The organism is Nocardia sp. NPDC006982 (genome assembly GCF_042869435.1).
GTDB lineage: Bacteria > Actinomycetota > Actinomycetes > Mycobacteriales > Mycobacteriaceae > Nocardia.
Map to the genome: position 1 here is coordinate 337,315 of NZ_JBIAFV010000003.1, position 57,671 is coordinate 394,985.

At 65.4% G+C, this 57,671-nt stretch carries 30 protein-coding genes and 3 pseudogenes (1 of these 33 running past the window's edge); 21 read left to right on the forward strand and 12 right to left on the reverse strand.

Going from position 1 to position 57,671, the window contains the following annotated elements:
* Positions 1-568: 568 nt before the first annotated feature.
* The 10 genes from ACFYOW_RS14945 to ACFYOW_RS14990 all read left to right on the forward strand — a co-directional run bounded on the left by ACFYOW_RS14945 (position 569) and on the right by ACFYOW_RS14990 (position 12,961).
* Positions 569-1,837, forward strand: a complete 1,269-nt coding sequence (locus tag ACFYOW_RS14945) for a PucR family transcriptional regulator (RefSeq protein WP_387288111.1) — start codon at positions 569-571, stop codon at positions 1,835-1,837.
* 1,293 nt (positions 1,838-3,130) lie between these two features.
* Positions 3,131-3,676, forward strand: a complete 546-nt coding sequence (locus ACFYOW_RS14950) for an MSMEG_0572/Sll0783 family nitrogen starvation response protein (protein ID WP_387288113.1) — start codon at positions 3,131-3,133, stop codon at positions 3,674-3,676.
* Between the two features lie 9 nt (positions 3,677-3,685).
* A complete protein-coding gene (locus ACFYOW_RS14955) occupies positions 3,686-4,744 on the forward strand; it encodes an MSMEG_0568 family radical SAM protein (protein WP_387288114.1) in 1,059 nt (352 codons plus the stop codon).
* Position 4,745: 1 nt separating this feature from the next.
* Positions 4,746-6,224 (forward strand): MSMEG_0567/sll0787 family protein, encoded by a 1,479-nt coding sequence (locus tag ACFYOW_RS14960; RefSeq protein WP_387288116.1) that lies wholly within the window; start codon positions 4,746-4,748, stop codon positions 6,222-6,224.
* Positions 6,221-7,135 carry a carbon-nitrogen hydrolase family protein gene (locus ACFYOW_RS14965; RefSeq protein ID WP_387288118.1) on the forward strand — a complete coding sequence of 305 codons (915 nt, stop codon included), beginning with the start codon at positions 6,221-6,223 and terminating at the stop codon, positions 7,133-7,135. The genes ACFYOW_RS14960 and ACFYOW_RS14965 overlap by 4 nt, the downstream gene beginning before the upstream one ends.
* Entirely contained in the window at positions 7,128-7,448 is a 321-nt protein-coding gene (locus ACFYOW_RS14970) for an MSMEG_0570 family nitrogen starvation response protein (RefSeq protein WP_387288120.1), read from the forward strand. The genes ACFYOW_RS14965 and ACFYOW_RS14970 overlap by 8 nt, the downstream gene beginning before the upstream one ends.
* Complete coding sequence (locus tag ACFYOW_RS14975) at positions 7,445-8,713, forward strand: MSMEG_0569 family flavin-dependent oxidoreductase (RefSeq protein ID WP_387288122.1); 1,269 nt, start codon at positions 7,445-7,447, stop codon at positions 8,711-8,713. The genes ACFYOW_RS14970 and ACFYOW_RS14975 overlap by 4 nt, the downstream gene beginning before the upstream one ends.
* Positions 8,714-8,722: 9 nt before the next feature.
* Positions 8,723-9,577, forward strand: a complete 855-nt coding sequence (locus ACFYOW_RS14980; RefSeq protein ID WP_387288124.1) for a carbon-nitrogen hydrolase family protein — start codon at positions 8,723-8,725, stop codon at positions 9,575-9,577.
* A 13-nt stretch (positions 9,578-9,590) separates the two neighbouring features.
* Positions 9,591-10,700: an MSMEG_0565 family glycosyltransferase gene (locus ACFYOW_RS14985; protein WP_387288126.1), complete on the forward strand. Its 1,110-nt coding sequence runs from the start codon at positions 9,591-9,593 to the stop codon at positions 10,698-10,700.
* A gap of 1,496 nt (positions 10,701-12,196) precedes the next feature.
* Positions 12,197-12,961, forward strand: a complete 765-nt coding sequence (locus ACFYOW_RS14990; RefSeq protein WP_387288127.1) for a hypothetical protein — start codon at positions 12,197-12,199, stop codon at positions 12,959-12,961.
* 730 nt (positions 12,962-13,691) lie between these two features.
* On the opposite strand, the gene ACFYOW_RS14995 is transcribed toward ACFYOW_RS14990, so the two are convergent.
* Positions 13,692-14,051, reverse strand: coding sequence for a hypothetical protein (locus tag ACFYOW_RS14995; RefSeq protein WP_387288854.1), 360 nt, complete (start codon positions 14,049-14,051; stop codon positions 13,692-13,694).
* 490 nt (positions 14,052-14,541) lie between these two features.
* Positions 14,542-15,081, reverse strand: coding sequence for a helix-turn-helix domain-containing protein (locus ACFYOW_RS15000; protein WP_387288129.1), 540 nt, complete (start codon positions 15,079-15,081; stop codon positions 14,542-14,544).
* Positions 15,082-15,139: 58 nt separating this feature from the next.
* Between ACFYOW_RS15000 and ACFYOW_RS15005 the strand changes: the two genes are divergently transcribed.
* A complete protein-coding gene (locus tag ACFYOW_RS15005; protein WP_387288130.1) occupies positions 15,140-16,456 on the forward strand; it encodes a serine aminopeptidase domain-containing protein in 1,317 nt (438 codons plus the stop codon).
* A gap of 6 nt (positions 16,457-16,462) precedes the next feature.
* Positions 16,463-16,987, forward strand: a complete 525-nt coding sequence (locus ACFYOW_RS15010; RefSeq protein WP_387288132.1) for a hypothetical protein — start codon at positions 16,463-16,465, stop codon at positions 16,985-16,987.
* Here the strand turns inward: ACFYOW_RS15010 and ACFYOW_RS15015 are convergent.
* Complete coding sequence (locus ACFYOW_RS15015) at positions 16,971-17,390, reverse strand: heme-binding protein (RefSeq protein WP_387288134.1); 420 nt, start codon at positions 17,388-17,390, stop codon at positions 16,971-16,973. The two genes, ACFYOW_RS15010 and ACFYOW_RS15015, sit on opposite strands and share 17 nt — an antisense overlap.
* 96 nt (positions 17,391-17,486) lie before the next feature.
* Here ACFYOW_RS15015 and ACFYOW_RS15020 point away from each other — a divergent pair, with 96 nt between their 5' ends.
* Entirely contained in the window at positions 17,487-17,918 is a 432-nt protein-coding gene (locus ACFYOW_RS15020) for a MarR family winged helix-turn-helix transcriptional regulator (protein ID WP_387288136.1), read from the forward strand.
* A 233-nt stretch (positions 17,919-18,151) separates the two neighbouring features.
* Here the strand turns inward: ACFYOW_RS15020 and ACFYOW_RS15025 are convergent, their stop codons facing one another.
* The 3 genes and pseudogenes from ACFYOW_RS15025 to ACFYOW_RS15035 form a co-directional block, all read right to left on the reverse strand.
* Positions 18,152-18,478 carry a recombinase family protein gene (locus ACFYOW_RS15025; RefSeq protein WP_387288138.1) on the reverse strand — a complete coding sequence of 109 codons (327 nt, stop codon included), beginning with the start codon at positions 18,476-18,478 and terminating at the stop codon, positions 18,152-18,154.
* A 10-nt stretch (positions 18,479-18,488) separates the two neighbouring features.
* Positions 18,489-18,893 (reverse strand): annotated as a pseudogene (locus ACFYOW_RS15030) (transposase family protein); the annotation flags it as partial.
* A 142-nt stretch (positions 18,894-19,035) separates the two neighbouring features.
* On the reverse strand, positions 19,036-20,055 hold the full coding sequence (locus tag ACFYOW_RS15035) for an AraC family transcriptional regulator (RefSeq protein WP_387288140.1): 1,020 nt from the start codon (positions 20,053-20,055) through the stop codon (positions 19,036-19,038).
* 141 nt (positions 20,056-20,196) lie between these two features.
* On the opposite strand from ACFYOW_RS15035, the gene ACFYOW_RS15040 reads away from it, so the two are divergent.
* On the forward strand, positions 20,197-21,249 hold the full coding sequence (locus tag ACFYOW_RS15040) for a saccharopine dehydrogenase family protein (RefSeq protein WP_387288142.1): 1,053 nt from the start codon (positions 20,197-20,199) through the stop codon (positions 21,247-21,249).
* Between the two features lie 456 nt (positions 21,250-21,705).
* Here the strand turns inward: ACFYOW_RS15040 and ACFYOW_RS15045 are convergent, their stop codons facing one another.
* Positions 21,706-22,869: an MAB_1171c family putative transporter gene (locus ACFYOW_RS15045; protein WP_387288144.1), complete on the reverse strand. Its 1,164-nt coding sequence runs from the start codon at positions 22,867-22,869 to the stop codon at positions 21,706-21,708.
* A complete protein-coding gene (locus ACFYOW_RS15050; RefSeq protein WP_387288146.1) occupies positions 22,866-23,369 on the reverse strand; it encodes a hypothetical protein in 504 nt (167 codons plus the stop codon). Before ACFYOW_RS15050 ends, ACFYOW_RS15045 begins: the two co-directional genes overlap by 4 nt.
* Before the next feature lie 624 nt (positions 23,370-23,993).
* Between ACFYOW_RS15050 and ACFYOW_RS15055 the strand changes: the two genes are divergently transcribed.
* From ACFYOW_RS15055 to ACFYOW_RS15065, 3 genes are all read left to right on the forward strand, one after another.
* Positions 23,994-24,728, forward strand: coding sequence for a tryptophan 2,3-dioxygenase family protein (locus tag ACFYOW_RS15055; protein WP_387288148.1), 735 nt, complete (start codon positions 23,994-23,996; stop codon positions 24,726-24,728).
* Positions 24,729-24,858: 130 nt separating this feature from the next.
* Positions 24,859-25,848, forward strand: coding sequence for an aminotransferase class V-fold PLP-dependent enzyme (locus ACFYOW_RS15060; RefSeq protein WP_387288150.1), 990 nt, complete (start codon positions 24,859-24,861; stop codon positions 25,846-25,848).
* Between the two features lie 29 nt (positions 25,849-25,877).
* Entirely contained in the window at positions 25,878-27,134 is a 1,257-nt protein-coding gene (locus ACFYOW_RS15065; RefSeq protein WP_387288152.1) for a tryptophan 2,3-dioxygenase, read from the forward strand.
* A 40-nt stretch (positions 27,135-27,174) separates the two neighbouring features.
* On the opposite strand, the gene ACFYOW_RS15070 is transcribed toward ACFYOW_RS15065, so the two are convergent.
* The gene (locus ACFYOW_RS15070; protein ID WP_387288154.1) at positions 27,175-27,609 is read right to left on the reverse strand and encodes an XRE family transcriptional regulator; all 435 of its coding nucleotides are present in this window, start codon (positions 27,607-27,609) and stop codon (positions 27,175-27,177) included.
* 180 nt (positions 27,610-27,789) lie between these two features.
* Here ACFYOW_RS15070 and ACFYOW_RS15075 point away from each other — a divergent pair, with 180 nt between their 5' ends.
* Genes ACFYOW_RS15075 through ACFYOW_RS15085 form a run of 3 tightly spaced genes read left to right on the forward strand, consistent with a single transcriptional unit; the run spans position 27,790 to position 55,189 of the window.
* On the forward strand, positions 27,790-29,193 hold the full coding sequence (locus ACFYOW_RS15075; RefSeq protein WP_387288156.1) for a hypothetical protein: 1,404 nt from the start codon (positions 27,790-27,792) through the stop codon (positions 29,191-29,193).
* Between the two features lie 16 nt (positions 29,194-29,209).
* On the forward strand, positions 29,210-30,781 hold the full coding sequence (locus ACFYOW_RS15080; RefSeq protein WP_387288158.1) for a hypothetical protein: 1,572 nt from the start codon (positions 29,210-29,212) through the stop codon (positions 30,779-30,781).
* Between the two features lie 9 nt (positions 30,782-30,790).
* The gene (locus tag ACFYOW_RS15085) at positions 30,791-55,189 is read left to right on the forward strand and encodes a helix-turn-helix domain-containing protein (protein ID WP_387288160.1); all 24,399 of its coding nucleotides are present in this window, start codon (positions 30,791-30,793) and stop codon (positions 55,187-55,189) included.
* Between the two features lie 109 nt (positions 55,190-55,298).
* On the opposite strand, the pseudogene ACFYOW_RS15090 reads toward ACFYOW_RS15085, so the two are convergent.
* From ACFYOW_RS15090 to ACFYOW_RS15100, 3 genes and pseudogenes are all read right to left on the reverse strand, one after another.
* Positions 55,299-55,595, reverse strand: a pseudogene (locus tag ACFYOW_RS15090) (Mut7-C RNAse domain-containing protein); the annotation flags it as partial.
* Between the two features lie 273 nt (positions 55,596-55,868).
* Complete coding sequence (locus tag ACFYOW_RS15095; protein WP_387288820.1) at positions 55,869-56,108, reverse strand: enoyl-CoA hydratase-related protein; 240 nt, start codon at positions 56,106-56,108, stop codon at positions 55,869-55,871.
* Positions 56,109-56,179: 71 nt separating this feature from the next.
* Positions 56,180-56,716, reverse strand: a pseudogene (locus tag ACFYOW_RS15100) (acetyl-CoA C-acyltransferase); the annotation flags it as partial.
* A 693-nt stretch (positions 56,717-57,409) separates the two neighbouring features.
* On the opposite strand from ACFYOW_RS15100, the gene ACFYOW_RS15105 reads away from it, so the two are divergent.
* A protein-coding gene (locus tag ACFYOW_RS15105; protein WP_387288162.1) for a hypothetical protein crosses the window boundary here: on the forward strand, positions 57,410-57,671 show its 5' end (the start). 323 nt of this gene lie beyond the right edge of the window; only the first 262 of its 585 coding nucleotides appear in the window; it begins with the start codon at positions 57,410-57,412; its stop codon lies off the right edge, out of view.

Consider the following 57,671-nt stretch of genomic DNA (forward strand, 5'->3'; position numbering starts at 1 on the left):
GCGGTTTTGCGCCAGACGAATGGTTCGGGCCGGCGCTCCATTGCTCGATCCAGGCTGTGATGTCTTTGTCCAGTGCCGCAACGCGCTTGTGTGGACTCCGCGGCGTAGGAGTTGGTCGCCCGCCGCATCCTGATCGGTTGCCTACTCGTCTTAAGGATCTTCTGCAACCGGCGTCCCTCCCCCGGGGACAGCTGCCGGGCGAACACTTCCGGGTTACGAGCCACCATCAGCACCCAGCAGCATCAACTGCCGCGACTGCACGAGGTTACCGGACCGACCTACCTGGACGAGGCACTAAATGCGCACTGAGGGTGTGGATACACGCCGTCCATCTCGCCGTTCGCGCTCGTTTCGGCGGCCGTCTCCTGGTCGTGCTCGACTCACTGCTCGCCGACGTCTCGGCACGCTAGTCGCAGCTCTAGCCGACCGCAATTGTGAACTATCACTATCGCTTGTCGACCGCCCCTCCCGAAGTATCACATGACTCGGAGTAAACGGTCCTTACGAATCTAGTTCTGGTTACGCTGGTGCAATAGTGCAGCTAACAGAGATTGAAGGAAGTTCGACTATGTCTGTCACCGCTCCACACCGGCAAGGACTCACTGTATCCGGTCGTCCCATATCGTCGCCGTTGAAAGACGTACGGGCCTTGTCGCGGCAAATGGTCGGACATTTCGTCGAAACCGTCGCTCCCTGCGGCACCTTGCCCGGTGACGCGATCCACGGCGACATCACCATCATCACACGCGTGTGCTTGGAACTGGCCGTCAGCATGCTGGACGGCAGCAACATTCCGGAGAAGACCGAGCGGCTCGAGAACGCCGCGGCCCAATGGGCTCGCGAGGGCGTGCCCATCGATACTATTCACCACGCCATCCACGAGGGCTTCAAGATCGGCTTCGACCTGGTGGTGTCCACCGCCTTGGCTCAGCAGTGTGCCTCCGGCTCGGCCGAGACCGACCCGATGCTCCTCAGCATGGCCGACTACCAAAGTATCCTTGACAGCGCGAAACTCGTCGTCGAAATGCTCGACACCATGACCACGGCGGTCTCGGTGGCCTATGTGCGCGAACTGCGCGCGGTCGTGTCGGAGCACCACACCGCGGTGCACACGCTCACCTCGGCGCTGCTCGGGGGCCACCCCACCTCCACCATGGCCCGCGAGTGTGGCATCGACATCTCCGACCGCTATCGCGTAATAGCCCTCGCCGTTCCTTCCCACCCGGACGAGTCCAACCCGATGCTGGACGCGAAAGTCGTTGCCCGCCGCAAACTCCGGCGCGTGCAGGCGGAACTGGCCACGCGCTGTGACGACGCCGTATTGTCGCTGCTGTCGATCGATGGCGGCACCCTGCTCATCCCCGCCGATCACATCACCGAGGGCACACTGAAGGAACTGATCGGGCAGCTGTCGCGGGCCGCGCGCGTGCCCATCACCGCCACGGCGGTCACCGCCCCCACCGACACCGTGCCCACCGCTGCCGATCAAGCCCACGAACTACTCGACATGGTTACCCGGTTGCGGTCGGTGCCGGGTCTGTATCACTTCGACGATCTGGCCCTGGAATACCAGCTCACCCGTCCCGGCCCCGCCCGCGAGCATCTCGGGTCGCTGCTCGATCCGCTGGACGAGCATCCGGAACTGCTGGAGACCCTGCAGGTCCATATCGCGCACAACCTGAACCGCCAGCGCACTGCGCGGCTGCTGCACGTACACACCAATACCGTGGACTACCGGCTCAAGCGGATCGGTCAGCTCACCGGGTTCGATCCCACCCAGGCGAGCGGGCTGTGGCACCTGCGTTCGGCATTGGTTGCCCATACTTACCGCAGGTGAGCCAGGTGTGGTCGAGCGGAGGCGGAATTACTGAATTACTCCAGTCGATCAGTGTCCGCCGTTCCAGCCGTTGCGGCACGGCTGCACCCCATTGGCGAGCGCCACCAGGTGCTTCCAATCGCAAATTTCATACGGAACCGTACGCCTATAAGTTGCGAATATAGGGGCATTTTCGCGTTTTCTCACCCATGCTCGCCCCCGACCCAACCGATAGTACTTGTGCAATCAGAATCAGCAGGAGGTCGACATTGACAACGGCTGAAAACGCCCTGGAACAAAATCGACGAGTTGGAAACAAAACATGCACGATACGCGACGAACCGAAGCCGATGGATTGTGCGCGACATGGCGCCTGTTTCAGGACCACCTGATCTCCATTGTCGCCGTCCACGACGAATCCGGCGTCACGCCGATTGTATCTTTCGGCCCCGAGGACTTTCCGGATCTCGCACAAGCACGAGAACTCCTACCGAAAATGAACAAGTTGTGGGACGCGGTACGCCACGACTTCTGGTCCAAACTCATTCCGCCGCAACCACGGTGTCGACAATGGCGATGGACGTGATCTTGAAACCCCGCCCCCACTGCTGGGTACACATCCGAGTTGTCAACCAACGACCACCACCATGTGGTTCGAAGCGACGCAGCCGCAATGGGCCGGAGCTCTCAGCAACCCGACGCTGAAGAACTGGTCCGCCAGTTCCGCCAGTGCAGATATCGGAGCATGTTTCAGCGCTGCGCATTCCGGGATTCGTTCGCCTGGCACGACGAACTAGCACTTGCAGCTATGCCGCTGCATTCGGCCTCGGCGCACCGCGCCGCCAAGCGGCCGAATGGTCGCGCGATATGGCGCCGCTCACCGGCCACGCCGCTGACCCGCGGATCCCAGGCGACCTCGTCGAGGTCGGTCCGCATAGGACACCCCCAGTCAGGGACCTCCCGAGAGTTACTGCCGCTACCGGTTTCCCCAATGTTACGAACGGGCGCTGCACGCGGGTTCCGATTGTTAATTGACATCGAAAAGTCCTGGACAACGATTACACCGCGCCACCTTCACGGCAGCCCGAAACGCGACCCTATCCGAATTTCGGAGTGAAATCCATTGCTGCACAAGTAGTTACGTGAAACAACCCGACCTCCCGGATGGTGAATAGTCGGCAACTTCGTCTTCTTCCGGACGTGACCAACCCGAAATACCCCGGGCGTCAACTTGATTCATCGGTGAGCCGCTCCCCCAGCCGGCAGACGGCCCGTTATCGCCGATTCTCGTCACACGCACCCAGGAGATGAATCATGTCCGCACCCACCAAGTCGACAGCCGACATCGACAAGGCGATCGAGGAGAACATCGCCAAATCGTTGGCCGAGATCCCGCATCCGGCGCTGCCCAAAGGCACCAACATCTACGGGGCGACCAAGATATTCCCCGACTACCAGGCCGAGGCCGGGGAAACCTACTTCACCCTCGTCCACGGCATCGCCCACGAGTCGTCGGTGAGTTTCGTGGCGGTACTGCAGGCAACCCGCGCGCTGCGCAAGGGCTTCGAGTCGGCCATCTACTTCTACGGACCCGGCGCCATCAATGCGGTTGCCACCCGCGGCTTCCCAACCACCGGCGACAGCGGTTTTCCGGGTGAGCAGAACATCAACGACGCCTTGGCGACCTTCATCAAGGAGGGTGGCAAGGTATTCGCCTGCCGGTTCGGGCTGGCGTTGCACGGCGCGCGTGAGGAGGACCTCATCGAGGGTGTGATTCCGGCGCATCCGCTGGATGTGCAGGACGCGCTGATCCACTACGCACGCAAGGGCGCGATCATCAACTCCACCTACCAGGTGTAGGCCGCCGCCATGACCGAGGTATCCACACGAGTAGACCTCGCGCTACTCGGCATTCGCGTCGATGTGCCGGTGCAGCGCCGTTCCGGAGCCGGTCCCAGCGACGACGGTCATGTGCTGTTCGGGGGTGCCGGCGCTGCCATCCCCATCCGATCCGACAGCCCCTACACCCTCCACGGTGACCGGCTGCTGCTCGACGGTGCGGACCTGGGCGTATCGGTCGAGCCGGTGCGGCGGCCCCGGTTCTACGATCTGCGCACCGCCGACGGCGTCGCATACGAGCAGATCGCCAAGCTGCACGGCGCGGACGTGCTCGCCACGACCGTGGTACAGACGTGTATCCGGTACGCCGAGGACCAACGCTGCCGCTTCTGCGCGATCGAGGCATCCCTGGATGCGGGCCAGACGATCGCGGTTAAACGACCCGACCAACTCGCCGAGGTCGCGGCGGCCTCCGTCCGGCTCGACGGGGTGCGGCAGATGGTGATGACCACCGGGACCTCTGCCGGAAAGGACCGTGGCGCAAGGCATCTGGCGCGCTGCGTGCGGGCGGTGAAGCAGGCCGTGCCGGATCTGCCGATCCAGGTGCAGTGCGAGCCCCCCGCTGAGCTGTCGGTCCTCACCGACCTGCACGACGCTGGGGCGGATTCCATCGGGATCCACGTCGAGTCCCTCGACGATCGAGTACGGGCACGCTGGATGCCGGGTAAATCGACGGTACCGCTAGCGGATTACCAGGCGGCATGGGCCGAGGCGGTGCGCGTGTTCGGCCGCAATCAGGTCTCGACCTATCTACTCGTCGGTCTCGGCGAGAATCCGGATGAGTTGGTTTCCGGCGCAAGGGAATTGATCGCGATGGGGGTGTATCCGTTCATCGTGCCGTTCCGGCCGCTAGCGGGCACCCTCGCCGTCGACGTCGACGGCGCGATGGCACCGACACCGGAGCAACTCGAGGACGTAACCCGCAGGGTTGCAACGGAATTGCGCAACGCTGGCATGTTCGGAGCAGATCAGAAAGCCGGTTGCGCGGCGTGCGGGGCGTGCAGTGTGCTCCAGACCGCGGGAGCATGACATGACCACCACCGAAACCCCCGTCACCAAAACCCCTCGTGTGCAACGATCGTGGCTCGATGAATCGGCCCAGGCCAGCACACCGTCGCTGGATTACTGTGTGCTGTCCGGTCATCCGTACCCGGCCGAGCCGGAGGACGGGTTTCTGATCCGCACGGCCGATGGCATCCAGTTGGCCGCCTATCGGGCGCTGCGTCGCGAGAATTTCGTGGTCGAACAGGGGCTGTTTTACGGCAGTGACACCGACGACCTCGACGACGATCCACGCACCGTCATTCTGGTGGCGGTGGCGTCGGACGGCACAGTCCTCGGTGGCGTGCGTCTGGCACCGGTCACTGCCGAGGACATCGGCTGGTGGACCGGCAGCCGGTTGGTCGTGAACTGTGGCCGCCGCACCCGCGGTGTGGGCAACGCTCTGGTCCGCGCGGCCTGCGCCTACGCCGAGAGCAACAACGTGCTGCGCTTCGAGGCGACGGTCCAGGCGCGCTATGCCGCGATGTTCACTCACCTGGGCTGGAATCGACTGAGTGAGACCGAGATCCACGGCGTGCCTCATGTACTCATGCGCTGGCCGATCGACCGCATCGAACGACTCGCTCGGACCACCAAGTCAATGCTCGGCACGCTGCTGAACGGACTCGGCTCGCAACCGATGACGCTGGGCGGCACCGGATTCCGCGGTGACGACGGCGCACCTGTGCCCGGCAGCGACCTCATTGCCGCCTGTGATGCGATTCTCCCGTCGATGGTCGAACGCGATCCGGAATGGGCCGGGTGGTGTTCGGTGCTGGTGAACCTCAACGATCTGGCGGCCATGGGCGCAGAACCCGTCGGATTACTCGACGCGGTCGCGGCGCCCACCCGGTCGTTGCTCACCCGAGTCCTGCGCGGGTTGGCCCGAGCCAGCCGAACCTGGAATGTTCCCGTGTTGGGCGGGCACACCCAGGACGGTCCGGCCGCGCTGTCGGTGACCGCGCTGGGCCGCACGACGCGGCCCATACCGGGCGGTGGCGGACGCGTCGGTGACGAGCTGCGCCTCACCGCAGATCTCGGCGGCGGTTGGCGTCCCGGATACCAAGGCAGCCAATGGGATTCATCCTCTCACCGCAGCAGCGCGCAGCTACGGGCACTGGGCCGGTTCGTCGCCGACACGGCCCCGGCTGCGGCGAAGGACGTAAGTATGGCTGGCATCGCCGGTACTGCGGGCATGCTCGCCGAGGCGTCAGGGGTCGGCGTCGAGTTGGACCTGACACGCATCCCGCGCCCGGCGAATGCCGATCTCGCGGACTGGATCACCTGTTTTCCCGGTTTCGCCATGCTGACCGCCGATCGGGGCGGTGCGGCCATCGCTGACCCCGGCCCAGCCACCTCCGCGGTGTGCGGAGTGCTCACCTCCCCGCCCGGCGTGCGCCTGCGCTGGCCGGACGGGACAACCACCACAGCGGTGCCCGGCACCGTCACCGGATTGGGACACTCATGACCGAACTCACCATCTCCGTCGCCGCCGCCGAATTCGGCCGCGACATGGAGGCTTGCTACAGCACCATCGCCGGACTGATCGAGCAGGCGCGCACCCGCGGCAGCCGGCTGCTGGTCCTGCCCGAAGCCTGCCTGGGCGGGTATCTGCCCAGCCTGGGCGGCGGCGACGAAAGCGAAGAGGCCAGGCAACGCCGTCTGCGAAGCCTACCGCCCGCGCTCACCCTCGACGGGCCCGAACTGCGCCGGATCGCGGCCATGGCCGGTGATCTGGTCCTCACCCTCGGTTTCTGCGAAGCCGAAGGTGAGATGCGCTACAACGCCGCAGTCACCCTCACCGGCGATGGCATCCTCGGCTCCTACCGCAAGGTGCATCAACCGCTCGGTGAAGACCTCTGCTACGCAGCCGGATCGGAGTATCGCGCGTTCGATACCCCGATCGGGCGGATGGGTATGCAGATCTGCTACGACAAGGCCTTCCCCGAAGCCGCGCGCGCTCTGGCGTTGGACGGCGCGCAGATCATCACATCGCTGTCGGCGTGGCCGACCTCGCGCACCGCAACCGCCGAACGGCTCGAGGACGACCGCTGGACCCAGCGTTTCGATATTTTCGACCGCGCCCGCGCCGTGGAAAACCAGGTCGTCTGGATCGCCTCGAACCAGGCCGGCACCTTCGGCTCGCTACGGTTCGTGTGCAGCGCCAAGATCGTCGGGCCCGGCGGGGAGGTCCTGGCCACCACCGGCACCCAACCCGGACTGGCCACGGCCACCGTCGATGTCGAGCACGCGCTCGGACAGGCGCGTGGCGGGGGCATGTACAACCTGGGCGACCGGCGACCAGAGGTCTACCACAGCGTGGTCGCCCGCCACGGCGTCGTCGGCCAACCCGAGCAACTGGCGGCCGCTCATGCCTGAGATGACCTACGACATCCGCTGGCCCGACGGCAGCGTCCAGACCTGCTACTCACCATCGCTGGTGATCCACGACCATCTCGCGACCGGTGTCGACTATCCGGTCGACGAGTTCGTGCACCGGGCCTCGACCGCCCTGACCATCGCCGCCGAACGCGTGAAGGAGAAGTTCGGCTTCTACTGCACCTCGGCCATGCAGAGCCTGGACGCCATCGAATCGGCTGCCGCACAGGCGCGCACCACACCAGGTGCCGTCCGCGTGCTGTCGATGACCCCACCGTCCGTGCAGGCCGCTACTTCCGGAGGAAAACCGTGACCCCGCTTCTGGATTCGTCTCCTGTTGAGCACCACGATGTCGTCGTGATCGGCGGTGGCCAGGCCGGACTATCGATGTCCTGGCATCTGACCGACCGCGGCATCGACCACGTAGTGCTCGAACGCGACACCATCGCCCACGAATGGCGCGACACGCGCTGGGACAACTTCACTCTCGTCACCCCGAACTGGCAGTGCGTACTGCCCGGCTACCGCTACGACGGACCCGACCCGCACGGGTTCATGAAACGCGAGGAGGTCTACGCCTGGGTCCGCGGCTACGCCGACACCTTCGACCCGCCGGTGCGCGAGCACGTCACCGTCGCCGGGGTCACCCTGGCCGCTGATGGCGGATTCGATATCGAAACCACTTTCGGCCCTTTGCATTCCGATCATGTGGTGGTCGCCGTTGGCGGTTATCACACACCGACTCTGCCGCGCTTCGCCGAGCGGCTACCGAACTCGATCCTGCAATTGCACTCGGCCGAATACCGCAGCGCCGCAGACCTGCCCGAGGGGTCGGTACTCGTCGTCGGCACCGGCCAATCGGGCGCGCAGATCGCCGAGGATCTGCATTTGGCGGGCCGCCAGGTACATCTCGCGGTGGGTGGCGCACCGCGCGTGGCCCGCTTCTATCGGGGACGCGACTGCGTGGCGTGGCTACAGGATATGGGCCACTACGACATCCCCATCGAAGACCAGCCCGGCGGGCTCGGCAAACGCGAGAACACCAACCACTACGTCACCGGCCGCGACGGAGGGCGCGACATCGACCTGCGTCAATTCGCTGTCGAAGGCATGAGTCTCTACGGCCGCATGGTCGATGTTGTCGGCAGCACAGCGTATTTCGAACCGGATTTGGAGCAGGCTCTCGACGCCGCCGACGCGGTGGCCGAGGGCATCAAAGACTCCATCGACGCCTACATCGCCCGCGAGAACATCGACGCACCCACCGAAACGCGCTATCGCCCGGTGTGGCGGCCGGACCGGGAGGCCACCGAAATAAACTTGGCCACAAGTGATATCAGCTCGGTAGTGTGGTCGGTCGGCTTCCGCACCGACTACCGATGGCTCAAGGTCGGGGTCTTCGACGGGGAAGGACACCCCTGCCACAACCGCGGCGTCACCACCACCCCTGGCCTGTACTTTCTCGGCCTGCCGTGGCTACACACCTGGGGTTCCGGTCGCTTCGCGGCCATCGCTCGCGACGCCGAACACCTCGCCGACCGGATCACCGTCACCGCCCGCACCACCGCCGCTGCCTGAGACCGAACCATGGCAGTCACTCGAATCGCAGCCGTCGCAGCACATTTCGGCGCAGACATCGCCCGCGCCCTCGACAAGATCAGCGGGATCGTCGACCGGTTGGGGCGCGACGGCGTGAATCTGCTGGTACTGCCCGACGCGACCCTCGGCGGCTATATCGGCGACCTTCGCAACCCGGACCCGTCCACCGGGCCGGAGGCCATCGACCCCGACGGGCCGGAAATCCGGCTGCTGCGCCGCATAGCCGGAGCCATGACCATCTGCGTCGGCTACGCCGAGCATGCCGACGGTGCGCGCTACAACTCTGCGGTATGCCTCACCGGCGACGGCGTTCTCGGCCACCACCGCAAAGTGCACCAACCCGCCGGGGAGCATCTCGCCTACGCCGCCGGAGACAGCTTCGCCGCCTTCGATACCCCGATCGGGCGGATCGGCATGCTCATCGACTACGACAAGACCTTCCCCGAATCCGCACGAGCTCTCGCCCTCGACGGCGCCCGCACCATCGCCGCGCTCTCGGCATGGCCGGCCAGCGTCACCGACCGCGCCTCCCGCATGCCCAACGACCGCCAATCCCGCCTGTTCGACCTCTACGACCAAGCCCGCGCCGCCGAAAACCAGATCGTGCTCGCCTCGGCCAACCAAACCGGCATCACCGGCAACCTACGGTTCCTCGGCCAAGCCAAGATCGTCGGTCCCGGCGGGGACATACTCGCCAAAACCTGGTCCAAAGGCGGACTCGCCGTCGCCGACATCGACATCGACATCGAGGTCGAACGCGCGCGACGTGTGTTGCGGCACCTCGAGGAACGCCGCGTCGATACCTACCACAACCTGCTGACCGATAAAGGCGGCCGTCGATGAAAGACGAGCACTGATGCGGATCGCGCTGCTCACCTACTCCACCAAACCCCGTGGCGGAGTCGTGCACACCCTCAACCTCGCCGAAGCCCTGACCCGCCTCGGGGCCGCGGTCACCGTATGGACACTCGGCCGCGGCGGCGACGCAAGGCTCTTCCGCCCGATCGACCCCTCCGTGAGCCTGCGCGTCATCCCCTTCGACGGCATCGACGGTGAATCCGTGGGCGCGCGAATCATACGTTCCATCAACGTTTTACGCGCCGCATTCGCCTCGCACGACTACGACATCGTGCACGCCCAGGACTGCATCAGCGCCAACGCTGTCGACCACTGCATCCGCACCATCCACCACCTCGACACCTTCACCACCCCCGAACTCGCCCGCTGCCATGAACGCGCCATCGTCGAACCCTACGCACACATCTGCGTATCCGCCGCCGTCGCGGACGAGGTCCACACCGGCTGGGGCCTGCGACCGACCGTGATCCCCAATGGCGTCGAATACGACCGCTTCGCCACTGCGGCGACCGACTCCCCCGCCGCTATCGCCGCACGCACCGCATGGCAACAACGCCTCGGTCAGTACATCCTCGCCGTCGGCGGCATCGAACCCCGCAAAGGGAGCATCGATCTCCTCGAAGCCTTCGCCCTCCTGAAACACGACCAACCCCAGCTGAATCTCGTATTCGCAGGCGGCGAAACACTTTTCGACTACCGCGACTACCGCACGCACTTCGACACCCGCGCCACCGAACTCGGCATACATCCGACCGTCCTGGGCACCGTCCCACACACCCGCCTACCCGCCTTGATAGCCGGAGCCGCCCTGGTTCCGTTCTTCTCCACCAAGGAAGGCTTCGGACTGGCCGCCATGGAAGCCCTCGCCGCCGGCATCCCCGTCGTGGCACGCGATCTCCCCGTCCTGCGCGAGGTATTCGGCGACACCGTCCACTACGCCGTGACCACCACCGAAATGGCCAACGGCATGGCCAACGCACTGCGGCCCGACCCACGCCGAGCCGCGCACGGCACGGCTCTGGCCGCCCGATTCAGCTGGGAACGAGCCGCACAAGCCCACCTGGCGTTCTACCAAGCCCACTCCGCCGCCATCCCAACCGCCCGCTGACCACCCCCGTCTGAACGGAAACGAGTATGGGAATCCCCGCACGTCGAGGTTCACACGACGACCGACCGAGGTCATGCCGTCGATCTGCAGCCCGTCCAAATGCGGGAACAAGACCGCGAGCGGTCCAAGATCAGAACACCGGCGTCCTACGCCCTCGGCTACACCACCCAGACACCCAGCGTTGACGCACTCAAAGGTGTTGTGGCACAAAAATGTTGTCGACGGGGCCCACCAGAGGGCAGGTGTCACGCTGCCCACCTCCGCAGTGCAGATCGTCTTCGACCCCGGCTACAGCTACGGCAGCGGACTCAGCCTGCCGCAATACGCGCTGCATCTCGGAATCTGGAGCGGCGCAATAGGAATGATCTTCGGACCACTCGGCGGCATACTGGCCCACCGAAGGCGCGCAATGCTTGTTCGGAGGCACTTCCACCGACCAGGTCCAGCACCTGGCGTAAACGGGTCGTGCCGACCCTGGGGCATCCGCCGGTAGCGATGCTGACCAATGGCTCGGTGGATCGGGCGGTGGTCGGCTGGATCAGCGACGGGCCGGTAAGTCGACGGTCAAGAACACCCTCGCGGTGCTGGTGCGGGTGATGGAACAGGCTGTGCGCGACGATATTCGGCAATCCAATCCGGCGCGGGTGCGTGGATGCGTGTGGCCAACCGTGAGTCGTCTCCGGGATGTGCACCGTCGGAGAGGCTGGACGCGTCATCGACGAGCACGCCTACGCCGTCCCGGACTGGCGGTCGGGTGCGCGCGCCCGGGAGCTGACCTGCTTGAAGTTGGAGTGAGCAGGAAGCGAGCTGATCGCCCTGCTGGCTGAATCGGGCGCCCGGCTAAGCGAGGCTGTGAGCCTTCCCATCAGCGATTTCGTGCTAGGTCGTGGCGGCGCCGCATTCGTGGACATCGTCCCGCGCGCGGACAACGCGAACGGGGCGCGGGTGAAGATGATGCGGCCCCGGCGGGTTTATGTCGGTGCCGATCTGGAAAGACTGTTCGCCGACTATTTGACCTTCCTGGCTTGCCGCGCAACCGATCTCGGCCTGGCCTTGACGGTCGACTCACCGTTACTGGTGAATCTGGCCCGGCCACCGCTGCTGGCGCCGCTGCGGGAAGAGACCGTGCGCGACAAAGCAAACGCGTTGCGGCGCAAGCGGTTCGCGGCACGATCACATTGGCGCGCAAAGAGACTCGCCTCGAGTTCTGCTCGACTCCGAGAACACGGCGTTTGGCCCCCCAGGACCCGCTTGGACGCGGACGGGACAAGTCCGTCTCTCACATCCACCGAGCGCACAGTGGCCGATCTTGTCGCCGAGGGATGCAACAAGGCGGCATTGCGAATCGCCTCTCCGTGTCGAAACGTACCGTCGACAAGCATATTTCGAAGATCCTGGCCGAACTGGAACTCCGCTCTCGAATCCAATTCACAGGAGTCCTCACGAGCCCGCAGGCTCCTACCAGGATGTTGGAAGAGACCAAATACTCTCGCGATATGAGCGACATCACGAAGCGTGTTGACGTCCCGGAGTACACAGACGCCGAGTTGGTCGAAGGTGCGGAGCTCACCCGCGAACCGGCCTTCTGGCTTACTCACCTACTGGTGACGATGGGCGATCTCTCGGCCGACACAGATCAATACGGCGTCGCGGCGTCCGCGTTCGAGTCGATGCTGGAACGTCTCAGCGACGCCGAGCAGCCGTGGCCTGTGTTCCGGGTCGCCTTCGGCGGCGGCCACTCGGTCTTCGCCATCTATGCCAACTTCGAGGACACGAATACAGTCGAGTTCGTCGTACGTCACCCAACATGGGATCGTCTCGGGCATCTGGGGCAATGCGGGCCTGAGTCGGCTGGGCCGGGGCTGTCTTGGACGGAGTTGACCGCCATCGCGGCGAGCGTGCCAGAGAACGCGTCTGACGCCGCGGGCCTCATCGATCCGGCAAAGCGCCTCCTGCTGCTCTTACCCATGCTCGGGGACGCCGCCACCCCAGAGGACGCATGGGAGGTAATCGCGCACGCCCTCGTCCGCTGCGGGACACCAGACAACGTAGCGCCCCGGTTCGCACGCGAGCTGCTCGGGACCGACACGGGCGATGGGTATGCCGAACCGTCGTGGATGGTGACCGGAGAAAATCCGGTGCCCGTCTGCTCGTCGCGCTACAGCCCGCGCCAGATCCCTATCGCGCTCGGGATCACCCCGAATCAGGCCCAAGCCCTGGCCGAAGCGCTCCGCGGCGACGGCCCGTCGGAACCGATCTGAGTAAGCGTGTCCGGGGCCCCAACCACTTTGGGCTCGTCGGACCATTTAGCCAAGCCGCTATGCACCGCTTTACCACCGCTGGCAACATAGCTCGACTGTCACCAAGTGCAGCGTTAGCTTATGGGACACCCAACGAAAGGTATGTCCCCGATATGGATCTGGTCACGATGACTTTAGTGCCGGTTACGTCTTTGACAGACATCAGCAATGCCTGCACTAAAGCGTTTTCCTGGTAGAAAGCCCGTTATTTCGTTAGGACGAAAGGAGGTTCAGTATGCATATCGCTAACGTCTCCGCCGCCGTCGCAATCGCCGCAACGGGGCTAGCAATGAATTTCGGCGCTGCACCAAGTCACACCGAGGGCATCGCAGCGATGGGTACCATCATTTCGCCGACCGTGGATAGCCGCGCCGATGACCCGATCGGGGACCACGCGAGTGCGTGTGATCTTCCTGGAGTACTAGCCAACCCGGGCATGGCCCTAATTGCGTCGTCACCGGTTCGTCCAGCTTCTGACGAAGCCAATCGCTGAGTTCTTGGCCGGTCGACGCCCGCGCGACGCCCTGTCAAGAGCTAACGCATGACCTGTGACAAATCTCCCTGGGCTGAGAAACGTTTCTGCGTACAAAGTGCGCTGATTCTCGAAGTGCGGCAATATGTTCCACCGTTAGGCGCCGAACCTGTCACGCGATCAGATGGCCGTTCACCCCGAAAATCGAGCACGCCAACCCTATTCCAGATCGGTCGGCTCGTGGGCGGTTGCGTCCTTCTCAGTGCGGCGTCGAGCGACGGCCAGCGTGAGCCTCATGATCATCTCGGTCTGATAGCTGGCGGTATCGCGCAGGGATGCGGGCCGAATCCCGAAGTCCGCCTCGTGTTCCTGATACATGACCGTAATGAGGCGGTCCAGTGCGCGCTCCATCGCGGCCTCGTTCAGCAATGGCACCGCCAGATCCCGCTGCACATAGCCGCACAGGTTCTCCACGATGCCCGTGGACTGCGCATCGTTGGCATGACGATCTGGTGCTCGAACCGGCGACCGGGTGATCGTGGCCGAGCACGAATTCGTCGTTCCCGGCGAGGCATTCACCGAATTTCTGTACGTTGCCGACTGTCTCGGGCGCGAGCGGCACTGCGGCGACGCTTGCCGTGGTAACCGAGTATTCCAGGCAGTGACAACTGCTGACTCAGAATCTTCATGGTCGTACTCCTCATCGCCACGGAGTGTCACTTCCCTGATGCCCTCTACACAACAGCTCGACGGGTGCAGAGGCACTGTCGACCAACGGATTCCGCGAGGGTGGCAGCTGTTCCGAAACGTGAACCTGTTGCGCGCCGGGCGTCTCGGCTTCATCGACTCGATCACATGGCCGTCCACCGGTGGGATAGCGCCATTCAGCGGAGCCGCCGTGTGCTGTCACGTCCGCGAATCGCCGGTCTCCGCAGTTCGGTGTGGGCGGGGATTCCTACGGAAACCGGGCGATGCGATACAGAGGAGCAGCGTGTCGTCTCGGTAGGTCAGGGCGAGTTCGTACCAATCGGAGGTACGGACAGTCCTCAGCCTGGCACCACCAGCACTGCTACTCCTCCAATGCCTCCTCGACCGGAAACAGGATGGGGCTGAGCAGATATCGCCCGCGGCCGGGGGCGGGTTCGTTGGTCATGCGGGGCGCGATCACCTGGCGCAGTTCCAGAATGAGCTGTTGCAGCTCCTCGTGGTCCAGCCACAGCGCGTGCTGCCGGTAGCCAACGAGATCCCGTGTCGGATTGGCATTCTCGCGGTCGAGGTAGGAGGTGAACTCCGAGATCAGCACGGCCATCGCCGTGACGAAGATCCGGCGATGATCCTCGACCGTGGCCGCCGCCGCCTCCTCGGCGCCGACCGCCGCCCGATCCGCACGCAGCCGATAGTGCCGTTCGACCGCGCCGCGCACCCGCTGTTCCTGCGCGACCTCCAGGATTCCGACCCCGGCCAGCGCCTCGACATGTCGGTACACCATCGCCTTCGAAACCCCGGGCACCAGGGCACACAGCTCGGCCGTAGTGAGGGTGCGGCCCCCGCGCAAGGCATGCACGATCCGCATCCGGGCGGGGTGTGCCACCAGCTCCAAAATATCCACTACTCAATGTTCTCATATCCTGCTACCGTTCTCACATAACGAGAAAGGTTGTAAGGTGATGACGACTCAGACCGACCCGGCAACAGCGGCGACGACGGTGGTGGCGATGCTGCGTGAGGGGCGCTTCGACGAACTCGAGAAGCTGTTCGCACCCGCACTGGCGGCGGCGGTATCCGGTGCCACCGTCCGGACCGGCTGGGCCGGGGCGATCGCGAAGACCGGTGCGATACGCACGCTAGGCGAGGTGACTACCGCGCCACTCGACGGCGACCTCACCCGAGTAGTCCTGCCGGTGCACTGCGAAAACGGCGGACTGGAGGTGCGGCTCGCAGTCGATTCGACCGGCCGGCTGCACGGCCTGCGGCTAGCGCCGCCGGCCGAATCGGGTTGGACCCCACCGCGTTACGCCAAGCCGCGCCGCTTCACCGAACAAGAGATCACCCTGCAATGCGGACCGCTCACGGTCCCGGGCACGCTGGCCCTGCCCCGCGGTGGCCGTAACCGGCCGGGAGTAGTGCTGATCTCCTCCGGCGCCAGCGACCGGGACGTGACTGTGGGACCGAACAAGCCGTTCAAAGACCTCGCATGGGGCCTGGCCAGCCGCGGAGTCGCGGTGGTGCGGTTCGACAAGGTGACCCACGTGCACACCCACATGCAGCACGAGCCCGGATTCACCATGGTCGAGGAGTATCTACCGAATGCGCTCGCGGCCGTGCGGCTGCTGCAGCAGCAGCCCGGGGTCGATCCCGCCCAGGTTTTCGTCGCGGGCCACAGTGGTGGCGGTAAGGCCGCGGTCCGCGTTGCCGCGGCCGATCCCTCGATCGCGGGTGTGGTGATGCTGGCCGCGGACACGGTCCCACTGCCACGCGCCGCGGCGCGCATATTCAGCTATATCGCTGATCTGGAACCGGTCACGGATATGACCGCGACTCTTGCAGGCACCGCCGAGACGATCGCCCGGACCGAAGATCCGGCCTTGTCACCCGAAACCCCCAGCGCGGAGCTGTTGTTCGGCTGGCCCGCCTCCTACTGGCTGGACCTGCGCGAGTTCGACCAGGTGGCCACCGCTGCGGCCCTGGACCGACCGATCATGGTGCTGCACGGCGGTCGCGACTATCAGGTCACCGAGGCCGACGACCTGGCCGGGTGGCGGGCGGGACTGGCCGGAAAGCCAGGCGTGACCTTCCGGGTCTTCGCCGCCGACGACCACATGTTCTTCTCGGGCAGCGGGCCCTCGGTGCCTGCGGACTATCAGGCGCCGCACCATGTCGACCCGGCGGTAGTGACCGCCATCGCGCGGTGGCTGGCCTCCGGCGTGGGTCGCGGGCCGATGACCCGGCCGATGACCCGGCTGATGGCTCGCCTCGGCAGGTGAGCCGTCGTGACCAGTCCGGCCTCCCGCAACACGGCGGCGCAACTGAACTGGATCATCGCCGCCTCCTCGTCCGGAAATACGCTGCCGGACAACGAAATCCGTGATCATCTCGTCCCCGGGCTGCTGGACTCGGGCGGAGCCGCGGGCCTCGCCGCCACCGTGGCCGCACTCGGCCCGCTCACCATCGGCGAGATCCGCATCGACCAGCCCGAGCGCATCCAGGCCCACGTGCACGGCACCGCCGCCGAACTGCTGCTGACGCTGCACGTGAACCCGTCCGGACTCGTCGACGACCTGGACCTGACGGTCCCGACGCCGCCTCCCGCCTCCAGGGAGGAATGCGATGCGCGGCTGTCGGCTCGCATCGACGAGCCAGTGCAGGAATCCGATGGTGAGCGCGTTGCTGCTCGAGTCGACCTGCGCGACCGTCGCTTGGGCACGTTCGCGCAGGTCCGAGCGCTGACAAGTGCGGCCCTACTGCCCGACCGGGGCCTGTCGACATTATGGTTGTCGACTACGTTGACGCGGTGACCGACAAGGAGTCGTGCCCGACATTGGCGCACTCGTCGTCCTGTTCGAGCGTCCCTCCAGCGATTGCGATCGCACCGACGACGACACCCTCGCGCCAGAGCAGCCGAGCGGCCAAGCCTGCCACGATGGGTGTTCCCGCTACCTCAACTATTTGCGCGAACACCGCGGGGTACGCCTGCTGCAGACCCATCAGGTCGCTGCCGTCGCGATGAAACAGCGCAACGCCGGCCGCCTTCGCCGGGGCGATGCGGGCCGACAGCGGATTTGCACCGTCCATGCGATCGAGAACCTGCAGGTGCCCGCCGGCGTCGACGATGGCGATCGTGACCGTCGCGCCGACTTCGGTGGCGTGTTCGCGCACGCGGTCGCTGACGGCCCGAGCTTCGTGCAAAGTGAGTGACATCGTCTCCACCTTCAATATCTTGGATCGACCAACCTTGGTCCGACCCAGCGTATACCGATTCGTGGGACGGACCAAGGGATCGGCTAGACTTCATGCATGCGGATGCACGAAGCGCCAACCCGTTTGCGCTGCAAACCCAGCTGGCTGCTCAACAAGGTTTCCGCGCGGGCGCATCGACTCATCGGAGAAACGATGGCCGCTGCTGGTGGACATGCCTATCACTTCGCGATCCTCGCCGCGCTGGACGAGTTCGGCCCCGACAGCCAGGTACAGATCGGCCAACGATGCGGAATCGACCAGAGCGACATGCACACAATGCTCAATGAGCTGGTAGAACAAGGCCACGTCGAGCGCACCGCAGACCCCGCCGACCGGCGCCGCAACCTGATCACCCTGACCACCGCCGGGCGACGACGACTCGAAGAAATGGACACGACACTCACGGGGACTCAACACGAAATCTTGGCCGCCCTATCGGCCACCGAGCGCGACAAGCTCACCGAGCTGCTCACCCGCATCCTCGACTAGATTGTCACGTCGGACCGACCCGATGCCAGGACGAACCGCTCCAACTTCACCCGCGACAACGACCCGAACCGAGCCGTACCCCAACCTGGCGGATATGGGCAGGAAGCGGTGCGTCCCCGCTGTTTACGGTTGTGGCGGGGAACTCGTGAGTCGGTTCATGAAAGCTGGCCGGGAGGCCACGGGGAAGGTCTACGGCGTACTCGTGGCGATGCCGCAGGGACACAGTTGGGCTCCTACTTCGTCGAGCGAATCACAGCGAACACGGGAACCACCCGGTCAGACTCCCGGTGGCGCGCGACGATCCGGTTGCGCCGCTCGGGACGGACGCACCGACCGTCGAAACGGGGGCCGCGCACGAACTCGACTTTCGTTCCGGCCCTGGTGAATTCCTCGATCAACAGTGCTTGGAGGGCGAACTTGCGGGCCAGCCGGTCCGGCGCATAGCACAACACCACATCGACACCGACCCCAGCGACGATGTCGCGCAGCCGTTCCAGCGACGGTCGGACCAGGCTGGCGCCGGAATGACCGTCATCGGCGAATACCCACTGCTCAGGCACCTCGAGCCCGAACAGGCAACGCGGCCAGCACGCGGACCGCGGCCCGGCCGGCCAGTTCTCTCACGATCGACCGCACCTGCCCGGTCAGCCGGGTCGTTCGCCGTTGGTAGCGTTCGAGCACGCCGGGAACCTGCTCACGAAAAGTCCTGCAGCACTGCGGTGTCGGACAGACCACTCGCCGGACCCGCACTCGCATGATCACCAGGCGGCCGTCGACGGGCAGATCGGCGACGGTCCTGCGATGGTAGCTGTGGACTTTCTCCGACACCGCGCCGCAGCGCGAGCACACCGCCGGGCCGGGTGCCGTCCCGGCCCGCACCACGACCCGCAAGCCCTCATCGACAACATCGTCGACAACCAGTGCCGACAGACCCGAGAACACCAGCCCCACAGCAACATTCGCCTCACACACCAGGGCATCGTGCCCTCACGCGGTCACGCTGCACCACCGGAATTGAGCCAGAGCCGTTAATCCGACACTCCCGGACTTTCGGATAGGTCATCGACGTGGGTTCCGAAAGTTTGATGCGGGTTTTGCAGGGTCGGCGTGTTCGGGTCTATTTTTCGGATTTGGTGGCGCGGGCGGCTGCTGCATGGGCTGGAGTGTGCAGGTCGGTCGTGGGTGCTGGATTCCGATCCGGTGGTTGGGCTGGAGGGGTTTGTTTACGGAATCGTCCTGGTGGGCAGCCGAATTCGCTCCTGAACGCGTGGGCGAACGCGAATTCGGATGCATAGCCGGCGTGTCGGGCAATGATCGAGATCGGGGTGTCGGTGTCGCGCAGTTGCCGAGCGGCGAGGGTCATGCGCCACCAGGTGAGGTAGGCGATGGGCGGTCGGCCGATCAATGTGGTGAATCGGCGAGCGAAGCTGGCCCGCGACAGTCCGGCGTGATCGGCGAGTTCAGCGATGGTCCAGCCGTGCCCGGGCGAGCCGTGGATCGCCGATAGCGCGGTCGCGACGGCTGGGTCGCGGAGTGCGGCAGACCACCCGGCGTCGGCGCCGCTGTCGGCGTGCTGGTCGAGCCAGCTGCGCAGGATGTGTAGCAGCAGGGCGTCCAGCAGCGTGCGCAGCATCGCATCGCGCCCGGGGTGATTGCCGATGAGTTCACCGTCGAGGAGGTCGACGATTGTTCCCGCTGGGGAGCGGCGCGTCGTCGGAGCGGGGAGGTGAATGACCTCGGGAAGATCGGCGAGCATCGGGTGTGACCGGCTTCGATCGAGCAGGTAGGCGCCACACAGCAGAACGGTTTCCGGCTGGGGTTCTGATGCGGGTGCCGGCGAGGCAGCCTGTCCGGGGTTCACCCGGCGCAGTGTCGTCGTGGCTGCGTGCAGTGGTGTGGCCGGGTCGTCTGCGAGGGCATGGGTGCAACCGCCAGGGAGGAAGACGATGTCACCTGGTCGCAGCACGATCGGGTGGCCGGTGGGTGGTAGAAACCAGCACGTCCCGGCCAGCACGACATGGAATCCGGCGGCGTCGACTGCGGGCAACTGCCAACCGAACGGTGCGCGATGGGTGACTCGTGCCGAATGTGGCTCGCCGACGCGCATCGCCGTGACCACGTCCGACAGGGGATCCATCCAGCAAGACTATCAACTTCTCATGTCATCGAGACGAATTCGTATAGATGGAAGATCTTGACGCATTGAACGTCTCATGTGATCGGTTTTAGGTTCGATGTGCTGCGTAGTCGCGCAGTCTGGCACGAATCAGGAGTCGATATGGTCATCGCTGTCTATGGCGCCAACGGCTATCAGGCCAAGCTCATCCTCGCCGAGTTGTCCCGACATGAAGCGGAGGTCCGGCTCATCGGCCGCGACCAGCAGCGGCTCGACGACGCCGCGGTCCAGGTCGGCATCCCCGATGCCGACCGCCGGGTGGCCGGTGCCGACGACCACGCCGCGTTGGTCGCGGCCTTGACCGGTAGCAAGGTAGTCATCAATTGCGCGGGGCCGTTCACCGTATCCGGGGCGGCGGTGGTCGCCGCGGCGATCGATGCCCGCGTCCATTATGTCGACACTGCAGGCGAGCAGTCGTATGTGAAAAGCATCTTCGACACCTTCGCCGCAGACGCCGAGCGCGCGGAGGTCACGGTGGTGCCGGCGACCAATGACGGCTGCTTGCCGGGGGATCTGCTCGCCCATCTTGTCGCCGAGCAGACCGGGCCGCTGGCCGAGATCACGGTCAGCCACCTCATCACCGGTGGTGGCGCTCCCTCGCGGGGATCGTTGCGTTCGGCGTTGGCGACCATCGATGCGATGACCGCAGGCGGGCTGACCTATCACGACGGGTTGTGGCGCACCGGGGTCGCGGCACGGCACGAAGCGATCGTGCTGCCTGACGGAGCGTCCGTGGCGATGGCAGCGCTGCCGCTGTGCGAGGTCGTCACCATTCCCCGACATGTTCGGGTCGACCACGTCGAAAGCCTGGTCGAGGCCACCCTGAAGGCCCGGCTCGCAACACCGGTCACCGCAGAGCTGATCGAGAGCCTTCCCGAAGGCCCGACTGACGGCGACCGCGCCGTCCAGCATTTCACCTACCTTCTCGACGCGACCGACCACGCCGGCCTCCAGACCCGAGGCGTGATCCGCGGCATAGACACCTATGGCACCACCGCTGTCGTCGCGGTCGAAGCAGGCCGGCGACTCGCAGCAGGCAATGCTGCCGCCGGAGTGCTCACCCCAGCACAGGCATTCGATCCCGCCGACTTCCTCGCAACCTTGTCCGAACACGGGCTCGGGTGGACGATCCAGACGACCTCGACGGTCGGGTGATACCGATTGTCACGTGGTCAGCGGAACCTGAACTTCCGTCGGCGGCAAGGGCTAGGCGTGAAATAGGGGCGTTCGCTGACCGACCAGGGCGGCGGTCGCCGAGAACGCCACAACGTCACGCGGCCTGATCCGATGAAGCGGACGACAGTCCAGCACCAGCGCACCGCCATCGGCGCGTCGGCGAAGTAGTCCGGTGCGTGCGACCGCGGCTTGCTCTCCGGTGTCGTCCAGGCACCGCCCACGCATCGATCAACGCCATCCGCCGCTCCCCGGACTCGCCATCGACAAAGACGATCTCGAACTCCCCGCTCCCGCAGCAACCTCGTGCACGCAAATCTTAGTCGGCCCGATGACGACCAGCTGAGGCACGTGTTGCCTGCTTTGCACAAGTTCGTGACCGAGTTGCTGCACGAGGTAATCATGAAGCTGAGGCTGCGCCCGTCTCGGACGCGGCGGCTAGACCTCGGCGTTGCGATGTATCAGCTCGGCGGATCGCAGGGCGCGTCCGACGCGTCCGAGCCATCTGGCTTCGTCGAGCAATGTGTCGGTGCCGCCCTGTTCAGCGGACAGGGTCATCGTCGTGTTGTGCCGGGGCGGGTCGCCTGCTTGTTTCGCCGTGATCGCCGAGGCGATGACGGCCGCCTCGATCATCGGGCCCCGCTCATGGTCCGGCAAGCCGAGCGCGTCGTACCGATCGGCGGCGAGTTGTCGCGCCTGTGGATCGGCATACCCGCGCAACGCCAGTTGTGCGTCCCGAATGTCGATGATCCGGCGACAGAGCCGAAATTCAGCGTCCCGCAAGGGATTCCATTCGCGGCTGGCAGGCAGCGGCACAATGCTCGTCGTGCCGGTCGCGGATGCCAGGTGCCAGCTCAGCGCACTGAGCTGTCGTTCGGCTCGGTGGCATCGGTAGGCGTGCAGCAGCGCCCCTAGAAACTCGCCCCCCGAGGGCAGTGCCATCCCGGTGATAACGATGAGCAGTCCGGTTACAGTGAGTAGTCCGTCCACGGTGGCATACACCGGCCGGGGTGCGTGGCCGAGATCGACGGTGACCAGTACGTATCCGAGGAAGGCCAGGCGCGCGATCACGGCGATGCCGCCCAGTGCGATTACCCGGAATCCGATGCGTAGCCAAGGCTTCGCGGTGAGCGCGGCATAGCGGAACCCGAACACCACCGCCGCGACGGCGCTGACACCGACGTAGCAGATGAACAGATACCGATATTGGGCATCATTCGCGGAGGCCGGTGGGAAGGCGGCGAACAGTAGGACGACCGCGCAGACGACAACTGCGAAACCCGCGTAGCACAGCGGGGATCTGCGCCGCGCGATCTCGGTCCGGGTGGTGAGGTACACGAACCATATCTGGCTCGCGCACACCGCGAGCATCGCCGTGATGTCACTGAGCAGGATGCCGATTGTCCGGATATGGGTGTGCTGGTCGATGGCATCGGATTCGAGCCAGAGCAGCATGGTGGCCAGGATCGCGGCAGCGAAAAGCGCACTCGCACGGTGCATCCCGTTGCCCGGATCCCGCATGATGTCGCGAGCCTTGATGGCCAGGACGGCGCCACACGCGCCCGCCGTGAGCAAGATGAGCAGGATCGGGTCGGTGGTCACAGCGATTTGTCCAAGCGGCGGACTATGTCGGCGATCGCCGGATCGGCCGCGACGGTGATCGGCTGGCTCGACCGGTGTGCCCGTCGCAAGAGCAATGTCGCCGTCATCTCGGCCTCGGTTTCCTGCTCGGTCGATCCGCAGGACCTGGCGAGCACCTGTCCTTGGATCTCGTGGGCGACGTGCACGAACATGCAGTGCCGTCGATCATCGCCGATCGACTGACCGCGGTGACCGAAGAGTAGATGCGCGAATTCGTGGAAGATGATCTGCTGGCGGTGGATTGGGCTGGCGGACTCCTCGTAGATGACGGAATGCCCGCGTTCATCGGTGATCAGCAAGCCGAGTGGGCTCGCCGGGGGCAAGGCCATCGGGATCAGTTCGATCCGTCTGCCCACATGACGCTCCAGACGCTCGCACACCTCGCCGATACCGAAACGAGCCGGTAGCCAGAGCGTATCGATTCGCTGTTCGCAGCGCTTCCGCAAATCAGTGGTCCGCATGGCAGTCCTTGCTGGGTTGAGGTTTTCGTGTGCTACTGGTCGTCGGGGCGGCCTGCGGGTAGTCGCTCCAAGAATCGAGCCAGCGCGCTCAGGTGCCGGAAGGTCGGGTTGTCTCGTTGACTGGTGCGTAGGTACCAGACATATGAGGCTGTGTCGTCCACCGATCGCCCTTCCGTCAACTGGAATGGTTGCGAACCATTATCACTTGACAACCGTTGACAGGACACGCCATGCGTGGCAATAATCAGGCGCGTCAACTGATGTGAACAGGATTTGCCTGAGACTCACGCGTGTTGACAGGCTGTAGATGCGTTATGTCTTGGCGAGAGGACCGGCAGTGGGCAGAAGCACCCCGGAGGCCGATCGTCGGCAGGTCCTCGGTTCACCGCGACATTGCTCGACACCGGCACGAGCAGGCCATGGCCCTGGTTGTGCACCCAACGCCACACAGTCTCGTCCTGCGGCCGGTCGGGACCGGCCGCGCGGCCGTGCCGGTCGGCTACGCAAACTGTCAGTCCTATTGGCTCCGATAGTGAATTGGCCAGAAAAAGGACCGGGTACCGAATCACATCGGCTCCGGTGCAAGAAGGATATCGGCACAGTGTGTGGCATCCAGGGGTCGCGATGAAGGATTACTCCCAGCAGATACTGAGCGGGGAGGGCGATAACGACTATATCCGTTACATGCGCACCGATCGACTTCTCGATCTGCAGCGTCGCTCGGATGAGATGGTGCACCGTGACGAGTTACTATTCCAAATAGTCCATCAGTCGACCGAGTTGTGGCTGAAGCTGGCCTGCACCGAGTTACGCAAGGCGGCCGACCATATCGATAATGCCGATCCGAACAGTGCGATCGCATTGTTGACCCGAGCGTCTCTGGCAATGGATCTCATCACCGATCAGTTGGAGATGATGCGCCATCTGTCACCTTGGGATTTTCAAACTATCCGTACCGTTCTCGGCCACGGTTCGGGATCCGATTCTCCGGGCTGGCTTTCGGTGCGGCGAGATAGCCGGGCTATCGGGAAATCATTCACCACGTTCGTGCGGAATCGGGGTGTCGACCTGGTCGAAGTATATCGGTCCGCGCAGCAATCCGAAATACACCGCTTGGCCGAGGCGCTGATCGAATGGGATGAGCGGGTATCTTTGTGGAGGGTGCGGCACTTCAAGATCACCGCACGGTTGATCGGGCATCATGCGACCGGCACACAGGGCACGCCGGTCGCAATGCTGACCAAATTGATCTCGTACCGGCTTTTTCCCGAACTGTGGGAAATCAGAAGTTTCCTTACGGAGACCGGGCCGATGGCCCAGCAGAATGCCGAGCTACCCAGGAAGTTCGGCGATGAGTAGTCGGCCGATGTCTCCCGAGGCATTCCGATGTCACTTTCCGATGTTGCAACGCGCAGTACATCTGGCAAGTTGCAGCGTTGGGGCTCGTTCGGTGGAGCTCGATCGTGCCGTGTCTCGGATGCTGGCGGAGATGACCCAGGCCGGTGCGGCGTGGGAGGCATTCGAGAACCAGGTCAGGGTGGCACGAAATCGGTTTGCGGCACTGATCGGCGCGCGGCTCGACCAAGTGGCGGTAGTTCCCAACGCCTCGATCGGCGCCTTCCAGATCGCGTCGACGCGCAGCTGGCAAGCTCGCCCTCGTATCGTCACCACAACGGCCGAATTTCCGTCTATTGCCCATGTCTGGCGTGCCCAGAAGCAGTGCGGCGCCGAGGTTGTCGACGCCGGTCATACGGTGGATAGTTTTACCGCGTTGATCGACCGAACAACCCGCTTGGTTTCGGTGCCTTTGATCAGTTATCAGCACGCCGTGCGGCTGCCGGTCATGGAAGTGGTCCAGGCTGCGCACGCGGCCGGTGCCGAAGTCTTCGTCGACGCCTATCAGGCGGTCGGTGTGGATCCGGTCGACGTCGGGAGCCTCGGCTGCGATTTCCTCGTTGCCGGTACTTCGAAGTACCTACTCGGCTTGCCCGGCCTCGCTTTCCTCTACGCCCGCACGCCTGAATATTGCGACCACAATCCGACTTCGACAGGCTGGTTCGGGCGAGTCGACCCGTATGCCTTCAACTCCCTCCAATTGGATTTCCCGGCATCGGCGACTCGATTCGAAACCGGCACACCGGCGATACCGGCATGCTATGCCGCCGTGGCAGGGCTACAGCTTGTCGGTGACCTGGATCTCGCACTTGTTCGCAATCATGTATGGCGCCTGGGCGAACTGGCTCGCCAGCAATTGAGCGCACAAGGTGAGCGTGTGTGCGCCGTCCCGCCCGAGCGCCGTGGAGCACATATAGGAATTATCGACCGCGACCCCGCCGGACTGGGTCGCCAACTGGCCGGACACAACATTGCGGTCAGCCCACGTCACGACGTGGTACGGGTGTCATTTCACTATTACAGCAATGTCGAGGACATCACCGCTCTATGTGCAGCCCTGCGCGAAATCCGGCGCACGTTCTGAATTTTCTTTTGCAAGATAGGAAGGCTCTGATGTCCACCACTGAACTCGAGTCGTGGCTATGCGAGCCAACCGCTGAGCGATTCCCCTACGACGAAGTCCTCGGCGGGTATCACAGTGTCGGCAAGCACTTCGTGCCCACCGACACGTTGCAACTGCTCGACCAGGCCCGCGCGATACTGCCCCGGCTCGGTGGTCCTTGGCCACCGGTACGAGTCCTTGCCGCATTTCTGGACTGCGCGCTGGATAAACTGGACAATCGATATAGTTACCCGACTTACCTGGCGCTGCGGCTGCTCGAATTGCCCATCATCGATGATCCGATAGAGCAGGCGCTTTTCGCGCGGTCTCGGTGTGATCGGCGCACTGTGCAGCTGCTCGCGGATGTTCTGGCCTTCGAACTGGCCGCGATGCATGACCGAGCCACACTGCTGCCGACGATGCGCCCGCCACGGAGTGTGCTCGACAAGCGGATTCGGCATGGATTGCGTGCGATCCGGCCAGCGCTGGCGCGCTTGGCATTGGACCGCGGATCGACCGACGACGAGCCAGGCAACCGCGCGCGGCAAGTCAGTGCCCTCGTGCACGCCGATATGTCCTTTGCCGAGCGGCGCGTGCTCCAGCTGAGCATCCTGCCTGTCTACACCATCCACGACGAGTACCTGTTTCTTCGGGTGCTGCAGACCTTCGAGACAACCTTCACGCTTCTGGCCATGCACCTGCGTGGCGCTGTGGCAGCGCTGGCCGCCAGCGATGTGAGCCGAGCAGTCCACTTCATCAGCAACTCGACCACTGCGCTACGCGAGGCGGCACCGCTGTTCTCGATGCTTGCCACGATGCAGATCGAGTCCTTCCGGACTTTTCGTCAGTTCACCGAGGGCGCCAGCGCGATCCAGTCGCGAAGCTACAAGCTCGTCGAGTCGCTGTGTCGGCGTCCGGATGCCGAGCGGGTCGAGTCACCCGCGTACCACTCGGTGCCCGAGGTTCGCGACCGGGTTCTCGCCGGTCAGGAATGCACGCTCGACGATGCCTTCACCGGTGCGAGCCGCTCGGGCGACATCGCCGGATCCGAACTGGCGCGGCTGGCGGACGTGATGGCGGACTTCTCGGCCGCTCTACTCCGCTGGCGCACCACTCACTATCGACTTGCGGTCCGCATGCTCGGCGGCGCCAGTGGCACGGGATATACCGAGGGCACCCCCTACTTGGCGGCCTCGCGCACGATTCCGGTTTTCACCGCCGTCGAGCCCGTCGGCAACATGGCTCCCGACAACCCGATTGTGGTCTGACACTTCACGATTTTGCCACCTCCTCGGGTCCGCGCGGCAGTCACTGGTCGGCGGGTCGGCCTGCGGGCAGTCGCTCCAATCGGCGGAAACGGTTGATGACGTCGGTGACCGCGGCCAGGCTTTCGGCGGACAATCCGGCTGCTCGTAGCGCCACATCGCGTACGCCCGCGTCGCGCATGGCGGCCAGCAGACCGAGTTCGGCGTCGACCTCGCGACTGGTTTCGTCGTCGAAGAAGTAGGCGGGGGGAACTCCGAAGAATCGGGCAAGGGCGCTCAGGTGCCGGAAGGTGGGATTGTCTCGTTGACCGGTGCGTAAGTACCAGACATAGGAGCCCGACATCTTCACCTCCTGATCGCGGGCGATTGCGGAGGCGACCTCCTCGTTGCTGAACTCGCGACCGTCGGGCCTGCGTACGACGTCGAACAGATGGGTCAATTTCGACGCCAACGTCGAGGGAGTTTCGTCTTGGTCCACCGATCGCCTTTCCGTCAACTGGAATGGTTCCCAACCATTATCGCTTGACGACCGTTGACAGACAATGAGAGGCATGGTGCAATCGAGGCATCAACTGGTGTGAATGTGATTTGGCATCACAGTCACACATGTTGACGTTGCTGGCATCATGCGCGGGCGGGGGTTCCGAAGGGAGAACACGTGGGTCAACCGTTGTGGGGCGATCCCGACGGGCTCGAGGATCTCGCGGCGTTGGCCGATCGGATCGCGGATCAGCTTCGCGAGCTTGCCCCGCCCGGGTGGCGACGGTTGGAGGCGTGGTTCGCGATGACCGTGGTCGCCGAATCGGCGCTGCTGATGGTCGACGATGGCAGCCGGTCGACCCGGCATCAGGTGTCGGATGCGGTGTGGGAGACGGTGCGTCGGCATCGGCGGCTGTCCGCGGGTTCGGAATGCGGGCCGTGGTGGCGGTTGCTCCTGCGTATCGACGCGGACAGAGTGGAAGTCGTCGTCGATCAAGGCGCGCAGGAGCCGTTCCCCGGTGAGCAGTTGTTCGCACCGGATGCCTATCTGGCTGACTTGGAACGCTATCCGCGCGCTCGGTTGCCGGTGTGGTTGGCGGCTTATATCGGGCGCGGTGAACCTCAGTCGAGGCCGCCGCAGGCCGCCGTCGACGGGATACGTGCGGACCGGCGGGCGGGTGTGCGGGCGCTGGCCGTGGATGGCGAGCTGCCGGAGCTGGCGGTGTTGTGGGCCCGGTGGGCGGTACTGGCCGCGGCTTTCGTGGCGGTCGGATCGACACGGGGGCCGCGGATCGGACCGTCGGTGGGCATCTTCGAAAGTGCGGGACGCAGCGGCTCGACATTGACGCTGCTGCCCGGTGATCGGGCGGTGCTGTCGGGCGGGGTGTGGGATGCGCCTGTTTTGGACGCCGCGTACAACGGGGGCGGCCCGATGCCGAAATTATTTGCGGGAGCGCCGGATTGGGTTGCGGACCCGGTGCTCAATCCGCGTGCGATAACCGGGTTGCTGTCGTTTTGTTACTGGTGGGAGTCCGGTCGATGGTATCGCGGCGAATCCGCGCCGATACCGGAGTGCGCACCGGCACTGCCCGCGGTGTGGACTGTCTCGACGGTTGCCGGAGTTGTCGGCAGCCTGCTGGGTGACCGGTCGGAATCCGCCGAGCTGTTGGTGTCGGCGGCGCAGGCGGGCGCGGTGACCCGCGAGGCGATGGTGCAGGCCATCGGGGATGGCGATGGAGTCGATATCGACGGCGGACTATTCCAGTTGATGCTCGCGGATCTGGTTGCCGATCAGGTCGCCGGGATCCGCGAAGCGGATGCGCTCGATCTGGTTCGCGATCACATTCGCCAGCGGAGTTACGACACCACCGGATACTCGGTGGCGGCGTTGCGGGCCGATCGCATCAGCGTGGGCTGGTTGGTGCGTTCGCCGGTGCCGGACGGTGAAATGGCTTTGGACCGCATGGTTTTCTATGTCGCTGACGATGGCGTAGTCGAGCGCTCGACGTCTTCGGTGCCGCTGTCGGTATTCGTAACGGAATTCGAGCAGCGGTTCCGGACGCGTAGCAGCGGCCGAGTCTGACCGACGGGGTGCGGATGTGATCGGCGAAGTTCGGTTGGATCCGGACAGTCTGCGAAATCGGGGAGCGCGGCTGGCCGAACTCGGTGACCGGGTCGGGCATACCTATGCGGCCTTGCGGGATTGCCTGGCACAGTCCGAAGGCAGCTGGGGCGACGACGATATCGGCCTCGCGTTCGCCGAGGAGTTCAAGCCGCACGCCGATCAGTTGCTGGCCGGTGTACGGGCAATGGCGGAGAGCCTGCACGGCACGGCCGCCGGAATCATCGACGCCACAAGCCAATTCGAGGCGCAGGACGCCTACCTTGCCAGCCGGGTAGCCGCCACAGCCGAGGACATCGACCCGAGCATCGGGCAGCCTGCCCCGCAGCGGCCGGATGGCCGCGTCGGCACGCCAGTGATCGCCGACGCGCACTCATCCGATCCGGCGGCGACCTCTTCGGTAGCGGGAGGCCAGGCGTATCCCACGGATCGTGCCCAGCCCACCGAACGATCCGAGCCCGGCGAGCGGCGGTCGCCCGAGGCCGCCACGGAACGGTCCACACCCCAGGACGGTCCGCGGCGTCAGGATTCTTCGGATCGGACCGGCCAGGGATCGGATCGGGCAGGCCGAGAGGCCAGTGGGAGACCCGGCAACCCTTCCGATGACTCCGGTCGCCGACCCTCGGCCGCCACGGTGTCGCCCCCGTCCTCGTGGTCGTCGCCCACGGCCGCCACCGGGAACGCGGCCCGCTTTCCAGGCACGGTGTCCGGACCGTGGTCAGCGACCGATGCGGGGCGGCGAGACACCCCGTGGACCGGGCAACGGTCCCCGACATCCGGCTCGCCTGCGGGTGCACAATCGAGTCCCGCCAGCCCTCGGTACGGTTCCCCGCCGCGATCGAACAAGCCCACCGACGAATCGCAGCGCGGGCGTGATCGGCGCGGTTCCGCGGGGCAACCGGTTGCCGACCCCATGGTCGGGTGGCTGGCGCGCAGATTGGCCGAGCAGCACGGTGTGCGTGTGGCCGGATTCGATACACCCGGGCTGCAGGTGTCGGTGGTGCGGGAGTTCGTGGCCGCGGTGGACCGGGTGCTGACCGAATACCCGGTGATCGTCCTGGATGTCGTCGCGGTAGCCGAACTCGGCGCCGAATCGGGCGTGGTGCGGTGGAGTTCCGAACCGCGCGACTCCCGGGGTGCAGCTCGCTCGATCACTCTCGACCAGCGGACCGCCCAGGAGCCGACGAAAGTTGCCGGAACCCCGGAGACCGATACCGGCCTGGGTATCTATGCGGCCACGTTACGTGAGTTCGGCCGGGCGCTCGACGACGCCAGTGGTGGTGTCGCGCGCAGGCGGGCGCAGCGCGTCCTGCTCGCGGAGTACCTGCGTCGGGAGCCGGGGCGACACCGCACACTCGCCGAGGTGGTGCGCGGTTACCAGCACTGGCGTGCCGCGTTGACCGGGGATGCCACGGGCCCAGGCGGTTTCGACGTGAGCCGAGCCTTCGGCGCCGCGTTCTCCGAGGTAGTGCTGCGCGGGAATGAGGCGGGTATCCAAGCAAAGACACTGCATGCGGTGCTGGTCGACGCGGCCTCGCGGCCGGGCTAGGCGGCGCCGGTGGACGATTCGTTAGCGCTGAACCCGGTTGTGCAGCTGCGGAACTCGTTCGAGGGTTTGCCCGCCCCAGTGCGGCGTCCGATCGAGATGGTGGTGTTCGGCGGAGAGTTGCCGCGTGCCGATATTTCCGGGATGCGTCGGATGGCTGCGGAGTTCCGTGCGCAGGCAGCTGCGCTGAGTGATCGCTCGGAGGATGCGAAAGAGCTGCTGGCACACGAGGATTCGGTGGGAGTCCTCGGCGAACGGCTGCGCGAGACATTGGGTTTGCACCGGGATGGGGCGGCCAGGCTCGGTGACGACGCGCTGTCCCTGGCTGATCAGGTGCAGGCGGCCGCCAACGATGCGGAGAAGACGCTGTGTGTGATGTTCGTCTTCGGGATCGAGTTGGCGTGGCGCATCTTCGGTGTGCTGTCCAGCGCCGCCGCGGCTGGTCCTGCCGGGGAAGTGGCGGCGGCGCCGATGGTGGAGTCGATGTTGGTCGAAGGGCGCGGCAGAGTCGCGGTGATGCGCGCGGGCCTGGAGCAGGCGTTCCGGGCGGGCGCGACGAAGACGGCAGCCCGGCTCTCGGCGCTGGGGCCGCTGCAGTTGCCCGTCACGTTGGCAAAGGCCGCCGCGCTGCCGGTGGGTGTCGACGCGGGCGTGCAGGCGCTGCAGGTCGTTTCCGGTGATCGAACCCTCGCCGTCATCGGGCCGGACGGCGAGAATCCGACGGGAATCGACCTGACATCGATCAAAGTCGCGGCCTTGGCGGGGGCGGGTGGTGCGCTGGGCGGCATGGTCGCGGGCCGGGTCGCGCCGAAGGTGCTTCCGCGGATCGAGGGCAGCCGCTTGGCACTCGGGTTGGTACACGGCACTGCGGGCGCAGCGGCGGGCTTGGGTGCGGCGGCGTTGGTGACCGGCTGGCCGGACCATTTCGATCATGTGCTGGCACCGTTGCTCAACGGTGGATTCGCTGGGGTCGTGCATGCGCACGCCCTCGCTCGCCCCGGATCGGCTGCGCCGACGGGGGCAATGATCGACGGCGGTGGGGCATTCACCCGGCCCGACCTGCCCGCGGCCATGCGCAGCGAGGACGCCGCAGCTCTCCCGCCGGTCGAGGTGTCCGCGGAATCGAAGCAAGCATGGGAGGCTGCGAAGGCGGCATGGGGCGCGGTTCCGGATTCGGTGGCTGCCGCAGGCGCGCGAGGTGAAGAGCCCGCGGCCGGAGCACACGGAAACACCGCGCCGGTCAAGTCCGCCGAAACGCGGTCGCCCGCGGTATCGAGCTCGATGCCCCACAGCGAGGCGACTGGGCGTGCACAGGTCGACACCGCGGCCGGGTCGGCGGGGCGTTCGGAGACGGGTGCGCCGGTGGGCGGTCCGCAGCGGGGCGAATCGGTTGCCCGCACGAGTCCGACAGCGCCGCGACCGATCGAGGCCGGAGCGGAAACGTCTGCGCCGCCGAAGGTTTCGACGAACACCCCGGTCCGTCAGGTCGGCGCCGGGCCTGAAACACCCGCCGAACACCGATCACCGGGGAATCACGAGCAAGGCAACGCCGGAAAGGTGCATGCCGCGGGAGATGAAGCCCGCCATGCGGTTGACGCCCGCCCGGCCCCGGGTACCGGCGACGGGCCCGAAACGCCTGCTGCCGGTGAACATCGGTTGCCGGAGAGCGAGGAGCACTCTCTCACGGCGGAGCGGAGCGTTCTGGCTGATGCGACTGGCGACGTGTCGGCCGGACCGGCTGCGGATTCGGTCGACAATGCCGGTTCGCCCCCGCCGAGCGCGCGTGACCATGCGGTGGAGTTGTTGGCCGATTTCCACGCCAGTTCTGGTGATCGGGTTCCGGAGCAGCTGCGGCTGTGCAACCTTCCTGACGAGGTGTTGAAGGCCGGATTGTTCGACACCGACGCGCGGAAGTCGATGATCGCGACGGCGGAGATCATCCGGCGCGGCACGATCAGCGACGCTGTGCCAGGGGGGATGGTATTGCGGGTCGAGCAGGCGGAGGGGTTGTACGCGCTCGACAAGCGTCCGGTGGAGATGAAGCCGGGCGAAGGCAAGTCGCTGATGTTCATGGCGGCGGCGATGCAGCGGGCGGTGCGTCACGGTGATTGTCTTCTGGTGACGACGACCGATGGGCTGGCCCACCGCGAATTCACCAGGTATCGACAGCTTTTGACCGATCTCGGGATCGACGTGTTCCGTGCCGACCAGCAGCGGGGTTTCGGGCCGGTTACCGCCGGCCGCCCCGCGGTCGTAGTGGCCACCGGCGAAACGGTCGGGCATCTGTGCAATGCCGGTCACCGGCCACCGCGCCACGCGTTGATCGATGAGATGGACGGCATCATCGACCGTGGTGAGAGACAGTTCCTCCGGTCGGAAGGCGTGGAGCAGGCCGCGCCAGCGGCGACGGCACGCGAAGTGCTCGCCGCGCACGATTTCCTCGCCGAGGCGCTGGCGAAAGGGGCGCTGTCGCACGAGGATTTCGGCCTCACGCGGATCACCGAAGAAGTCGGCCTTTATCCCGACGGAACTCCTGAGATCGAGTACTGGTACGACGGCCGAGCGGAATTGACGCCGGGGGGACGGGAGAAGGTCGAGCAGCTTCCTGGCGGGAAACAGTGGTTGGCAGGGTTGGGGTTGTCGCGGCTCGAGACGGCCGCTGCCGCCGAGTTCACCTGCCGCAAGAGCACCCACTACGTGATGGATGCGGGCAAGATCGTCATCATCGATCAGGGCGAACACGGTCTGCAACGCAACCCGACGACCTCGAGCGAATCACGGTGGAGTGCCGAGCAGGGTAAGGCGAGCCTGGCGCAGGCCGTAGAGGCCAAGGAGATCCGGGCGGCCGAGGCCATCAGGATGAGCGCCGAGCAGCATCAGATCGTGGTGCGCGCCGACGCCGACTCGGCCAAGACCATCAACGCGGTCGAAATCTATCGCACAGGGGGACGTCCGGAGGACCGGTTCTTCGATGAGGTCACCGGTGCCTCGGGCACGCTCGCGGACCTCAACCCTGTGCTGGAAAAGATCTACGGTCTGGAAGAAGCGCACCAAGTCGACCGGGCCCAGGAGCAGCGGTTGATGGAGGGCGCCCCCGAGGTTGTGGCGAACACCCGCGCCAAGCTGAGCGCTATCGCCGAAGGCGCGCACAGGGTGTGGCAGGGAGGCCGGGGCAGGTCCCAGGAAATCTTGTGTCATCGCAACGACCTGGTCGACAGGCAGGTGCAGGCGTTGGTGCGCCAGGGGGTGCCGAGGGAGGCGATCGAGGCGGTCGACGCGGACCGGATCGCCGGGTGGGGCGCGGAGTGGGAAGGCCAGCTGCAGAAGATCTTCGATGCCGCCGGTGAGCAGGGCAAGATCCTGGTGATCAACCGGCAGGGCCAGCGCGGTGTCGATATCGCGGTGTCGGAGGCGGTGCAGGCCAAGGGCGGCATGTTCGTGTGGATGACCGAAGTCCCCGAGCAGTCCTACATCCACGAACAGGCCAAGAACCGCACCGCCCGCAACGGGGACCGCGGCGCCGCGCAGGCGCTGATGTCGCCGCAGGACGCGCTGATCCGCAAGGCCATGCACCTGCACGGGGTACGCGAGGCGGCGGTCCGCTACGAACAAGTCGCCGAAGCCCACCGCGCCGACCCCACCCCGGAAAACCACCACAACCTGGTCGAGGCCGACCACAATCTCCGCTCGCTGGTGCCCGGACTGCAAGAACGTGCTCTCCGCCACGCCACCGCCGACTTCATCCGCCACCACGCCTACCTCACCGACAATCCGGCCGACGTTCTCGCCGCCGCCGAGGCGTTCCGCTCCCAGGGCAGTACGGACATCGGTCAGACCGGTCAGCCGGACTACTCGCCTGGCCCGGCCGCACGGCTGGCCGGTTTGCTTGGGATCCCGGCCGCAACTGTCGCCGCACTCGAACAGGACGGCGCTGACGACCCGCTCGGCAGTCTGCTGGAACGGACGAGCCTGCCGCCCGCCGCGGTGGAGGTGTTGCGGCAGCAGGTCGAGGCGACCGCACCCGGAACGGTTGAGCAGTACGCGGGTCTCACCGACGAGCAGGCGCTGGACCAATTGGTGCCGCAGCGGGACCGCCTGGCCGGGAAACTCGGCTGGGACACCGAGGCCATCGAAGGCGCCGAAGGTATGCGCACGATCGACCCCGCGCTGACCGAGGCCGGACACAACCTCGCGAAGGTACTGGGTTATCCCGCCTCCGATATCACCCCCGCCCTAGCCCGCGAGATCCTGGGCGAAGCGGTCGACCACCACATGTCCGCCGAGGGCACCCCCAAGTCGGCCAACAGCGACGAAGCCTCCCGCAACGATGCCGCCCCCATCTCGGCGAACCCCGTATCGGTGGACCGGGTAGCCGAGAATCCGGTAGCCGAGGACGTTATCGCCGCGGCATCGCACTATCTGGCCACCGCGGCCCTGCTCGACTTGGTCGTGCGGATCCACCGCCGTAGCCCCAACAGTTGCGTCAACAACGCCGTGACCGGTATGCGGGTGTTGAGCGGACGCGACATCGAGATGCCCTCCAGCACAATGGCAGGCCACGGCCGCGATGCGGTAAAGAACGTGTTCGGCGCCCCGCTCGAGAATGCCGAATCGCTGGACGGCATGGCCGAATCGCTGAGAGCTCGGCCGGGAGGCATCACCGTCCTGGTCTACAAATGGAAAGACACCCCGGCCAAGGCCAAAGCCACGGGCATTGCCGATGCCGACGACCACATGGTGCTGGTGGTCAACGACAGCGAGCCGGGGCAGGCCCCGAAACTGGTCGTGGTCGACCTGGCGGCCTCGCGAGACGGCGACACCGGCACCGACTACGGCCCGAAAGACCTCCGCGACCGCCGCACGCTGCTGGACAAGGCCGTGCCGTTCGACACCTGGCGACAAGAGCAACAAAAGTTCATCGGCAAACTGCCCGCTGACAAACGCAGATTCGAAACCATCGAGTTCGACGTCGAGGGCAATCTCGCCGCCAGATCGCACCGCGACGCACCCGCCGCCAATACCCCGTCCCGATCGCAGGAGGCCGAGATCAGTGCGGAACTGGTGCGGGAAATCAACTCGATACCGCCGGGCTGGCCGGTCAATGCCGACGGCACACCTGATCTGCCGTCGCGGACCGACGCGGACACGTCCGGCAAGCCGGACATCCCCCGGTTGGCCGAACCCGCCCGCATCGGCAGCCGCCCGCACGAGAGCCCCGACCCGGCCGAGCCCGCATTCGAAACCAGGCAGGAACACGAGACTTCGGCCGCGCCGGAGGCCCTTCGCCTGGCCCTCGCCGTGGTCGACAGCTTCCGAAGCAGTCCCGAGATCACACGGGACGCACGGCGTTTCGTGACGAGGTGCTACCAGGAATACCGACAGAATGAGGAAGCGGCACTACAGGAACAGCGCTCGACTGCCCTGGTGAACGAACTCGGGATGACGTCCGAGGAGGCCGAGCAGGCCAGTAGCGAATACGTGGGCAGTGCTGAGGCGCGCCGTACCATCGATGACGCCGCCGCTCGCAGGGCCGCCGAACTCGTCAGCGATATGGCTCAGTATGCCGAACGCGTAAAGGTCGGTCTTCCCGGCACGCTCGCCGATCTTTATCTGGCAGAAGCGAATACGGCCAACGCGCGGAAGCTGCAGCACGCATTCTCCTGGATAAACCGAGTCGAATCGAGTCCAGATACCGCACGGGACGCGAAACGATTCGTCATGTCGTGCTACCAGGAATATCGACAAAAACAAGAAGCGGCCTTTCAAAGGCAGCGCCGGACCGCTTTGGTGGACCTGACACCCGAGCAGGCCGAGCAGCAGGCCAGGGAATTCGTCGGCCGAGCCAGCATTCGCGCAGCCATCGATAGTGCCGCCGCCACCGCCACTCGCCAGCTCATCCACAACATCCAAGGCAAATGGACCAAGACCAGCCTCCCCCTCCCCGATACCCTCGCCCGCCTCCACCAGGCAGCAGCAACCACGGCCAACGCGCGGAAACTCGCGAAAAGTATGACGGCCGACACCGATGATGCCGAGGCTCCGGATGATCATGTCGGCAGCCGCCCGTACGACAGCACGCCTACAGCGGACGCGAGAGAGCACCGGGGACTGTGGCACGAGTTCGCAGTGACTATCCCCGATCTGGTCACCGCCGATGCGGGAAGGTGGGCAGCGCAAGGCAATAGCCCCGATTTCCGGTGGTTGGCATCCCGGCTGGGTCCGCTTGCCCGGCACTTCTCCACGGTCGGCGAGGTCGCAGTCCGCCTCGTCGGCGACGAGCCGTTCGCCGAACTCCTGCCCTTGTGGCGTCGGTTCGTCGAACTCGGCGCCGAGTTCGAGAACGAGGGCTTCGGAATCTGGCACGCGCGCACCATGTATCAGCTGATGGAATGGCTGGTCGACTACGCGCCGGTCGACGAGTATCGAAATTCCTACGAGGTTGTCGACAGCGTCGACGACAGAGGGGTCTACGTCGGCGTATCGAGCGAGGTCAACCGCGCCGGAATCATGCGCAACACCATTGTGGCCGCCGACGGCACGCCGCGTGGCGGGGGGATGTTCGCCGACGGGTGGGACGAGCTCGGCGACATCGTGCACGGAATCGAGGGTTTCTGGGTCCAGAACAACAAGATGCGCGGCGACAATCTCGCCACGTTCAATGCGGGCATTCGGAGAAAACTGTCCCCCGAGGACGCGGCGCGCGCCACGTTCACCGGAAAGATGGCGTGCCGCAGAGGGTTTACCGAGGTCCTCATCGACCACACGGTTGGCGATCGCGGCTACTACGAGAAAGCCGTGGTGACGTTCGTACGGCCGAGCCGCCTGTGGGAGATGCGCTGCCGCCTCGGGGCACGTCTCATGGGGATCAGCCTTCCGGAGATGTTGGATCGAGCGGGCTGGTCGTCCGAGATCGCTTACCTGCGCGACGAGGTTGCGCTGGAAAGTGCGGAGATAGACCGCCGAACGTCCCATCCGAGCACGAGCACTACCGAGAATCCCGCCGACTGGTCGAGCCGGCGCGCTCAGGTCCAGATACAGATCGCGAAGATCGAGCGGTTGGCAACGTGGGTCCGGCAATGGTGGGCCGAACAGGACGCACGCGACCACTCCGCCATCGCCACGGTAGCCGCCGACGTGGTGCGCCGCAATCCCGGTGCGTGGCAGGTGACACCGAACACCGTCCTGCTGCCCGGACCCACTGTCGTCGTGATAGCCGAGGACGGCCGGCACGACGACGCGGTGACCGACATGTTGCTGCACAACCTCGACCTGCGCAGCGAGCTCCGCGGCACCGGATACGATATCCAACGACTGAAACCCGTTGTCGAACAAGATGATTCAGGCAGCACCCGAGTTCGGTCGGAGAACCTGGGGACCGTTCACGTCGACGCGAAGCGCCGAATGCCCGACGATCAGGACCGGGCGCGCCGTCGCAGGGACGAGCAGGTCCGCAGCCGGTTCAGATCGGTGATCGCCGACGGGGCAAGCCATGACACCTCGTCCGCGGCATTTCTCCGCGCGGATTGGCCACAGCGGGCGGCACTCGTGCGACAACGGCACGACCTGACCTCGCGGCTGCCGGGAATCCCAGCGCGGTGGCGCAACCGCGCCTGCCGTTTTCGGCACGCCCAAGAGGTGGCGCGGCTGCGCGACAGCTGGGAGAACGTGGACGAAACCGGACGGCGGCGACTGGCCTATCTCGAGACCATCGGCGCCGTACTGACCCGTATCGACGAGCGCACCGATCGGATGCCCGGGCAACCCGAGGTGTATCTGTGGGCATTCGACCTGGACACCGGATACCTGGTGCTCACCGTGGGGGACCCGGATCTGGTACCGGACGTCGACGACATCACCGATCGGCACGTCATGGATACAGGCACCGGCGATCGGCTCGACGCCGACGTTGATCGGGTCGTCGACGACTTCACCTCGGACCGGCAGTTCGGACCGGGGCACCGCCGAGCCCTCGTGATCTTCGTGTCCAGCGAAACGGGCCCGGACGCCGAGCATCGAAGGCTGGCAGACCTGACCGACATCACCGCCACGCGGGCGTTCTACCGCGACTGGGTGGTCGATTCCGCCGCGGATGAAAGTCCGCTGGTCCGTCTTCTGGAAGGCGACCGCCGCGACACCGTGTCCGAAATGCTGTGGCTGGTCAAATATTTGATACCGGACCACCCGGTACACCTGGTCGGTCCTGAACTCCCCGTCGGTGCGCCCGGCGAAGAATTCGCGGCCAGGGTGGGCGCCGACTGGTCGGCGGTGTTCGATAGGCCAGCAGACGTCGCGACGCATTTGGCACACCGACCGGGTGCGTTCGCCCTGCTGGCCGTCGAGAACCCGGCGCGTGACCACGGCGGCGGCGTGGATCTGGTGCTGGTCCGCAACGATGGCGACGACCGTCTTGTGCAGATCGACCTGAACCAGGTCAATCCACCCGGCGTCGAGCCGGGTGCCGCGGCACGAGCCGCCCGCACCCGCGACTGGCCGCCGTTCGACCCGTCCGGCTGGGTGGGCAAGTGGGACAAGGGATTCGGTATCGGCCTCGGACCCGACGGCCCGGAGCGCCCGCTGGTCGATGGCGAATCGACAGGTGTGCGTGGCGAGGATTTCCCGCACGGCCTGATCGGAGCGCGTCCGACGGAAGGGGTATCGGAATCGGCATATGAGCGCTACCGGCATCGCACCAGGCAGTACCACGGCGTCGCGGGAAACCGGCTGAGTGCCGTGTTCGGGGCGCCGTTGTCGACGGCCCTGCAGCCGGGTTCTCCGGTGCTGCAGGACTGGGCGACCCGGCAGGTCGTCGATCGGCATCGGCTGGCCGAGTTGCTGCGGCTGCGTCCCGACGAGCTTGCCGCCGACTCCCGTCGGCGGCGAGTGTGGGCACAGCTCAATGAGCGCCGCATGCTGCGGAATCCGACCGAGCGCGACCTATACGTCGACGAGCTGATGGGGTGGACGAGCATCGGCGACGCGCACCGTCACCCACCCGGCGTGGTGCACTCGGCCGCAGAACGGTTCGTGGTGAGCCGCGGGGTCCTGGAGAGTGCCGACCGCGTCGCGGTGCTCGCCTGGCGTCTCGGTTGCTTCGACGAGCTGGCGGGGCAGCTTCGTGCCGATGAGCAGCGCGGCGCGGAGCTGGGACGCGATGAACCGGCGGCCAGGATTCGGCGGGCGTTGGCCGACCGCCTGGAGTCGCTGGCCACGGAGCTGGAGGTCCATGAGGATGCTCTCGACGCGATCGACACCGCCGGTCTCCAGAAAGCCTGCGATTTTCAGGGACTGGTGTGGTTCGACGTTCTTCCTGGCTCGGCTGGTCGAACCCGCCTCGACAGCCTGCTCGATGTCGCGACGGCAGAACTAAGTGCCGCCGTCGGCCGCGACCCCGCGCAGCTGAGTGAGCGGGAACTGGACGACTATCGGCATTTCTCTGACGATGGGAACACCAGGAGATGGGCGACGGCATTCGGCGGTCTCACCATGATCGCCCGCGTCACCGACCAGGCTCACCACCACGAAACCAGGCTCGCTGCCCTCACCGAACAACTGGACAGCGAACTGGCCCGGGTCTTCGGCACGCGCCCCGGCTCTCTTATTCCGGACGGTCCCTCCGGCGAGGACGTCATCGAGCTTCTCGGTCAACGTTTTCCCGGTGTCCGGTCACCGGCTGCCGACATGCTGGCCAGGCATGTCGACGCCACCGGCGTCGAGCGGTTCCTGATGGTCAAGGAGGTCTTCCGCGACGGCAGGCGGGGCATGTGGCGGCTGCCGTCCGCACTCGAGGCGGTGGAGTTGGATGTGCATGCCGTGGGTCCGGCGAAGATCGCGGAAACCGGCATGGTGGCGGTCGATTCGTCCGAGCGGTTCGTCGCGGGTGTCGACGCGAAGCACAGCATCGATGCCCGCTGGCTGACCCGTGGCGAAATCGAGCTCGCAACTGTGAATCGCATGGTGCACGGGTGGCTGCAGGAGAACTTCTCGTCCGCGCTGGACGCATTCGATCCGGTGGTCACGCCGACGGATGCCGCGGGGGAACTCGCGCGGCTCGGATCCCGCCTGTCGTTGAGCACGGACGACATCGAACTCCTCACCCGCAGGCTGACCCGACGGCCAGCCGACGAGCACACCCGAATAGTCCATTTCTTTCACCTGCTCGCGGACGAGTTCGAGCGCAACAGGATACAAGCCGAGCTCAATGTCGGCGGCGGCGATTTCCTCGACATGTACCTCCACAGGCAGCAGACTCAGCCCAGACTCGCGGCTGATCCCGAGATCGTGGATGTGATCTCTACTCCGATGGCGCACCGCATCCTGCTCGACATGGCGAACTCCATTCACTGGAGTGGTGACACGATCGGCGCCGGAGTCGAATTCTTGGCGAGCCCCGAGATCGCCGACGCTTTGCGGAAGATCGGCGAGAAAAACGCTCATTTCGAACCCTATGTCAGCAGCCGGATGTCGAAACAGATTGCGGCCGATCTCGATGCCGTCGGCCGGGAGTTGCGCCGAGTTGCGGAAATTCCGGCCGGTGCTGTGGATGTGCGTCTGCTCACGATGTTCGACGGGTTTGCGACGAAGAATCCGCCCGGAAAGGATCGGGTCGCCTGGGACGTACTGGTCTCCCTCGATGATTTCTCCCCCGGCTCGGTCCATCGGAAATTCACGGACGTGTTTCTGCGGACCCGTCAAATCGCCGGTATCCCGGACGATGTGCGGGCGGAGGTGGCATTCACCGCGCAGCAGTTGCGTGACGTGGAGGACCTCTACATCAGAGGTCCGAGCGGTCGCGAATTCGCTTGTTATGTGGAGACGGTGGGTGAGCTGCCGGTCGGTCAGCGGCCACCGACGATTCGCGCGGCAATGGAGTTCGTCCGGGATGTGACGCCCGAGTTCGCCCGATGGCTTCGCACTGTGCTGGCGGACGGCGCGAACGCTGCCGAGCGAAACGCGCTCGGCTTGCAGCGTTCGGGCGAGGCGGTCCTCGGTGAGTTGAAGGACGTTGCGCGCGCCTTCGTGGCTGAGGTGAAAGATGCGGGTCTGTCGGCCGAGAGTCTGGCGAAGGTGCAGTCTTCGGACTTCCTTGCCCAGCTGCTGATCGGCGTCACCCGCTATGACAAGTCCGACGAGGGGCCACGCGACATTGCGTCGCTGCGTGAACTGCTCCGCGACCAAGAACGGGCGACGGCGGAAGGCGGCATCGCACCGATGCCCGAGGAATATCGGCCAAGCGGTGTGGTCGAAGTCGCCAAACTGCGGACCCGCGTTGGTGCGTCGGGGCCGCAATGGACCGAGGACCTGCTGACCCGTTTCGCGCGGCTGGCACAGAATCTGCAGGCCGCGCGCTCGGCTATCACTCTTGCTCGGCGGCCGATCACCCATCTGCTCGACGAGCTCGGGCGCGGCATCGCCGAGCATATCGGCACCCTGGAGCATTCCATCGCTTCGGGCAGGCTCGCCGACGGTTCGCCCATCAACGACGCGGCGCGGCGGTACATGGCAGCTCGCGCACAGGATTTGAAGGAACTCATCGCACCGAAGGCCGAGCACGCGACGCAATTTCCGGCACTGCGTTCACTCCGGGATTTCGAGAAAAATTTCCAGCGGTTGGCTCGTATCGGCGAGTTACATGACGACCTGCGGGCAATCTGCTTTGCCTGGGCAATGCAGCAGCATCCGGAATGGATCGATCGGTTGCGACATATCGGTGTGGGCGAACCGACGCTGGAAGATATCGTTCGCGTCCGGGAATTCGTCGAGCACATCACCAATCAGGAGGTGTTCGCACGGTATTTCGCACACCGGCAGGGCGCTCGAACTTTCCGGCGGATGACGAGTGTCGCGGCGCTGGACGAAGCGATAGCACGCACCCAGGGCGTCGGAGCCTCGAGCGACACCACGCGGCTGCGGTTCGTTCCGACGCGGGGGCCGCTGCTCGAGCTTTCCGGGCATATTGCCAGTGCCTGCTGGGCCGGTAGGTATCGTTCGGTCGCCGAGGCGATGCCGAATATGACAGCCGTCATCATGGTCCGGAATCCCGACGACCCGGCGCGCACCGCATTGGTTGGCGCAGGCCTGCTCATCGAGACCACCAGCACATCCGGTGAACCCATCCTTCTCATTCGCGGCCTCAACCCGTTGGAGACCTATATCAACCACGTCTCCGTCGCGGACTTCTACCGCGAATTCACCGACTGGGCGCACGGAATCGCCTCGTCCCGAGGACGTCGGCTCGCGATCGTCATCGACGACCACTGCGGCGGCGCGGCAACGAATCGTCCCGCGCTGTACAGCTACCTTGCCGAAGCGCGCCCCGAGCTGACTCCGGTCCGGGTCGATCTTTCGGACACGGCATTCAACGGCTATGACGTCACCGAATGTGCATACCTCGTCGGTTCGACCGGAACCCGTGACCAGCAGCAACACCGCGAGCCCGGTGGTCTCATCGGCAGTCGGCCGTCGGAGAATTCCGGCGGTCGCTTCGGCTGGCGGGAGCGTGGATTGCCGAGGGATGTGGCATCGGCCGATTGGCGCGCTGATGACCTGCTGAGCTCGGCGTCCGGGCCATTGCCCGCAGAGATGATCGGGCGCGAGATCGACGAGGTGACCGAGATCCTGGGCGCGCGGGTGCCACCGGAACAGTTCGCTGATCCGGAAATCCGCCGCGGGGTGCGGTTGGCGGCCGAGGGACTGTGCGTCGGCCGGAGCCTGTACGGCGGCCCGGACATCGGTCGCGCCGATGACATTCGCCACGACGCCGTCGGCGAGTTGCGGGAGCCCGGCGCGGCGAACCGGCATGGCAACGGGATGCGGGTCGCCGAGGAGCTGCGCCACATCCTGGACAACGGCCTGCTGCAGGGCGCCGATCTCGGCGACATCATGGCGGCGATGATCGCGAACGCCTGGAGCGATCTCGCGGATGGCAGCAATCCGCGACGCCAGGACACCGCGCGGTCGGCGGAACTGCTCCATGCCCGCGCCCTGGTGCACGGCTGTGCCGCGAGTACTGCCCTGGTGCTCGGATTCGCGGTGACCGGGCTCGGATTCGATGCGCGGACCGGGACACAGATGATCGCGTCGCCCGCGGCCGTGGCGCAGATGCGGCAGCGGTGGGGGGAGCTCACCGGCGGCGAGTTCGAGACGGCGATGCGCGTTGCCAGGTGGGTGGCCGCCGCGGGCCTGCAGACGTTGTCGGAGCCGGACGCGGTCGTTCAGTGGGTCCGGTCGGACCGGGACGGCGAGAGCACCAGCATGCTCGAACGCCAGGCCCTCGTCGACCGCCTGCGTGACCGGGCCGGTTTCGCGGACCCCGACAGCGGATACCGTCCGCCGGACGGGTGGCTGCTGACCAACCGGGAGATGCGCCGCGACCACGCCGCGAAGGCGCGGGAGATCGCCGACCGACTGGCGAACGACCCCGGCTATACACCGCTGGACGCCTATCGCGACTCCCGGCTGCACGCGGCCGAGATGCGCGAGGAGCACAGCGGTTTCCGCTGGCAGGTGGTCATCGGGCCGGGTGCTGACACATCGGACTCCGGCGCCCTCGCCGACGCCGTGGCCGCGCGACTGCCCGAATCGGGCTCCGCGCGGGCGCGCGAGGACATCATCGACGCGATGACGCGTCTCGCGGAACTCACCCTGCCACATGCCGGGGCCGATGCCGTGTTCGTCGTGACCTCGGCCAAGGACGCCGACGGTCGGCGCCGATTGCTCGCCGAATTGGACTACACCCGAACGGACGCAACCGATCCCGCACCCGGTATGACCGCGGAGGAATTGCGCCGGGAGCTGTCCGACGTGGACGGCCGCATCGACATCGACACCGCTCTCCTGCCGCAGGACCAGGTCCGGCATCGGGTTCGCCTCGACCTCACCCGGCAGCGGATTCTGGTGCGCTGCCGGGTGTGGGGCAGCGACGGGGCAGGTATGTCCGCGTCGAACGTGGCGCTGTGTCAGGGGCTGGCGGCGGCCGGGCACGAGGTGATCGTCCTGGCGGACGAGATCGCGCAGGGTGCCCCGAGTTCGAATGTGAAGGTGTACAGCTACCGCAAGCGTGTCTCCGGGGCGAGTCGGCGAGTGCTGTTCGACGGGCACCTGGGCGATTTGCCGCAGTCGGTGGATCTGGTGATCGTGCATGCCGAGGACGACGGTGTGAAATCGGCGCTGGCGGCCGAGACCCGTTATCCCGCCGCGAAATTGGTGAGCGTCCACCACCTGACACCGATGCTGTGGGAGACCCTCAGGAACAGTCCGGAACGCGGTCGCGCCACGATCGCGGCCCGCATCTACTTGGCGCGGCGTGCTCACCTTGTGACGGGCCTCGGCCCGGTGCTGGCCACGGATGCGCTGTCGGCGGCTGTCATGGCGGGCCACGGCTCGGTGCACGAACTGCAGCCGGGTCTGGAGATCGCCGAGCAGCCACCGGAGCCCGCACCCGGTGACCCAGCGCGGATTCTGCTGTTCGGCCGGGTCGACGACCAATTGAAGGGGGCCGCGGAGATCGCCGCGGCAGTGCGGCGACTGCGCGCGCAGGGGCGCGACGTGCGGCTGGTGGTGCGGGGCTACCCGAAACGTGGCGTCGAAGGGGCCCACACCACGTTGGCCCGGATGATCGGTGACCCGGCTGCGGTCGAGGTGAAGCCGTATACGTCGAGTCGGGTGCAGCTGCGAAACGATATCCGTGCGGCGACCGTCGTGGTTATGCCGTCGCGTGCCGAGGGATTCGGCCGGGTCGCTACCGAAGCGATCGAGCAGGGTGTGCCGGTCGCGGTGCCATCGTCCAGCGGAGTGGGCCGCTTCCTCGCCGAGCTGGCGGACTACCGCGACTTCGCGGACCGATTCAACCTGGTCGAACAACCTCTCGGTGCCCCTGTGCCGATCGACAACTGGGTAACTGCGCTCGCCGCAATACACGACGACCTGCCCGGCGCCTGGGCGGCGGCCCGCGGGTTGCAGGCACTTATGCGGCCGTACAGCCACGAAAACAGCGCAAGGATGATGGTGCACGCCGCGCTGAACACCGACCCGCACTCTCGCCGAACGATTCCGCCGTCACGGACCCGGGTATCGCTGGAGGCCGGACGTGTGGTGGCGCGCGGCGAGGAAGAGGATTACCAGCGGATACTCGCCGTGGCCGACGCGATGGAATCCGATCCCGCCGTGCGGGAGGCCGTTATCAGCGGTACCCGCATCGAGTTCGCACCGTCACCGGACCCGCTGACGACCGGCAGAGCATCTGCCGATGACAGCGGCGCACGGTCGCGCCCCGGGGACGACGAGCGATTCGGCAACCGACCGGCGACCGGCCGGAACGGAGGTCCGGGTGGGCTGATCGGCAGCAGGCCGTTCGAGGATTCGCCTGGTGAGCGTGCGTTTGCTGGTCCTGGGTTCGAGGAGTTGGTGCAGGCGGGCCTGGAATCCGGTGTTGCGGAACGGTTCGTGGTGGAGGACAGGCTGGGGGTGCGGGTCGAGGAGCTGACGTTCGGCAATGGCGTGCGGGTGTTCATGGAGACTTATGCCGATCCGATCGACGCGCTGGTGCAGGTGTTGCGGACCAAGGTCGCCATCATGATGGGTGCTCCGGTCGCCCACGCGATGTTGAACCTGGAGGACGACCGCGTTTATCGGGAACTCACCCCTGGGCGGCTCGGGGACACCGTCGAGGTTGTGGACCCGGAGCTGCTGGGCTCGGACGCGGCGCTGCGGCTCGGTTTGTTCGATGCGGTGACCGGAATTCGCCGGACGGCGCGTGAGTGGAGTGTGGCCGACAACGATGTGATGGGCGGACGTTCCGGATCCGATGTCCATGCCGGGCAGATCAGTGTGTTCGCGTCGTTGTTCGTGCGGTATATCGACGGTCGCGCGGTGTGGTTGGACCATGCCATGCCGACGTGGGACATCGCGCCTATCCGGGAGCAGGTGTCGCACCTGGATACGTGGATCTCGAATTTTCCGATGCCCCAGGAACACCGAACGGCCCTACTCGATATCCACGCGGGGTACGAGGCAGCGCTGGCACAGGTCGAGCGGCACGCCGTGCATACCTTCGGTGAGCGAGTGCATCGCGCCGGGCTTGATGCGGAAGCGCAGGCCAAGGCGCGGTTGGTCGAGGTGTTCACTCTGAACTATCCGCACGTCGCGGTGGTGGGGTTCGATCATCCCGACGTGCCCACTCATGTCGTCGAGGAAATCCTCGATGGGTTGCATGAGATGTTCATCAGGTTCCCGGACCGAACCAATATCCGCGAACTGCGGATCGACTACACCGACTGGGAAGCCAGCAGCCCCAGAACCCACAACTACACGGAACCCACAGCGGCGGGCCGAACCTCGAGTATGCGGTTCAGCCTGCGCGATGCGGCCAACCCGGCACAGACCGTCAAACGCGGAATCCGGTTTCTCGAATTCGGATTGAACCCGGTCGGCGACAGGCCATTTCGCCACAACGCCGTGCACGAGTTCGTGCACGCGATCGATGCAGTGGAGGGTCTGTCGGAGAACCTGCAAAAGACACTGTCACAAACCTGGGGACAACTGGCGAACCACGGCCTCATCGACGAGTCCTGGTGGACCTGGCTCACTCGACTGCCGAGATACGCCTTCGTCAACGAAGCCGAGACGGTACTCGACGACGCGGAAGCCCTCGCGGTCGGATTCGCTGAGGCCGACATCCACGGCGCGGCGGCCGGGTCACCGCAGTGGGCGATCCATGACTACGTCACCACGGGGCGTCCACCCCAAGTCACGCCGGATCTCGAGATCGATCTCCCACCGCATCCAAATCATCCGGACTCGGGCGGTCCTGGTGGACTGATCGGTAGCAGGCCGTTCGAGGATTCGCCTGGTGAACGTGCGTTCGCTGGTCCCGGGTTCGAGGAACTGGCGCTGGCTGGACTGGAATCCGGGATTGCGGAACGTGTTTCGGTGGAGCAAGCGCCGGGAGTGCGGATCGAGTTGCTGACGTGCCGCGATGGCCTGCGGGTGCTGGAGGAGACGTATGCCGCTCCGATGGAGGCGCTTGTGCAGATATTACAGGGCAAAGTCGCCGCCATCATGAACGCTCCGGTCGCTCATACCTTTCAGCGCAGATCCGGTGGCCCCGTCTATCGAGAAATCACCCCCGGACCGCTCGGCGACAGCATCGACGTCGTGACCACACACATTCTGGACTCGCCCTCGGCCATGCGGCTCGGCCTGTTCGACGCGGTGACCAGGACGTTCCGTACGCTGCGCGACTGGAGTGTGAGCCCGGACGGCGAGGTGATGGGCGGACGCGCCCGATCCGACCCCGACGCTACGCCAGCCGGTATGTTCGCGGCGAAGTTCGTCGAGCGTATCGATGGCCGTGAGGTGTGGCTGGATCACGCGTTGTCGAGGTGGGCGGTTGCGCACATTCGTGAGCTGGTGATGACCAACCTCGAATCATGGATCGACAGTCTCGAGGCCCCGAGGCCATACCTCGATGGGTTGCTCGATATCTATAGCGGGTACTTGGCGGCGTTGGCACAGATCGAACGACACGTCGTGCCGACCCCGAGCGAGATGCTGCCGCGGGCGGGGCTCGATGCGGCGGCGCAGGCCAAGGCGCGGTTGGTCGAAACGTTCGCGTTGAAGTATCCGCATTTCACGATGGCTGGGTTCGACCATCCGGATGTGACCGCCGATGTCGTCGCGGAGATCCTCGGTGGGCTCGATGAGATGTTGACCAGGTTCCCCAACCGGACCAACATCCGCGAACTACGGATCGATTACCTCGGTTACTGGGAAGCCAACGCCATCACATACCCGAATGGGGACCCGGTAGCGCGAGGTCGCACCAAGAAGATCGTGTTCAACCTGTATGACGCGGTCAGGCCGGAATCGACTGTCGAACTCGGTATCCGGAATCTTCGACACGGGTTCATTCCGGTTGGTGACCGGCCTTTTCGCTACGCCGCGATACACGAGTTCGTGCACGCGATGGATGTCCACGCGATCGAGGACCGCGGGCAGCGGCTGTCGGCGAACTTGTGGGGGGTGCTGGATGAGATCTGGGAACAGCTTTGGAGCGCTGGCCTGATCGAAGAGTCCAGGCAGACGTGGCTGGCGCGGCTGCCGAGCTACGCCTTCACCGATGATGCCAAGACGGAACTCGACGACGTGGAGGCGCTCGCTGTCGGGTTTGCCGAAGCGTACATACATGGCGTGCCGGTCGGTACGCCACAGTGGGCGATCCGTGAGTACGTGACCACCAAGCATTCGCCGCAGATCACACCGGATCTCGAGGTCGATCTTGCGCCCCAGGCGGATCCGCCCGCCTCCGGTCGTCCGGGTGATCTGATCGGCAGCAAACCACATGAAGAGCCTGATCGGCAGACGGATGCTTTGCGGGGTGCGTGGATCAAATCCGAGCGGCTCGAGCGGGGGATGACGCAGGTACAGCTCGCGCAAGCGGCGGGCTTGGCGAATAGCGCGCTGTCTCTTATCGAGAGCGGGAAATCGAGGCCGCGGCTGCGCAACTTTCACCAGATCTGCCGGGCACTCGGGCTCGATGACGATGCAGTGGCCGACGCTGTCCGGCAGTTCTATTCGGATGTACCGCTGAACACCGATGCGGCTGTCCATACGTCGCTGGGTGGCTGGGTGACGGCTCTTCGTAACAGCAAGGGCATGACCAGGGCGGATCTCGCACGCGCAGTCGATATAGCACCGACGAGCGTCACCGAAATAGAGAATGGCGTGTACCCGCTGCCTGGTCGGTTCTTGCGGATTGCGCGAGTTCTGGGGGTAGGGCAGAAATCGCTGGCGGAGGCGGTTCGCGCGTTCTATCGGGACATCGAGTTCGATCTCGATCCCGCCGCGCACGACCCTGGGTTGCCCGGAAGTTGGATTGCGGCGTTGCGCTATGACCGGGACATATCTCAGGCCGAGCTGGCCCGGACCGCGGGCATACCGAAACAATCGGTCGGTCGAATCGAGCGTGGACAGACCCCGAACTGGGTGGTCTTCCGTCAGATCTGCCAGGCGCTGGAAGTTGCGCCGGAAGTACTCGCCGCCGCTGCTCGCCATTTCTATCGGGATCTCGACCTCGACCCCGCCGCGCACGATCCCGCGTTACCCGGTGAAGAACTCCTACGGGCCGCCACCCGCCACTTCGATCCGGACCTCGAGATCAATCCCCCTCCGCACACATTGCTGGGTGGTTGGATCAAGGAGTTGCGACTCGAGCGCGGGGTGACGCAGAAAGAGCTTGCGCGTCGGGCGCGGATGTCCCAGCCCTACATTTCCGCCGTCGAACTCGGAACGCGTTTTCCGCCGGTGCGGAGATTGCGGCAGCTCTGTGGGGCGTTGGGTGTGGGTGGTGATGTGTTGCTGGAGGCGGTCGAGCAATTCTATGCGGGTCGCTACGAGCGTTCCGGTAACCGGGAGGAAGAAGCTCTTTTCCACCGATATGTGGTCAGCCGGGTGGGTTCAGCTGAGGAGAAGACGATCCGGGACGAGATTTGCGCGACGGTTGCGTGGATTCCGGATGCGTTGGCGCGTCGTGAATCTCCAGATATCCGCGATGAGGCCGTGCAGGCCGCGTGGATGGGAATTCTGAGCGCGATCGACAGCCACGTCCCCTCCGCGTCGTTCGCCGCCCATGCCTGGGGCGGCGGTCGGAGAGCAATTCTCCGATACCATCTCGCGCGCGCGTTCCCGGATCTCGACAATCCCACCCTGAAGAAAGTCAGCACAGTAAGAGCGCAGATCGACCGGATGGTTGCCGCGGGCGAAGTTCACGACGATGCGGCGATTGCGCGCGCGGTGGGTTACCCGGTGGCCGATGTGGCACTGGCGCGCGAGATTCTGGCTCGGCCCACCGTGCATTTGGATTCGCCGGTCCAGGGCAAACATGGAGAGCCGAGTCGAGACATCGCCGATCCGGCTGCTGCCACAGGCTTTTCCGATACCGATTTCGCGACGACAGTTCGCGGTGCGCTGGCGGATTTGGCCGAACCTGATACCGCTGAGCGGTTGGTGATGCTGCATCTGGTGGAGGGTGAGCCGTTGACCGACGTGGCCGCGCGGTTGGGGTTGACGATGGCGTCGGCGGGGGACGTTCTCGCCGATTGTGTCGCGCGGCTGCGCGATGTGTTCGATCCGGGGAGATCGGGCGAAGTGACCGCGAGCGAGCGGGGTCCGGCCACGCTCACTCCGGGGGCCGAGGTGGTGGCGGAGCAGGATCAGCTGCCGGTACCCGATGCCGAGCCGGGCGAGGGCAGCCCGAACCCGGGTGGCCTCATTGGCAGCCGACCGGTGGGGGGTGAGGGTGAGAGCGGTTTCGTCGGCAGCAGGCCGTTCGAGGTTTCGCCTGGTGAGCGTGCATTTGCTGGTCCCGGGTTCGAGGAGTCGGTTCTTGCGGGTCTGGAGTCCGGTATCGCGGAACGGTTCGTGGTCGAGGATGCGCCGGGGCTGCGGGTCGAGGAGGTGATGTTCGGCAACGGCTTGCGGGTGTTCGCAGAGAGATATTCAGATCCGATAAAAGCGGATATCCAGGTGTTGCAGGCAAAGGTCGCCGCTGTCATGGGTGCTCCGGTGACCCACGCGATGCTGAACCTGGAAGACGACCGCGTTTATCGGGAACTCACGCCGCACGGGCGGCCCGGGCACAGCTTCGACGTCTTGTCCCCGGAGATTCTGGACTCGTCCTCGGCCGTGCTGCTCGGCCTGTTCGATGCGGTGACCGGGACGAATCGGACCGGGCGCGAGTGGAGTATAGGTCGCTACGACGATGTGATGGGCGGGCGCGCCCGATCCGACGTCGACGCGCCGACCGGTGTGTTCGCGGCGAAGTTCGTAAAACGTATCGATGGCCGTGACGTGTGGTTGGACAACGCCCTGCCGAGGTGGGCGGTCGAGGACATTCGTGAGCGGGTGACCTACCTCGAATCGTGGATCGAAAGTTATCCGGCTCCCGAGAAACACCGAGATGTGCTGCTCGACATCCACAGCGGGTACTTGGCAGCGCTGGCACAGATCGAACGGCACGCTGTGCCCACCCCGTGGGAGATGTTGCATCGTGCGGGGCTCGACGACGAATGGGGCGATGACGATGTGGAGGCCAAGGCGCGGTTGGTCGAGGTGTTCAACCTGAAGTATCCGTATGTCACGATGGTGGGGTTCGACCATCCGCATGTGCGCGCCCATGTCGTCGAGGAGATCCTCGATGGGCTGGACGAGATGTTCACCAGGTTCCCCGGCCGGACCAATATCCGGGAATTCCGGATCGATTACCTCGGCGATACGAAAGCCAGTGCCAGAGCGTCTTGGCATGTAGATCGCGTAGCGGCGGCGGGTCGAACAAAGCGGATTCATTTCAGCCTGCACCATGCGGCCAGGCCGGAGCTGTTTGTCGAATCGGGCGTCCGATCGCGTGAAGACGGGATCAATCCGATCGGCGACAGACCATTCCACCACGATGCCGTCCACGAATTCATCCATGCGATCGATGCCAAGGAGGGGCTCTCGGAGAACCTGCGACAGGTGCTGGGGCAGACCTATTCACAGTTGTCGAGGCTCGGCTTGGTCGACGAGCACTGGTGGACCTGGTTCGCCCGGCTGCCCGAGTACGCCTTCGGTAATGAAGCCAAGACCGTATTCAACGATGAGGAGGCGCTTGCTGTCGGGTTCGCGGAGGCGGACATTCATGGGGTGGCAGTCGGTTCGCCGCAGTGGGTGATTCATGAGTACGTCACCACCAAGCGGCCACCGCGGGTCACGCCCGACCTCGAGGTCGATCTCCCGCCGCAGGATGATCCACCGGCTTCGGGACGTCCACGTGGCCTGATCGGTAGCAGGCCACATGAGGACGACGATTCGCAGTCGGACGCCCCGCGTGGATCCGCAGATGTGATCGAAAGCGAAAAAAGCCCGGTATCGCGGACACCGTGGACCACGAGGAGGGCGGAGCCGGGTCGACCACATGCGCAAAGCGGCGATTCGGAACCAGGCCGGCGGAGTCCGAAGCCGGGCGGCTGGATCGGCAGCAGACCACACGAACAGGACCAGCCAGCACGACGCCCCGTACCGGGCCAGACGACGCCTTGGTCGCGGGAGGCGATAGACGAGCCGCACCTCGACGACCGACTCCGCAAACAACCATCGCACCTGATCCCCGAGGGTCCCGCCGACAACCCGCCGGGCCTGGTCCCGCTCACCGCCTGCGAGACCGAAGTATTCGCTCGAGTGCGACAGGGCATGACGCACAACGAGATAGCGGTGGCACTCGATCTTTCGGTGCGCGATGTGCGGGCGCACCTGGCGAGTGTCCGCCGCAAGCTCAGAAATCGGCGTGTGGCGCCGAGCCGTCCTGCCGTCCTGCCTTCCACGACATCCGAGTCCGAGCGTTTCCGGGCAGCCATGTATGCCGCCTTGACGAGCGCCGACCAGCCGGATCCGCGAGCACTGCTGGCCGGGGCGAGCCAAGAGCAGATGGAACACGCTGTGCACGGGCTCAGCCCGGAGCATCGGGCAGCGCTGAGCCGACTGCGAGCGGGAGCGAATACACCGATGATTCGCAGCATGGCGCTGATCGCGGCTCGTCGATGGGTGCTGGCCCTTGCGGTCGAACACAACCGGTCGCAGACGATGTTGGCCACCGCGCTGGCCGCGGCGAATACCGCTGACCTGCAAACGGCACTCGACCAGCTCACGGCCGCCGAGCGCCGACTCCTGGTCAACCGCTTCGGACCGGCGACGTCGCCCGACACCTTCGAACCCGACGATTCCGTGCGCGCTTTGCGTGCGGTCGACATCGTCCGCCACCTCGCGGGGCGGATCGCGTCAGGTGCCGGAATGTCCGCTGTAGACACGTACGGTTTCGACAAGAGCGGATTGCCGCGCCCTGCCTCAGTGCAGCAAGCGAATTACCCAGCGGCCCAGACGTATACGGCGGACGAATGTCTGGACGCGGTCTTGGGCTGGATGGACCGGCGGGACTCCGTGCAGCCGGGACGTCCAGACAACAACGGCACCGATTCTGTGCACGCCGACGCGGTCAACCGCTGGCGCTCGTTGCCCGTGGATCACGGTTTCGATGACGAACAGCGGCGGCTGGCCGACGAGGCGCTCCGTGCGGGCGGCTTCGACAACGCGGATATGTTGCAGCGTCCGGGAGATCACCTGTTCGCGGACGCCGCACAACGCCGTGCGACCGAGAACGGTCAGTGGTGGAATTCGCTGCGCAACCCGGACGAACCGGGTCGACTGAGCAGCACGCAACGGGCGCTCATTCAGGTCTACCCGCATCGGATCGGTAACGCCGACGGTCTTCCCGCCACGGTCCGCGACCACGCCAACCGGCTATCGATTCGTCGCGATCTGGACGAGTTCGTCGCCCGCAAGCCGGTCGGCGTGGGAATGCTCGACTGGATCCGGACCGGACTCAGGGCCGCCGAGCGAAAACAGTTCAGCAACCTGATCCATATCCGAAATCACCTGCGACAGCTGGACCGGCAGGCCACCGAGACACCGGGCAGTCCTCCGGTGCATCTGCTGTCCTACGACTCCACCGCCTTCCACGGCAAGGGCAAGGCCGTCGTCGCGCTCGGCAATGTGGACACCGCGCACACGGTGAACTGGCATGTGCCCGGGACGAATACGACCTCTTCCTCGCTGGCCTACCAGTTCAAGCCGCTGCGCAACCTGTACGAGGAGACACTGCGCGTCGATCAGTCACTCGAGCTGGCGTCGATCATCTGGATCGGATACGACGCGCCGACCGGGCCGGTGAACACCGGGTTCGCGAAAGCCGCCTTCCGAGAACGCGCACGCGTTGGCGGCCACCGGTTGCTATGCGACATCGCGGCATTCCACGCCACCAGACGTCTTGCCGGAACCGCGGCCCCCGACCAGCTCGTCAACCGCATCTACGGGCACAGCTACGGTTCGGTGACGACATGTTATGCGGGCAGGTACGGCAGGCTCGCGGGCCTGGTCGGCTCGATAACCCTCTCGGGCTCACCGGGAGCGGGCCCGGTTCGCCATGCCGAAGAATTCGGCATCGGCGTGGAGAATGTCTATGTCGCCGCCTCGTGGCGCGATCCGGTGACCATGTTCGGCGCGGACCGGCCCGGCGCGCGGAGCCGCGTGAACCCGCGGCTCGGCCACGGCATTGATCCCGCCACCGAGGCGTTCGGCGGCCAGCGAATCGGCGCCGAGTTCCCCGACTCACCGAACTTCGCCGGCGCCGAGGCCGTGCATCAGGGCTATCTGCACCGCGACCCGGCGACCGGGCTGCCCACCGAAGCGCTGGCCAACGTCGCGCAGATCACCGCCGGACGCGGCCACACTCTCGCTCGGGTGGAGCGCCGGCGATCTGGACACGGTTGGGTCGCGCGACCCATCGACCGCGAGCGCGGGCGATACGCCCACGGCAACGGAAATTGACTGATCGGCGCTGCAAGGCATGTCGCTGAATCCGGAACGCTGTTGCGCACTGCCAGCGGTCGGCCGGGCGGCCGCGCGATGCGCAGATCGATCGGGTCGCACGGTGGTGTCAGGATTGCATCAGGCCGGTGCGGATCGCCTGCACCGTCGCGTTGAGTCGGACCTGGTGCGATCCCTGCCAGTAGATCCGTCCGCAGGTGCGGCACTTCCGGAACGTGTCGTAATGGCGGCGGGTGAGCGGTTGCAGCCGATCTTCGACCTCGGCTTTGGCGACCTCGACAACGAAGCCACCACAGCGCAGGCAGCGGGTGAACGGCGCCAAGTGCTCGACGAGGTCCAATCGGCGGATCACCTCGACGATCTGATCGACCGGCTGGTCCGATCTGATGTACACGCCGTGAGTTACGTTGCGCCGCTTACGCCGACTCGGTGACCGCTTCCACGCCGGATTCGTCCTCTACTGTGGCGACCAACAACTCCCCTTCGGCGACAAACTTACCTGCCTACCCATCAGCGCACTATGGACCACACCAGCACCGTGACGGGCCACCTCGCACTGCGCCGCCCAGCCCGTACGCCCCTGTCTCGGCAAGCTCTCAAGATGGCGCAGACCGAAACCGCGCTCTGAGATCAGCACGCCTGGTGCAGGTACGGTGCGGCTCCACCGCTCGGCAGCGTCTCAGGTGGCTGGCAGTTGGAAGGCAGTGGTACAGGCCCCGGACGAGCATGATCTTCCTGTGCGCGAGATGGCCTTCAGACCGGCGCCGACGCAGAAGGCGCGGTCGCCGCTGCCGGTGAGCACGACTACGCGAATATCGCGTTCGGATTCGGCTCGCTCCATCGCTTCGCCCACGATCGTGCTCAGCTCGCCATTGACAGCATTGAGCGCATTCGGTCGATTGAGGGTGACCAGAAGGATGCGCTCGCGCTACTCGACGAGAGCGGCGAGTTCGGTTGTGCTCATTCAGTTCTCCTGTTTCGCATGTCAGTTCATGGGACACGAACGATCAGGGCATCTCCCTGACCGCCACCGCCGCACAGGGCAGCGGCGCCCACACCACCACCCCGGCGTCGCAGTTCGAGCGCCAGATCCAGCGTGAGGCGAGCACCCGACATGCCGATGGGATGGCCGAGGGCGATCGCGCCTCGATTGACGTTCACTCGGTCGGGATCGATTCCCAACGCACGGGTGGAGGCGATGCCCACGGCGGCGAATGCCTCGTTGATCTCCACCAGGTCGAGGTCAGTCGTCGCGATCCCGGCGCGGCCGCACGCCCCGGTGTTCGCATTGGCGGGCTGCAGTGGCAGACCGGAGTCCAGGCCCGCGACCATGCCGTGCTCGCCGATTTCCGCGATCCACGCAATTCCCTCGGCTTCGGCGCGCTCCTTGCTCATCAGCACGACCGCAAAGGCACCGTCGTTGATCGTCGATGCGTTTGCCAGCGGTGATGATTCCGTTGTCACAGAAGCCGGACACAACCGAGACAGGGTTTCCAAAGTGGTGTCGGGACGGATGCCCTCGTCCCGCAGGATGCGACTGGCGCTGTTGCCCTCGCCGGACGTCCTGGCAGTGATGGCTCACCGCCGTCGGCTGCGTGAGCCCCGTCTACACCGATGAGTTCGGCATGGAAGTAGGCGGCGCGTTTGGCGTGTCGAGTGGCCAGACCGCGGAACTGCTCGAGGCGGTTGAAACATCGTTCGACCACGTCGCGCTGCTTACAGAGGTCACGGCCGAACGCGGGCGGGCGTCCACCCGCGGGGTCATGGCGCCATTGAGCAGATGCGGCATGCCGCAGGCGATTCGCCCGTGGCGGAATGTGGGAACGTCGCAGATGAGACGATCCCGATGCTGGACAGCCATACCCCCACGATCAGGCCGTCCAGGCGCTCGACCGCGTCGGTCGCGATACGACCTGTAGTCCTCACCCACTTTCGAGTGCGATCGGCTCAACGAGCAGCTCCTCCACAGCAATATCCCGCGAAGGCTCCACCCGACAGTAGCCTTCCCGCTAGAATCAGTGATTATTTTAATATAGATTATTTTTGTAACCAGTCGACGGTTGACTGTCGCCCCGCACCGAAGGATGCCCGATGAACGCTCGAGTCAGGAATATCTGCGCGCTGGGCGGGCCCGCAGCGCTCATAGTCACCCTCATCGGATGGGCGATCGCGGGCATGCTTCCGGTACCGCTGAGCCCGTCGGCTTCGGCCGAGGAGGTCATGCGCTTCTACACCGAAGACCCGACCCGGGTAATGATCGGTTTTGTCACAGCCTCGGTGGGTGTGGTGTTGATGCTGCCGATGTTGGCGCTCATCTCTATGCATATGCTGCGCATGGAAGGGCGGACGCCGCTACTGACCTTTGTTCAGCTGATCGCCGCCGCGGTCACAGTCATCATCAACACAATTCCGCAGATGCTGTTCGCGCTCATGGCATTTCGTAGTGATCGCGATCCGCAGACCCTCCAATTGATGAACGACA

What these genes read in the sequence shown, in the direction of transcription:
- ACFYOW_RS14980 (WP_387288124.1), top strand. Translation starts at nt 8,723, where the DNA reads ATGGCAGTCACTCGAATCGCAGCCGTCGCAGCACATTTCGGCGCAGAC.
- ACFYOW_RS14950 (WP_387288113.1), top strand. Translation starts at nt 3,131, where the DNA reads ATGTCCGCACCCACCAAGTCGACAGCCGACATCGACAAGGCGATCGAG.
- ACFYOW_RS15065 (WP_387288152.1), top strand. Translation starts at nt 25,878, where the DNA reads ATGTCCACCACTGAACTCGAGTCGTGGCTATGCGAGCCAACCGCTGAG.
- ACFYOW_RS15060 (WP_387288150.1), top strand. Translation starts at nt 24,859, where the DNA reads ATGACCCAGGCCGGTGCGGCGTGGGAGGCATTCGAGAACCAGGTCAGG.
- ACFYOW_RS14960 (WP_387288116.1), top strand. Translation starts at nt 4,746, where the DNA reads ATGACCACCACCGAAACCCCCGTCACCAAAACCCCTCGTGTGCAACGA.
- ACFYOW_RS14990 (WP_387288127.1), top strand. Translation starts at nt 12,197, where the DNA reads ATGAGCGACATCACGAAGCGTGTTGACGTCCCGGAGTACACAGACGCC.
- ACFYOW_RS15040 (WP_387288142.1), top strand. Translation starts at nt 20,197, where the DNA reads ATGGTCATCGCTGTCTATGGCGCCAACGGCTATCAGGCCAAGCTCATC.
- ACFYOW_RS15005 (WP_387288130.1), top strand. Translation starts at nt 15,140, where the DNA reads ATGACGACTCAGACCGACCCGGCAACAGCGGCGACGACGGTGGTGGCG.
- ACFYOW_RS14945 (WP_387288111.1), top strand. Translation starts at nt 569, where the DNA reads ATGTCTGTCACCGCTCCACACCGGCAAGGACTCACTGTATCCGGTCGT.
- ACFYOW_RS15015 (WP_387288134.1), bottom strand. Translation starts at nt 17,390, where the DNA reads ATGTCACTCACTTTGCACGAAGCTCGGGCCGTCAGCGACCGCGTGCGC.
- ACFYOW_RS14985 (WP_387288126.1), top strand. Translation starts at nt 9,591, where the DNA reads ATGCGGATCGCGCTGCTCACCTACTCCACCAAACCCCGTGGCGGAGTC.
- ACFYOW_RS14955 (WP_387288114.1), top strand. Translation starts at nt 3,686, where the DNA reads ATGACCGAGGTATCCACACGAGTAGACCTCGCGCTACTCGGCATTCGC.
- ACFYOW_RS15035 (WP_387288140.1), bottom strand. Translation starts at nt 20,055, where the DNA reads ATGGATCCCCTGTCGGACGTGGTCACGGCGATGCGCGTCGGCGAGCCA.
- ACFYOW_RS14965 (WP_387288118.1), top strand. Translation starts at nt 6,221, where the DNA reads ATGACCGAACTCACCATCTCCGTCGCCGCCGCCGAATTCGGCCGCGAC.
- ACFYOW_RS15055 (WP_387288148.1), top strand. Translation starts at nt 23,994, where the DNA reads ATGAAGGATTACTCCCAGCAGATACTGAGCGGGGAGGGCGATAACGAC.
- ACFYOW_RS15020 (WP_387288136.1), top strand. Translation starts at nt 17,487, where the DNA reads ATGCGGATGCACGAAGCGCCAACCCGTTTGCGCTGCAAACCCAGCTGG.
- ACFYOW_RS15050 (WP_387288146.1), bottom strand. Translation starts at nt 23,369, where the DNA reads ATGCGGACCACTGATTTGCGGAAGCGCTGCGAACAGCGAATCGATACG.
- ACFYOW_RS14970 (WP_387288120.1), top strand. Translation starts at nt 7,128, where the DNA reads ATGCCTGAGATGACCTACGACATCCGCTGGCCCGACGGCAGCGTCCAG.